This window comes from Micromonospora sp. NBC_00821, from assembly GCF_036347035.1.
Classification (GTDB): Bacteria; Actinomycetota; Actinomycetes; order Mycobacteriales; family Micromonosporaceae; genus Micromonospora; species Micromonospora hortensis.
Genome location: NZ_CP108880.1, coordinates 1,029,792 through 1,086,442, shown reverse-complemented (window position 1 = coordinate 1,086,442; position 56,651 = coordinate 1,029,792). Strand labels below are relative to the sequence as shown.

General features: G+C 71.3%; 55 protein-coding genes (2 of these 55 cut by a window edge). 32 read left to right on the top strand and 23 right to left on the bottom strand.

Going from position 1 to position 56,651, the window contains the following annotated elements; translation table 11 throughout:
* Positions 1–81 carry the 3' end of a MaoC/PaaZ C-terminal domain-containing protein gene (locus tag OHB44_RS05175; RefSeq protein WP_330439750.1) on the top strand. 624 nt of this gene lie to the left of the window's left edge, so the window shows 81 of its 705 coding nt (coding positions 625–705); the start codon falls outside the window, past its left edge; it ends in the stop codon at positions 79–81.
* Positions 82–124: 43 nt separating this feature from the next.
* On the opposite strand, the gene OHB44_RS05170 is transcribed toward OHB44_RS05175, so the two are convergent.
* Both OHB44_RS05170 and OHB44_RS05165 read right to left on the bottom strand, forming a co-directional pair.
* Positions 125–697 (bottom strand): PH domain-containing protein, encoded by a 573-nt coding sequence (locus OHB44_RS05170; protein WP_238684429.1) that lies wholly within the window; start codon positions 695–697, stop codon positions 125–127.
* A gap of 108 nt (positions 698–805) precedes the next feature.
* A complete protein-coding gene (locus OHB44_RS05165) occupies positions 806–1,681 on the bottom strand; it encodes a biotin--[acetyl-CoA-carboxylase] ligase (protein ID WP_238684430.1) in 876 nt (291 codons plus the stop codon).
* An 84-nt stretch (positions 1,682–1,765) separates the two neighbouring features.
* On the opposite strand from OHB44_RS05165, the gene OHB44_RS05160 reads away from it, so the two are divergent.
* Positions 1,766–3,349, top strand: a complete 1,584-nt coding sequence (locus OHB44_RS05160; RefSeq protein WP_330439749.1) for an acyl-CoA carboxylase subunit beta — start codon at positions 1,766–1,768, stop codon at positions 3,347–3,349.
* 28 nt (positions 3,350–3,377) lie between these two features.
* On the opposite strand, the gene OHB44_RS05155 is transcribed toward OHB44_RS05160, so the two are convergent.
* The 4 genes from OHB44_RS05155 to OHB44_RS05140 all read right to left on the bottom strand — a co-directional run bounded on the left by OHB44_RS05155 (position 3,378) and on the right by OHB44_RS05140 (position 6,583).
* Complete coding sequence (locus OHB44_RS05155; protein WP_330439748.1) at positions 3,378–4,232, bottom strand: hypothetical protein; 855 nt, start codon at positions 4,230–4,232, stop codon at positions 3,378–3,380.
* Positions 4,225–4,725 carry a SigE family RNA polymerase sigma factor gene (locus OHB44_RS05150; protein ID WP_112581912.1) on the bottom strand — a complete coding sequence of 167 codons (501 nt, stop codon included), beginning with the start codon at positions 4,723–4,725 and terminating at the stop codon, positions 4,225–4,227. Before OHB44_RS05150 ends, OHB44_RS05155 begins: the two co-directional genes overlap by 8 nt.
* A 61-nt stretch (positions 4,726–4,786) precedes the next feature.
* A complete protein-coding gene (locus tag OHB44_RS05145; RefSeq protein WP_330439747.1) occupies positions 4,787–5,770 on the bottom strand; it encodes a ketopantoate reductase family protein in 984 nt (327 codons plus the stop codon).
* Positions 5,771–5,839: 69 nt separating this feature from the next.
* Entirely contained in the window at positions 5,840–6,583 is a 744-nt protein-coding gene (locus OHB44_RS05140) for a M50 family metallopeptidase (RefSeq protein ID WP_330439746.1), read from the bottom strand.
* A 172-nt stretch (positions 6,584–6,755) separates the two neighbouring features.
* Between OHB44_RS05140 and OHB44_RS05135 the strand changes: the two genes are divergently transcribed.
* Complete coding sequence (locus tag OHB44_RS05135) at positions 6,756–7,508, top strand: GH25 family lysozyme (protein WP_091394392.1); 753 nt, start codon at positions 6,756–6,758, stop codon at positions 7,506–7,508.
* A gap of 83 nt (positions 7,509–7,591) precedes the next feature.
* Here the strand turns inward: OHB44_RS05135 and OHB44_RS05130 are convergent, their stop codons facing one another.
* Complete coding sequence (locus OHB44_RS05130) at positions 7,592–7,819, bottom strand: hypothetical protein (protein WP_330439745.1); 228 nt, start codon at positions 7,817–7,819, stop codon at positions 7,592–7,594.
* Positions 7,820–7,884: 65 nt separating this feature from the next.
* Complete coding sequence (locus OHB44_RS05125) at positions 7,885–9,903, bottom strand: serine/threonine-protein kinase (RefSeq protein WP_330439744.1); 2,019 nt, start codon at positions 9,901–9,903, stop codon at positions 7,885–7,887.
* Between the two features lie 90 nt (positions 9,904–9,993).
* On the opposite strand from OHB44_RS05125, the gene OHB44_RS05120 reads away from it, so the two are divergent.
* The 5 genes from OHB44_RS05120 (at position 9,994) to OHB44_RS05100 (ending at position 14,813) form a co-directional block, all read left to right on the top strand.
* Entirely contained in the window at positions 9,994–10,188 is a 195-nt protein-coding gene (locus tag OHB44_RS05120; RefSeq protein ID WP_330439743.1) for an acyl-CoA carboxylase subunit epsilon, read from the top strand.
* A 91-nt stretch (positions 10,189–10,279) separates the two neighbouring features.
* A complete protein-coding gene (locus OHB44_RS05115; protein ID WP_266303683.1) occupies positions 10,280–10,738 on the top strand; it encodes a hypothetical protein in 459 nt (152 codons plus the stop codon).
* A 1,414-nt stretch (positions 10,739–12,152) separates the two neighbouring features.
* The gene (locus tag OHB44_RS05110) at positions 12,153–13,286 is read left to right on the top strand and encodes a S8 family serine peptidase (protein ID WP_442932653.1); all 1,134 of its coding nucleotides are present in this window, start codon (positions 12,153–12,155) and stop codon (positions 13,284–13,286) included.
* 208 nt (positions 13,287–13,494) lie between these two features.
* The gene (locus OHB44_RS05105; RefSeq protein ID WP_330439742.1) at positions 13,495–14,163 is read left to right on the top strand and encodes a Maf family protein; all 669 of its coding nucleotides are present in this window, start codon (positions 13,495–13,497) and stop codon (positions 14,161–14,163) included.
* Positions 14,160–14,813, top strand: a complete 654-nt coding sequence (locus OHB44_RS05100) for an O-methyltransferase (protein ID WP_330439741.1) — start codon at positions 14,160–14,162, stop codon at positions 14,811–14,813. Before OHB44_RS05105 ends, OHB44_RS05100 begins: the two co-directional genes overlap by 4 nt.
* A 71-nt stretch (positions 14,814–14,884) precedes the next feature.
* Here OHB44_RS05100 and OHB44_RS05095 read toward each other — a convergent pair whose 3' ends face one another.
* The 3 genes from OHB44_RS05095 to OHB44_RS05085 all read right to left on the bottom strand — a co-directional run bounded on the left by OHB44_RS05095 (position 14,885) and on the right by OHB44_RS05085 (position 17,351).
* Positions 14,885–15,640, bottom strand: a complete 756-nt coding sequence (locus tag OHB44_RS05095; protein ID WP_266303685.1) for an ABC transporter permease — start codon at positions 15,638–15,640, stop codon at positions 14,885–14,887.
* Positions 15,641–15,658: 18 nt separating this feature from the next.
* Positions 15,659–16,618: an ATP-binding cassette domain-containing protein gene (locus tag OHB44_RS05090; RefSeq protein ID WP_112601935.1), complete on the bottom strand. Its 960-nt coding sequence runs from the start codon at positions 16,616–16,618 to the stop codon at positions 15,659–15,661.
* A 121-nt stretch (positions 16,619–16,739) separates the two neighbouring features.
* Entirely contained in the window at positions 16,740–17,351 is a 612-nt protein-coding gene (locus OHB44_RS05085) for a PadR family transcriptional regulator (protein ID WP_238684478.1), read from the bottom strand.
* A gap of 151 nt (positions 17,352–17,502) precedes the next feature.
* Here OHB44_RS05085 and OHB44_RS05080 point away from each other — a divergent pair, with 151 nt between their 5' ends.
* Positions 17,503–19,254, top strand: coding sequence for an acetyl/propionyl/methylcrotonyl-CoA carboxylase subunit alpha (locus OHB44_RS05080; protein WP_238684443.1), 1,752 nt, complete (start codon positions 17,503–17,505; stop codon positions 19,252–19,254).
* 43 nt (positions 19,255–19,297) lie between these two features.
* Here the strand turns inward: OHB44_RS05080 and OHB44_RS05075 are convergent, their stop codons facing one another.
* Positions 19,298–20,191, bottom strand: coding sequence for a LysR family transcriptional regulator ArgP (locus tag OHB44_RS05075; RefSeq protein WP_238684444.1), 894 nt, complete (start codon positions 20,189–20,191; stop codon positions 19,298–19,300).
* A 70-nt stretch (positions 20,192–20,261) separates the two neighbouring features.
* Between OHB44_RS05075 and OHB44_RS05070 the strand changes: the two genes are divergently transcribed.
* Both OHB44_RS05070 and OHB44_RS05065 read left to right on the top strand, forming a co-directional pair.
* Positions 20,262–20,858: a LysE/ArgO family amino acid transporter gene (locus OHB44_RS05070; RefSeq protein WP_238684445.1), complete on the top strand. Its 597-nt coding sequence runs from the start codon at positions 20,262–20,264 to the stop codon at positions 20,856–20,858.
* Between the two features lie 160 nt (positions 20,859–21,018).
* The gene (locus OHB44_RS05065; RefSeq protein ID WP_238684446.1) at positions 21,019–22,458 is read left to right on the top strand and encodes a GuaB1 family IMP dehydrogenase-related protein; all 1,440 of its coding nucleotides are present in this window, start codon (positions 21,019–21,021) and stop codon (positions 22,456–22,458) included.
* A 120-nt stretch (positions 22,459–22,578) separates the two neighbouring features.
* On the opposite strand, the gene OHB44_RS05060 is transcribed toward OHB44_RS05065, so the two are convergent.
* Positions 22,579–23,139 (bottom strand): TetR/AcrR family transcriptional regulator, encoded by a 561-nt coding sequence (locus OHB44_RS05060; RefSeq protein WP_238684447.1) that lies wholly within the window; start codon positions 23,137–23,139, stop codon positions 22,579–22,581.
* Positions 23,140–23,222: 83 nt separating this feature from the next.
* Between OHB44_RS05060 and OHB44_RS05055 the strand changes: the two genes are divergently transcribed.
* From OHB44_RS05055 to OHB44_RS05040, 4 genes are all read left to right on the top strand, one after another.
* A complete protein-coding gene (locus OHB44_RS05055; protein WP_266303686.1) occupies positions 23,223–23,669 on the top strand; it encodes a DoxX family protein in 447 nt (148 codons plus the stop codon).
* Positions 23,670–23,694: 25 nt separating this feature from the next.
* Entirely contained in the window at positions 23,695–24,177 is a 483-nt protein-coding gene (locus OHB44_RS05050) for a MarR family winged helix-turn-helix transcriptional regulator (protein WP_091394443.1), read from the top strand.
* Positions 24,171–25,904: an ABC transporter ATP-binding protein gene (locus OHB44_RS05045; RefSeq protein WP_330439740.1), complete on the top strand. Its 1,734-nt coding sequence runs from the start codon at positions 24,171–24,173 to the stop codon at positions 25,902–25,904. Before OHB44_RS05050 ends, OHB44_RS05045 begins: the two co-directional genes overlap by 7 nt.
* Before the next feature lie 176 nt (positions 25,905–26,080).
* Positions 26,081–28,006, top strand: coding sequence for an ABC transporter ATP-binding protein (locus tag OHB44_RS05040; protein ID WP_330441182.1), 1,926 nt, complete (start codon positions 26,081–26,083; stop codon positions 28,004–28,006).
* A 39-nt stretch (positions 28,007–28,045) separates the two neighbouring features.
* Here OHB44_RS05040 and thrS read toward each other — a convergent pair whose 3' ends face one another.
* Positions 28,046–29,263: a threonine--tRNA ligase gene (thrS, locus tag OHB44_RS05035; protein ID WP_330439739.1), complete on the bottom strand. Its 1,218-nt coding sequence runs from the start codon at positions 29,261–29,263 to the stop codon at positions 28,046–28,048.
* Between the two features lie 508 nt (positions 29,264–29,771).
* Between thrS and OHB44_RS05030 the strand changes: the two genes are divergently transcribed.
* The 4 genes from OHB44_RS05030 to OHB44_RS05015 all read left to right on the top strand — a co-directional run bounded on the left by OHB44_RS05030 (position 29,772) and on the right by OHB44_RS05015 (position 31,915).
* The gene (locus OHB44_RS05030) at positions 29,772–30,401 is read left to right on the top strand and encodes a DedA family protein (protein WP_238684451.1); all 630 of its coding nucleotides are present in this window, start codon (positions 29,772–29,774) and stop codon (positions 30,399–30,401) included.
* 44 nt (positions 30,402–30,445) lie between these two features.
* On the top strand, positions 30,446–30,796 hold the full coding sequence (locus OHB44_RS05025; RefSeq protein ID WP_238684452.1) for a type II toxin-antitoxin system RelE/ParE family toxin: 351 nt from the start codon (positions 30,446–30,448) through the stop codon (positions 30,794–30,796).
* Positions 30,797–30,809: 13 nt separating this feature from the next.
* A complete protein-coding gene (locus OHB44_RS05020) occupies positions 30,810–31,142 on the top strand; it encodes a helix-turn-helix domain-containing protein (protein WP_238684453.1) in 333 nt (110 codons plus the stop codon).
* A 152-nt stretch (positions 31,143–31,294) separates the two neighbouring features.
* Complete coding sequence (locus OHB44_RS05015; protein ID WP_238684454.1) at positions 31,295–31,915, top strand: DUF998 domain-containing protein; 621 nt, start codon at positions 31,295–31,297, stop codon at positions 31,913–31,915.
* Here the strand turns inward: OHB44_RS05015 and OHB44_RS05010 are convergent.
* Positions 31,893–33,296 carry an NAD(P)H-quinone dehydrogenase gene (locus OHB44_RS05010; protein WP_091394456.1) on the bottom strand — a complete coding sequence of 468 codons (1,404 nt, stop codon included), beginning with the start codon at positions 33,294–33,296 and terminating at the stop codon, positions 31,893–31,895. The genes OHB44_RS05015 and OHB44_RS05010 overlap by 23 nt on opposite strands.
* Positions 33,297–33,402: 106 nt before the next feature.
* Between OHB44_RS05010 and OHB44_RS05005 the strand changes: the two genes are divergently transcribed.
* Complete coding sequence (locus OHB44_RS05005) at positions 33,403–33,858, top strand: gamma-glutamylcyclotransferase (RefSeq protein ID WP_112588201.1); 456 nt, start codon at positions 33,403–33,405, stop codon at positions 33,856–33,858.
* Between the two features lie 75 nt (positions 33,859–33,933).
* Here the strand turns inward: OHB44_RS05005 and OHB44_RS05000 are convergent, their stop codons facing one another.
* The 4 genes from OHB44_RS05000 to OHB44_RS04985 form a co-directional block, all read right to left on the bottom strand.
* The gene (locus OHB44_RS05000; protein WP_330439738.1) at positions 33,934–34,893 is read right to left on the bottom strand and encodes a GNAT family N-acetyltransferase; all 960 of its coding nucleotides are present in this window, start codon (positions 34,891–34,893) and stop codon (positions 33,934–33,936) included.
* Positions 34,894–34,955: 62 nt separating this feature from the next.
* Positions 34,956–35,690: an SCO6745 family protein gene (locus tag OHB44_RS04995; RefSeq protein ID WP_266303690.1), complete on the bottom strand. Its 735-nt coding sequence runs from the start codon at positions 35,688–35,690 to the stop codon at positions 34,956–34,958.
* Between the two features lie 104 nt (positions 35,691–35,794).
* Positions 35,795–36,778 (bottom strand): hypothetical protein, encoded by a 984-nt coding sequence (locus OHB44_RS04990; protein WP_330439737.1) that lies wholly within the window; start codon positions 36,776–36,778, stop codon positions 35,795–35,797.
* 4 nt (positions 36,779–36,782) lie between these two features.
* Positions 36,783–37,415, bottom strand: a complete 633-nt coding sequence (locus OHB44_RS04985; RefSeq protein ID WP_238684458.1) for an MBL fold metallo-hydrolase — start codon at positions 37,413–37,415, stop codon at positions 36,783–36,785.
* A 93-nt stretch (positions 37,416–37,508) separates the two neighbouring features.
* Between OHB44_RS04985 and OHB44_RS04980 the strand changes: the two genes are divergently transcribed.
* A complete protein-coding gene (locus tag OHB44_RS04980; protein WP_330439736.1) occupies positions 37,509–38,471 on the top strand; it encodes a DUF4349 domain-containing protein in 963 nt (320 codons plus the stop codon).
* Here OHB44_RS04980 and OHB44_RS04975 read toward each other — a convergent pair.
* On the bottom strand, positions 38,428–39,687 hold the full coding sequence (locus OHB44_RS04975) for an amidohydrolase (protein ID WP_238684460.1): 1,260 nt from the start codon (positions 39,685–39,687) through the stop codon (positions 38,428–38,430). The genes OHB44_RS04980 and OHB44_RS04975 overlap by 44 nt on opposite strands.
* 456 nt (positions 39,688–40,143) lie before the next feature.
* A complete protein-coding gene (locus OHB44_RS04970; protein WP_238684461.1) occupies positions 40,144–41,727 on the bottom strand; it encodes an acyl-CoA mutase large subunit family protein in 1,584 nt (527 codons plus the stop codon).
* Between the two features lie 206 nt (positions 41,728–41,933).
* Here OHB44_RS04970 and OHB44_RS04965 point away from each other — a divergent pair, with 206 nt between their 5' ends.
* Positions 41,934–44,033 (top strand): serine/threonine-protein kinase, encoded by a 2,100-nt coding sequence (locus OHB44_RS04965; protein ID WP_330439735.1) that lies wholly within the window; start codon positions 41,934–41,936, stop codon positions 44,031–44,033.
* Positions 44,034–44,082: 49 nt separating this feature from the next.
* On the top strand, positions 44,083–45,750 hold the full coding sequence (locus OHB44_RS04960) for a phospho-sugar mutase (protein WP_266303694.1): 1,668 nt from the start codon (positions 44,083–44,085) through the stop codon (positions 45,748–45,750).
* A 129-nt stretch (positions 45,751–45,879) separates the two neighbouring features.
* Here OHB44_RS04960 and OHB44_RS04955 read toward each other — a convergent pair whose 3' ends face one another.
* On the bottom strand, positions 45,880–46,557 hold the full coding sequence (locus OHB44_RS04955; protein WP_238684464.1) for a GOLPH3/VPS74 family protein: 678 nt from the start codon (positions 46,555–46,557) through the stop codon (positions 45,880–45,882).
* 72 nt (positions 46,558–46,629) lie between these two features.
* The gene (upp, locus tag OHB44_RS04950; protein WP_210784459.1) at positions 46,630–47,262 is read right to left on the bottom strand and encodes a uracil phosphoribosyltransferase; all 633 of its coding nucleotides are present in this window, start codon (positions 47,260–47,262) and stop codon (positions 46,630–46,632) included.
* A gap of 133 nt (positions 47,263–47,395) precedes the next feature.
* On the opposite strand from upp, the gene deoC reads away from it, so the two are divergent.
* The 9 genes from deoC to cydC all read left to right on the top strand — a co-directional run.
* A complete protein-coding gene (gene deoC, locus OHB44_RS04945) occupies positions 47,396–48,355 on the top strand; it encodes a deoxyribose-phosphate aldolase (protein WP_238684465.1) in 960 nt (319 codons plus the stop codon).
* A gap of 6 nt (positions 48,356–48,361) precedes the next feature.
* Positions 48,362–49,792 carry an aldehyde dehydrogenase family protein gene (locus OHB44_RS04940; protein WP_238684466.1) on the top strand — a complete coding sequence of 477 codons (1,431 nt, stop codon included), beginning with the start codon at positions 48,362–48,364 and terminating at the stop codon, positions 49,790–49,792.
* Positions 49,785–50,609, top strand: a complete 825-nt coding sequence (locus OHB44_RS04935; protein WP_330439734.1) for an aldehyde dehydrogenase family protein — start codon at positions 49,785–49,787, stop codon at positions 50,607–50,609. The genes OHB44_RS04940 and OHB44_RS04935 overlap by 8 nt, the downstream gene beginning before the upstream one ends.
* 236 nt (positions 50,610–50,845) lie before the next feature.
* Positions 50,846–51,319 (top strand): BlaI/MecI/CopY family transcriptional regulator, encoded by a 474-nt coding sequence (locus OHB44_RS04930; RefSeq protein WP_330439733.1) that lies wholly within the window; start codon positions 50,846–50,848, stop codon positions 51,317–51,319.
* 10 nt (positions 51,320–51,329) lie between these two features.
* Entirely contained in the window at positions 51,330–52,235 is a 906-nt protein-coding gene (locus OHB44_RS04925) for a M56 family metallopeptidase (protein WP_112624284.1), read from the top strand.
* A gap of 383 nt (positions 52,236–52,618) precedes the next feature.
* On the top strand, positions 52,619–53,872 hold the full coding sequence (locus OHB44_RS04920; RefSeq protein WP_238684468.1) for a cytochrome ubiquinol oxidase subunit I: 1,254 nt from the start codon (positions 52,619–52,621) through the stop codon (positions 53,870–53,872).
* Between the two features lie 10 nt (positions 53,873–53,882).
* Positions 53,883–54,890 (top strand): cytochrome d ubiquinol oxidase subunit II, encoded by a 1,008-nt coding sequence (locus tag OHB44_RS04915; protein ID WP_330439732.1) that lies wholly within the window; start codon positions 53,883–53,885, stop codon positions 54,888–54,890.
* Positions 54,887–56,563, top strand: a complete 1,677-nt coding sequence (gene cydD / locus OHB44_RS04910) for a thiol reductant ABC exporter subunit CydD (protein WP_266303696.1) — start codon at positions 54,887–54,889, stop codon at positions 56,561–56,563. The genes OHB44_RS04915 and cydD overlap by 4 nt, the downstream gene beginning before the upstream one ends.
* A protein-coding gene (gene cydC / locus OHB44_RS04905; RefSeq protein ID WP_330439731.1) for a thiol reductant ABC exporter subunit CydC crosses the window boundary here: on the top strand, positions 56,560–56,651 show its beginning. It continues 1,702 nt past the right edge of the window; 92 of the gene's 1,794 nt are visible here — the first part of the coding sequence; its start codon is at positions 56,560–56,562; its stop codon lies off the right edge, out of view. The genes cydD and cydC overlap by 4 nt, the downstream gene beginning before the upstream one ends.

The window sequence follows — 56,651 nt, the reverse complement described above, 5'->3', positions numbered from 1 at the left end:
GGGGACCCGCCCACCGTCGGGTCGTCCGACAGCGGCTCGACGGCCAGCAGCGGCTCACCCGAGGCCCAACAACCCGACTGACCCGCCCCCACCGCGCGGCAGGGGCGGGTCTCCACCGTCCGGTTCAGGTAGTGGTGTCGCGCAGCGGCTTGCCGTCCTGCATGTCGGCGAGCATGTCGCGCATCTCGCCATCGCCCAGCGAGTGCTTGTCGTGCTGTGCCTCGACCAGCTCGTACAGGGTGGTCTGCACCCTCCCGACGTCCGGCACGTCGGCGAGCACCGACTGGCCGCGCTCACCTGCCGACTCGATGGTGAGCGTCCCGCAGCCGAGCAGACGCTCGACGAAACGCTGGTTCATCGAGTGGTCGTTGACCCGGGCGAGCGGGAGGTCCCGCCGGTCCCGGGAGAACACACCCTGCTGAAGCAGGACTCGCTCGTTCGTGAACAGGTAGTGGGTGGTGCGCCAGACCAGGAACGGCCACAGGCCGAGCCAGAGCACCGCGACCAGGGCGATCGCCCCGATCACGGCCAGCGCGATCGAACCGCCGCCACTCTCGGGCAACAGGAGCACGCCGACCACCACCGCGGCGATGGCCAGCACCAGCACCGCGATCGGCCGGATCAACGCCTTCCAGTGCGGATGCAGGTGCAGCACGACGTGCTCGTCCTCGGTGAGCACGTCTTCAGGAAACGCCACGGGAACCTCCAACGCGATTTTCTAGACGCGCAGACGGTAAACCCCCCAAGCCCCGCCACGACATCCGCCGCGCGGGCCCACTCGGGCTCTTCGTGATCTTGCCCGTCCTCAGCGGAGGTGCAGGACGTCGCCGGCGGCCAGGGTCCGGGCGCCGGTCGACGTGGTGACCATCAGTTGGCCGTCCGGGTCCACTCCGGTGGCGGTGCCGGTCAGGGACTCGCCGTTGGGGAGCAGGACGCGTACCTCGCGTCCGATCGTCGCGCAGGCCGCCAGGTAGGCGTCGCGCAGGCCGCTGGCCACCGCGTCGCCGCCCGCCGAACGCCAACGGTCGTACCAGTCGGCGACCGCGCGCAGCAGCGCCCGCAGCAGCGGATCCCGATCGGTGGCCACAGCGCCGGCCAACTGGAGCGAGGTGGCCGGCAGCCCGGTCGGATTCACCGGCAGCTCGTCGGCGCGCAACGTCACGTTGAGCCCGATGCCCAGCACGATGGCCGGCGGTTGGTCCGGCGCCCGTCCGGGCACCGCCTCGGCCAGCACGCCCGCGCACTTCGCGTCGTCGATCAGCAGGTCGTTCGGCCATTTGAGGCTGGCTTCCAGCTCGGCCAGCCGGGCCACCGCCTCGACCAGCGCCACGCCGGCCAGCAACGGCAGCCACCCGTACCCAGTGGGTGTCGCCGGCAGCCAGCCACGGTCCGGCACTGCCTCGCCGGGCCGCAGCAGGACGCTCGTCGCGATGCCGGCCCGCGCCGGCGACTGCCAGACCCGACCGCGTCGGCCGCGCCCTTCGGTCTGCCGCTCGGCGACCACTACCAGGCCCTCGGGCTCGCCGGCCCGGGCGGCCTCGGCCACGTCGGCGTTCGTGGAGCCGGTCTCGGCACGCAGCTCCAGCCGGGCCCACGGCCCGTTCGGCGCTGTCAACGCGCGGCGCAGCCGGGCCGCCGACAGCGGCGGCCGGTCCAGATCGGTGTACGGGGAGCCCGACATTCCGCCAGCCTACGGCGGTGCTCCGGTCGACACTGAGGCGTACTGCACAGCGGCACCCACCTGAACCATCGTTATATTCCCTGGGTGACTACCGAGACCGGGACCAACATGCACAGCACCGCGGGCAAGCTGGCGGACCTGGAGCGCCGGGTCGACGAGGCGGTGCACGCCGGGTCGGCCCGCGCCGTGGAGAAGCAGCACGCGCGCGGCAAGAAGACCGCCCGCGAGCGGATCGAGATGCTGCTCGACGAGGGCTCCTTCGTCGAACTCGACGAGTTGGCCCGGCACCGGTCCACTGCCTTCGGGCTGGAGCGGAACCGCCCGTACGGCGACGGTGTGGTCACCGGCTACGGCACGGTGGACGGCCGGCAGGTGTGCGTCTTCGCTCAGGACTTCACTGTCTTCGGCGGCTCGCTCGGCGAGGTCTTCGGCGAGAAGATCGTCAAGGTGATGGACCTGGCCATGAAGATCGGCTGCCCGGTGGTCGGCATCAACGACTCCGGCGGCGCGCGCATCCAGGAGGGCGTCGTCTCGCTCGGCCTCTACGGCGAGATCTTCTTCCGCAACGTACGGGCCTCCGGCGTCATCCCGCAGATCTCACTGGTGATGGGTCCCTGTGCCGGCGGCGCGGTCTACTCCCCGGCGGTCACCGACTTCACTGTGATGGTCGACCAGACCTCGCACATGTTCATCACCGGCCCCGACGTGATCAAGACGGTGACGGGCGAGGACGTCGGCATGGAGGAGTTGGGCGGCGCGCGTACGCACAACACTCGCAGCGGCAACGCGCACTACCTCGCCAGCGACGAGGACGACGCTGTCGACTACGTCAAGGCGCTGCTGTCGTACCTGCCGTCGAACAACCTCGACGAGCCGGTCGTCGTCGACGCCCCCGCTTCGCTTGAGGTCACGGACGAGGACCGGGAGTTGGACACCCTGATCCCGGACTCGGCCAACCAGCCGTACGACATCCACACGGTGATCGAGCACGTCCTCGACGACGGGGAGTTCCTGGAGGTCCAGCCGCTCTACGCGCAGAACATCGTGGTCGGCTACGGCCGGGTCGAGGGGCGACCGGTCGGTGTGGTGGCCAACCAGCCGATGCACTTCGCCGGCACCCTGGACATCGCCGCCTCGGAGAAGGCCGCACGCTTCGTTCGCACCTGCGACGCGTTCAACATCCCGGTACTGACCTTCGTGGACGTGCCCGGCTTCCTGCCCGGCACCGGTCAGGAGTGGGACGGCATCATCCGCCGGGGCGCGAAGCTCATCTACGCGTACGCCGAGGCGACCGTCCCGAAGGTCACCGTGATCACCCGCAAGGCGTACGGCGGGGCATACGACGTGATGGGCTCAAAGCACCTCGGCGCGGACCTGAACTTCGCCTGGCCGACAGCGCAGATCGCGGTGATGGGCGCGCAGGGCGCTGTGAACATCCTCTACCGCTCCGAGCTGGCCGCCGCCGAGGACCCGGCGGCGGTCCGGGCCGAGAAGATCGCCGAGTACGAGGACACCCTGGCCAACCCGTACGTGGCCGCCGAGCGCGGGTACATCGATTCGGTGATCGCGCCACACGAGACGCGCACCCAGATCGTCCGGGCACTGCGCGTCCTGCGGACCAAGCGGGAAACCCTACCGCCGAAGAAGCACGGCAACATCCCGCTCTGACCTCGCCGCCCTGATCGCCCCGGCCGCGTTAGCAGGGCGGGTTGGCGGCAGCACACATCCGCGCTGCCGCCGCCACTGCGAGCTGGACGAGTTCGGCCTCGGTGCCGTCGTCACCGAGGCGGAGCACCGAGACGGTGTCGCCGACCCGGACGACCGCCAGCAGGATCGGCGACGGCGCGTCGCCGAGCGGCTGGCCGGTCTCCAGGTCCCGGGTGACGGTGAGCGAGTCCCGCAGGATGGCGGCGTCGTCCCCGGCGAAGCCCCGCCGCACCACCGACCACCGGTGCAGTGCTTCCCCCGTGCGGGTCCCTCCCGCCGTCATGACCGGCCCCACGCTCAGCCACGCGGCACACGGGGCGACCAGGTCGTCCAAATCGGTGAAGAGCTGTCGGGCCGCCTCGGGTACCAACCGGAAGAGATCCTGCGTGACCAGACCAGCCGACCGGGTGCGGATCGGCGCAGCGTCTTTGGGCACGAACGTCTGTGAACGGGACAGGATCGACATCTGCCAACCGTTCGACCGTCCCTGGCTCGTCCGGCAGTAGCCGAGCAGGTGGTCCAGCAGGACCGGCTCGCCCAGCCCCGATTGGCTGAGCTGCACATCGACCTGTTGCGACAGGTCGGCTGGCTGCAACAGGGCGTCGGTGGTGATCTCGTGCCGGGTCGGCGAGGCCGACGCGGCTGGCTGAGCCGGTGGCGGCGACGTCCTCGGGGCGGCGACCGCCACGGCGGAGACCCCGGCGAGGGCCAGCACGACGGTGGCCACCACGATCTTGCGCTGGCTGCGGCGGCGGCCCCGGAAACGGATCTCCTCCGGGCCGAGCCACCGCACGTCCTGCAGGTCCCGCTGGATCTGTTCGACGAACGTCGGGTCGTCACGCATCGGTGGCCTCCTCCAGATCAGAGACGGCGAGCAGGCCGGCGAGCGCGGTACGCCCCCGGGAGAGACGGGCCTTGACGGTGCCCACCGGGGCCGCGGTCTCCCGCGCGACCTCGGCGACCGGCATGCCTACCAGGTAGTACAGGGCGATGGCGACGCGTTGCTCCTCGGGCAGTCGACGCAGGGCGGCGACCACCGCGACGGTGTCGGTGCCCGGCCCGGGAACGGTCTCGGTGGCCCCGTGTCGCAGGTACGCGCGGGCGCGGCTACGCAGGCTGCGCCACCGGCTGACGGCGATCCGGCTGGCCACCACCCGCACCCACGCCTCCGGATCGTCGTACGCGCTGACCGTCGACCAGCGCTGCCACGCCCGGACGTACGCCTCCTGCACGGCGTCCTGCGCCTCGCCCCGATCGCCGGTGAGGGCATAGACGAACCCGAGAAGTCGTTGCCGACTCCCCCGGTAGAACTCGTCGAACCCGTCGACGTCCGGCACCCGCTACCTCCCCGTGTCGGTCGCTGGGAACACGCACCGGCCAGGGCCGTTGGTTGCCCGGTCAGGCGATCGACTTTTCCAACTCGCTGAGCGGGAACGCGCCGGCCCCGATCCGCTCCCGGACCGCCCGGCGTACGGCCCGCTGCACGGCGACGTTGACCGGCGTCGGTACGCCGTGCAACCGGCCTAGCAACGCGATCTCACCGTTGAGGTGGTCGACCTCGGTCGAGCCGGTGCCCCGGGCCAGGCTCTGCCAGGTGGAACCGCCGGAGCGGGCCTCACCGTCGACAGGGCGCTGCCCGACCAGGTCGCCGCGTTCGGCCTTCTCCTCCTCGGGCGAGGTGTGCGCGATGCCGGCGGCGGCGAGCGCGGCGACGCCCTCGGCGCGTACCCGCTCGACCAGCGCGTCCGGGATGTCCCCGCCGAGCAACGCCTGTAGGCCGTTACCGAGGTTGCTGAGCAGCTTGCCGTACTTCCAGCGCAGCACGTCGGCGCGGACCGGAGCGACGAAGCCGGCGGCGGTCAGGTCGGCGGCGATAGCCCGGTCGGTGTCGTCGGCGCCCCCGGGGTACCGCCCGATGTGGAGCATCCCGGGATGCGGGTACCCGTTGGCGACGACCACACCCGGGTCCAGGTGGGTGGCCGGCAGCCAGACGCAGACCGGGTGAACGTCGGCGAAGAGCCGCAGCGCGGCCCGCTCGTTGGCCACCCCGTTCTGCGCTGTCACCAGCGGCAGACGTTCGCCCGCAGTGCCGCCGCCGACCACCGGCGCGTCCACCCAGGCGGCCAACGCGCCGGCGGTGTCCTGCGACTTCACGGTGAGGATCAGCACGGTGTCCGCCGGCAGCGGCTGGTCGGTGGGCCGGTCCACCGCCGCGAGCCGGGCGGTGACCTCACCGTCGGGCTGTCGCACTGTCAGACCCCGCGCCCGGATCGCGTCCAGGTGGGCGCCGCGGGCCACCAGTGTCACGTCCCGGTCGGCCTGGGCCAGCCGTACGCCGATGGTCCCGCCGACCGCACCCGCCCCGATGATCACGTATCGCATGGACTCATTCTGCCCGCCCGCGCCCCTCCAACCCGTGCGCCTTCCGCCCGTGCGGCTTCCGCCCGTCGGTCAGCCGGTCAGGCCGGCGTCGGTGAGGATCGGGCCGGCGAGCAGGAGCGCACCGGCTAGCAGGGCGACCAGGTTCACCAGGGCGAAAAGGCTCACCCAGAAGAGCGGCGGAAACGGGGTGAGCCCGGCGAGTTGGTCGGCGTCAGAGGCGGGCATCCGACCCCGCGAGCGCATCCGTTGCAGCTCGACCACCGGACGCACCCCACCGAGCAGCAGAAACCACACCCCGGTGTACGCGAACGCGGCCTGGACCTGCGGCGTCGCGTACCACGAGACGGCGAACACCAGCGCGCCGGTGACCAGCAACGACACCACGCCGAAGACGTTGCGGATCATGACGAGCATGGCCAGCAGCAGCGCCACTGCCACCCAGAGCAGCAGGGTGATCCGGTTACCGCCGAGGAGCCAGGCGCCGGCCAGCCCCACCAGCGGCGGCGCGACGTATCCGGCGAGCAGAGTGAGGATCATGCCCGGCCCGGTGGGGCGGCCGGCGGAGAGCGTCAGACCGGACGTGTCCGAGTGCAGCCGGATGCCGTGCAGCTTGCGGCCGGTGAGCAGGGCGACCAGGGCGTGCCCGCCCTCGTGCGCGATGGTGATGGCGTTACGGGCGATCCGCCATGGCAGCCGGGTGGAGACCACCACCAGCGCCACGGCCCCGGTGATCAGCACCAGCAGTGCGGGCGGGTCCGGCTGCGCGCCGAACAGCGTGTCCCACAGGTCGCTCAGCCCGTCGATCGACATCATGGGGCGCGAGCCTACCGGCGGCGTTCCGTGTCGCTCCCGAGGCACCGGTTCATATATCGGTCACTGGGGCTACTGACGCCCGCCGATGAAGCTTTTTTCCGGCTGCACTTGTGATCTAGGGCACTTACCTCCAAAGATGAATGTCGATAGAGCGACGTCCTTGGAGGCATTCATGGCCCGTACCCGATCATCGCTGCGCCGCGCGCTCGCGGCCGGCCTCACCGTCCTCGCCACCGCGGCGGCGGCCCTGGTCGCGACCGCCGGACCGGCGGCCGCCGCCACCACACCCGGTGTCGACGTCTCCCGCTACCAGGGCACCATCAACTGGACCAGCGTCCGCAACGCGGGCATCCAGTTCGCGTTCATCAAGGCGACCGAGGGCACCAGCTACAAGGACCCGAACTTCAACGCCAACTACGTGAACTCGTACAACGCCGGGGTGATCCGCGGGGCGTACCACTTCGCCCGCCCGAACATCTCCGCCGGCTCAACCCAGGCCAACTACCTGGCCTCCAACGGCGGCGCCTGGTCCGCGGACAGCCGGACCCTGCCGGCCGCGCTGGACATCGAGGGCAACCCGTACGCCGGTGGCTACTGCTACGGGCTCAGCACGACCGGAATGCGCAACTGGGTGCAGGACTTCCTGAACACCTACCGCTCCCGCACCGGCCGGTACGCGGTCATCTACACCACCACGAGCTGGTGGAACCAGTGCACCGGCAGTTGGACCGGCCCGTGGGCGAACCACCCGCTCTGGCTGGCCCGCTGGTCGAGCACCCCCGGCGCCCTGCCGGCCGGCGCGTCGGTGTGGAGCTTCTGGCAGTACACCAGCACCGGCGCGGTCTCCGGGATCAGCGGCAATGTGGACCGCAACTACTGGAACGGTGACCGGAGCCGCCTGATCGCGTTGGCCAACAACACCTGACCGGGCCGTTGGCGGCAGCGGGATCGACGGTCACCAGCACGGTCGACAATCGGTCCGGCTGCCGCCACACCACCGGGTACGGGTCAAGCCCGCCGCCGGCTCAGGGCCGGCACCACAGCATCCTCACGAGCCAGCGCGCCCCTGCGGGTCAACCGCCAGGCAGCCACGCCAAAGCCAGCAACGATCGCGGCGCCGAGCAGTGCGATGAGCACCGAAACCCCCGCGCTGACCAGCAGCAGGATCGCGTCGCCGAGCGCCACGAGCATCCACAGTGCCAGCCGGGGCCGAGTGTCCCTCCGTCGGTAACCCATGTCGTGCCTCCTTCCGTCGTCGAAGGTCAAGTACCCACGACGACGCAAGGTCATGCGAATGAGTTTCAGTCCTGACGGTCGGGCACGAAACCCTTGGCGATCCGGTCGAAGTTCGGCAGGTTGGCCTGCCAGTCCTTCTCCGCGATCTCCCACCGCAGGGCGTAACCGCGGTTCTTGGCCGTCACGAACCCTCGGTTGCGGACGTGGATCCGCTGCCCGTCCCGGGTTTCCAGCCACTCCCAGTCGCCGCAGGTCTTCCAGAAGTCGCAGCCCACGATGCTGAGTTTTTGGTAGTTGTTGACGCGGCTAGCGCGCCGCGGCTCCTGCTCCTGCCAGTCCTTCACCGCGTCTTTCGCCGGCCTGTCAGTCCACTGCACCAGCAGTTCGCCCGGCCCGTTCGACTGGTCGAAGACGACAGTGAAGTTGTCGACCTGACTCCGCACCCAACCATCCGGGATCGGCAGGGCGAAGCCGGCCGGGTCCCGGTGCAGCTTCCAGCCCGCCGGCAGCGCGTTCGGGTCGACCGAGGGGGTGGCCGAGGCGGACGGGCTCGGGGCACCGCTGGTGGGCGGCGGAGGCGCCGCAGCGGAGGTCGGCGCGGGCGCGGAGGTCGCGGCAGCGCTGGTCGGGTTGGCCTGCGGGGTCTTGTCGTCGTCCTTCGTCAGCAACGGCACGACCACCACGAGACCGATCAGCAGCAGCGCCACCACTGCACCGATCAGCAGGTTGCGTCGGGTGTTGTTCGGCTTCGTGCCATCCGAGAGCGGCACCGCCGCGCGCCCGGCCGGACTCACCGGCGGCATGAGCGACGTCGGGGTGGTCGGCTTGCGCTGCTCCGGAGCCACCGGCGGACCGTCGACAACAGTCGGCTCGTCGTCGACGTTCGTCGTACCGTCGCCGCTCGTGTCGGGTGCGGCCGTGACCTTCGCGGTCGGCTCGGCATCTACCGGCTCGACCTGGGACGGGCGGTCGATCGTGGCGGTCGGCTCCGCCGGTGCGGCTGCGGCCGGCTCGGTGGGCACCAGCGCGGTCGGGTCGGCGGCCGCGTCGGAGGAGACGACGGCCGTCGGCGTGGCATCGGCGGTGGGGGTCGCGGCGGCAGCGGAGGTGGCGGCCGAGGTGCTCGCGGCGGCGGCCGGCGGCGACACCGGCCGGTCGACACTCTCGGCCGGTCGCGGCGCCGGCACGTGCGGCGGGCGCGGCTCGCGCGGACCGTTCGGCCCAGGCCGGCGTACGCCATCAAGCAGTGAGATGCCGCGCGACCGCTTACCCCCGGCGCGGCGCAGCAACCGCTCCGCCACCTCGGCCGTGATGCGCTCGTTCGGGTCCTTGCGCAGCAGCCCGTTGAGGACGGCCTTGAGCGGACCGGCGTTCTTCGGCGGCGGAATCGGCTCGGTGGCCAACGCGGCCAGGGTGCCGATCGCCGACGGCCGGGCGTACGGCGACTTGCCCTCGACCGCCGCGTAGAGCGTCGCGCCCAGCGACCACAGGTCGGCCTCCGGCCCGGCAGTGCCGTCCCGAGCCCGCTCCGGCGAGATGTACGCGGGCGAGCCGAGCACCATGCCGGTGCGAGTCACGTTGGGGTCGCCGGGGATCGTGGCGAGACCGAAATCGGTCAGCACCACCCGACCGTCGTCGCCGAGCAACACATTGCCGGGCTTCACGTCGCGGTGCATGACACCCGCCTTGTGCGCGGCGCTGAGCGCACCCAGCACGCCCAGGCCGATCTCCACAGTGCGGGCCACCGACACCGGGCCGTCCTCGGCGAGAGTGTCCTGCAACGACTTCGACGCCACGTACTCCATGACGATCCACGGATCGCCATCGGTGCGCAGCACGTCGAAGATGCGGACGACGTTGGCGTGGTTGAGCCGGGCGATGGCCCGCGCCTCCCGCAACGAGCGCTCGCGCATCTCGCGGCGCTCCTCATCGGTGAGGCCGGGCGGCGGCACCAACTCCTTGATGGCGACGTCCCGATGCAGCACCTCGTCGCGCGCCTTCCACACCCGGCCCATGCCGCCCTGGCCGAGCGGCGACAGGAGCCGGTATCGGTCAGCGACGAGTTGGGGAGGCGCGTTCGACATCGGTGAGACGGTACCCGGACCCGCCGACGCTCACACCGCCGGCACGCCACTGTGCGCTTCGGGTAACTTCGCGCCGCGTACCCTGGCGGCATGTCTGCCGAAGAGCCGCTGTTCCGGGTCGTCCGCGGCGTGCCCACCGCCGAGGAGTTGGCCGCTCTGGTGGGGGCGATCATCGTCCGAACCCGTCCAGCCGCCGCTCCCACGCCGGCGACGGAATCCGCCTGGGCGCGCAGCGGTCGACCCGGCAGCTCCCGCGGGTGGCGCGCCGCCGGCCTGCCCCGCTAACCCGAGACCTACCGGTACGGGGGCTGTCAGGGTGGCGTTGAGCCGTTAACCTCACTCAGGGAAACGGTGCCGTTACGGGTAGGGAGGATCCATGATCCCCGAAGAGGACCGGCCAGCACCCTGGCTACGCGGTTACGGCGGCATCGAAGCCGACATCAGCCAGCTCAGAGAGTTCGCCGAACGGCTCGCCGCCGAGGTCGAGAGCAACTACGCGCCGCACCTGTCGTACATCGCCGAAGACATGTCCGCGAAGCTGCCCAACCCGTGCGACGCTTTCATCGAGCTGGTCACGTTCCTGCACGCGCACCACGAGACGCAGCAAGCCACCGCCGACATGGTGTACGCCGTCCGAGGCGCCACCGGCCACCTGGCCGCCGCCGCCGATCAGGTCGCCACCCACTACGCCGACAGCGACGCCTTCACCGCCGCCCGAGTGGTCGACGTGCAACGAGCCCTCGCCAACCCGGCCAGCGTCCTCCCCGGCGGCCCGACGCCAACCCTGACCGACCCGACCAGCCCCGACGCCGTAGGGCCGGTGGTGCTGCCGTGATCGAACGGGGCACCGGCCGCACCTCCGGCCTCACCGACTGGCACCTCATGGACGTCAACAGCATGTGGGCCTGCCTCCAGGACCACGACACCGCCAACCACTGGAAACAGGTCGCCGGTTGGCGCAAGGTCTGCGACCTGGCGCAAATCCACCTCGGCCGCCTCCAGCAGTACCGACGCGGACTCGCCGAGGCATGGCCCCCCGAAACCAGCGCCGCCTCCCGCACCTACCTCGCCGAACTCGACGAACTCGTCGACAAGGTGCAGCGCACCCACGACGCCGCCGCCGCGAACTACACCGCGCTCTCCGCCGCAACCCAGGCCATCGGCACCACCCGCGCCGCACTCCGCAAGATCTACGAGGAGTACGCGACCAAGTTCCAGCAGAAGCAGGCGTACGAGTCGATGGTCGCCGACCCGAAAGCGGTGATGGGCAACCGAGCTGCCACGCCGCCTGTTGCTGATGGGGACTTGGAACGACTGAACGTGCAGGCTCGATCCATGATGTTCAACCTAAGCGGCGAACTCCAACAAGCCCAAGCAACCCTTCAAAAACCACCCCCGCCGCCACGTCGACCCGGCCATCAGCCAAACGATCCTGACGTCTATGACACAAGCGCGCAGATTCCGGTAATTCCCCCGGTCGTCGCTGTGCCGATGGCGCCATCAGCCCCGCCATCGGGAACTCCGGCAACAGCTCCTGCAGGACCTGCGCCTGCCGTGACTCCCCCGAGCGTCGGGCCTGTACTGGGTGGGGTGGGTACGGCTTCACCGCCGAACACGCCAAGCCCAAGTCCAGTTGGCTTGGCGAGCCCTCCGCCAGCGTTCCCCGGCGCCCCCATAGGCCCGCCACCCGGCATCTCAATGCGACCTGTTGGCGAGTTGGCCCCGCACTCTCCGCCAGGGTCATTCGGCAGGCCGCAGGCTGAGGCCGAAAGCCCCATCCATCGATCGGCACCCCCGGTTTCCAACAAAGCCATGCCACCGGGAGGCATTATCGGAGGTCTACCAGCAATCGGTTTGGGCCAGCCCGGTTCAGGGCCGAACTCACCCCGCCGCGTCAACCCGATTGGCGGCGTGATCGGGGGTGGGGGTGCGGGCACAGCACCTAGCGGAGGAGCTGGTTCTCGACCTGGCGCTGGTCGCAGCTTTGCAGCGGCACAGAGCACCCCACCGATCGGCGGTGGCCCCAGCCTGACTAGTCCTGGTTATATGCAGTCAAACCCTGCGCGGCCGGGCGCCCACAGACAGGCTGAAAACAGCTCACGCCAGTGGGACCCCGATCATCCGTGGGAGATTGAAAAGGGGGTGAGTCCGGTAGTCCGGCCACCCGACGACGAAGGACCCATTGATCCAGGCCCGGCTATCGGCTTCTCGCGGTAATGTTATTCATCACCAGAGCCACCCTGGTCACAATGGTCCTGCCATTCGCAGGCCTCGGGACGGCCGCGGGGAATCTGCCGTATTCGTTGCACGGCATGGCAGGTCCCGACCAAGCCGAGCACATTCGAGACGACCAGTGGCACCTTCGCTTCCTGAATGCCTCCCGAGCACAGGCAGTCAGCCAAGGTGAGGGAGTCATTGTCGCGGTTCCGGACACTGGCGTCGATCCTCACCCCGATCTCAAAGAGAATCTACTCAAGGGCACCGACACAGTGGCAGGTGGCTTGGGAGATGGCCAGCAGGACCCGAACAGTCACGGCACGAGCATGGCAGGGTTAATTGCGGCGCACGGAAGAGGCACAAATTCAGGCGCACTCGGCATTGCACCTAAGTCCAAAATTCTCCCGATAAAGGCGGCTGGCGCGGATAACTTCGGCGAAGCCGATGATCTCGCTGCGGCCGTAGAATATGCGATAGCCAACAGGGCCCAAGTCATTAGCATCTCAAGCGGAGGCGCATCTACACCGCGTCTCGTCCGGGCAATCAAGTCCGCCCTCGCAGCCAACGTCATAGTTGTGGCATCAGTGGGCAACTCACCTCACAGCCCAACCGCGTATCCGGCCAGCGAAGAGGGTGTTATCGCGGTTGGGGGTGTCGATCGCGCTGGACAACATGCTGCCATCTCGGTCACCGGACCGAATATCGATGTGGTCGCTCCTGCGGTTGACATCTATAGCACCAGCTACGGCGGGAAATACTCGAAGGGGACTGGTACATCGAGCGCGACGGCGATCGTGGCGGGTGCGGCTGCGTTGATCAGGTCCAAGTACCCATACCTACCAGCCCGAGAGGTGGCGCACCGGCTCACGGCCACCGCCGTCGACAAGGGCCCTCCTGGGCGTGACGACGAGTACGGCTACGGGGTGATCGATCTTGTGGCGGCGCTGACGGCAGACGTACCGCCGCTGGGGTTTGAATCGGTGAGCGCTCCGGCCGGTGCTGGCCCGACCACGACGGCTGGCGCTCAGCCGGGTGACGAGAGCGACAGCGCGACCGCGCGCGGCCTAGCCACTCTCGGGGTGCTCGTGGCCGCCGGGGTCGGGTGGGCCGTGATAGCGCGGCGACGTCGGCATGGTGATGATCCGCCGCCCAGAATCAGTCGCTGATCGATCAACGAAGCGCTGATCCACTCGACTTTCAGGAAATCGCGGTGTCCGGGGCGACCGGATAGCGCGTTTTCCTGAAAGTCGAGTGGATCAAGGGCGCCCGGACCCACCGGGCCACCCGGCCGCCCGACCACCCCGACCGCCGACCGCTGGGCCGTGCTGGCGGGGTGTCGGTCTTGGTGGGGAGCTGGGCGGTAACGTCGGGGTGGTGTCTGAGACTTTGCCGCTCCGCCTCGTGCTCGCATCGGCGAGCCCTGCCCGTCGTAAGTTGCTCCAGGCTGCCGGCATCGAGCCCGAGGTGCTGGTCAGTGGGGTGGACGAGTCCCTGGTGGTGACCGAGCGGGCCGAGGAGTTGTGCCTGGAGTTGGCTCGCCTGAAGGCGCAGGCGGTGTTGACCCGGCTGAACGCGACCGCCGGTCAGCGCACGTTGGTGATCGGCTGCGACTCGGTGCTCGCCTTCGACGGGGAGATCCTCGGCAAGCCGGCGGATGCGGCTGACGCGACCCGGCGGTGGCTGCGGATGCGGGGGCGCAGCGGCGTTCTCCACAGCGGGCACTGCCTGGTCGACGTTACTGCGGGCCGGCGCGCGGAGGCGGTCGCATCGACCACTGTCCACTTCGCTGACATCAGCGATGACGAGATCGCCGCGTACGTGGCCACTGGTGAGCCGCTGGCGGTGGCCGGTGCGTTCACGATCGACGGGCTGGGTGGGCCGTTCGTGGAGCGGATCGAGGGTGACCCGGGGACGGTGGTCGGATTGTCGATGCCGCTGCTGCGCCGGCTCCTCGCCGAGCTGGATCTGCGGATCACCGACCTGTGGACGACTGTCGCGCCGGGCGGCCAAACGGTCGAGCCGCTCGGTAACGTCCGGTCATGACCACCAAGTCGATCCCGCTCACCAACGAGCTGCACGCCTATCTGGTCGCACACGGCTCCCCGCCGGACGAGATCATCCAGGACCTGGCCGAGGAGACGCGGTCGGTGCTGCCGGAGCACGCCACCATGCAGGTGGCTCCGGAGCAGGCCGCGTTCCTGACGTTCCTCACCCGGCTGCTCGGCGTGCGGCAGGCCGTCGAGGTCGGCACGTTCACCGGGCTCTCGTCGCTGGCGATCGCCCGCGGGTTGCCCGCGGGTGGGCGACTGACGTGCTTCGACATCTCCGAGGAGTTCACCGGCATCGCCCGGCGCTACTGGGCGCGGGCCGGCGTGCAGGATTCGATCGACCTGCGCATCGGCCCGGCCGCGGACGGACTGCGGGAGTTGCCGCACGAGCGGCACCTGGACTTCGCGTTCATCGACGCGGACAAGACCGGCTACCCGATCTACTGGGCGGAGCTGGTGCCCCGGATGCGTCCGGGTGGGGTGATCGCCGTCGACAACGTGTTGCGGGGCGGGCGGGTCATCGCCCCGCAGGACGCCAATGACCGGGCCATCGCCGCGTTCAACGACGAGGTTCTCGCGGACGTACGGGTGGACCCGGTGATGCTGCCGATCGCGGACGGCCTCACCCTCGCCCGGGTCCACTGACCGTCAGCAACCGCCTGACACCGATGTTGGGGTGTCCCCACCAGGGGACACCCCAAATCTCAAAGGCAGCGTCAGCGGACGCTGCGGGCGAACTGGCGGGCGGCCCAGTAGACGCCCAGCGCGGCGAGGACCGCTGTGATGCTGAGGCCCTGCCAGACCTTGTCGCTGCCCAGGTCACCGGCGAACAGTGCCCGGGTGCCGTCGACCGCCCAGGAGAACGGGTTCCAGTTGGCGACGCCCTGCAACCAGCCGGGTGCGAAGGTCAGCGGCAGCAGGATGCCGGAGAGCAGCAGCACCGGCTGCGCCACGGTGTTCATCAGCGGGGCCAGCGCGTCCTCGCTCTTGACCTTGAGGGCGACGCCGTAGGAGACGGCCGAGGTCATGAGGGCGATCAGGGCGAGCATCAGGTACGCCAGCAGCAGGTCCCCGATGAACACCCGAAGGTCGAAGATGAGCGCCAAGAGCGTGATGATGACGGCCTGCACCAGGAGCGAGACCACGTCGCGCAGCGATCGGCCGAGCAGTAGGGCGAGCCGGCTGATCGGGGTGACCCGGGAGCGTTCGATCACACCGGCTCGCAGCTCGGCGATCAGGCCGAAGCCCTGGAACAGGCCACCGAAGATGGCCAGCAGCACCAGCAGACCCGGTACGAAGATCTTGTAGGCGGCGGCCTGGGTGGGCGCGTTCAGTGCGGGCTTGAGCAGCGGGGCGAAGAGCAGCAGGTACATGACCGGCTGGAACACGCCGACGAAGACCCAGACCGGGTTGCGTAGCAGGAGTTGAATCTGGCGTTGGAAGATCAGCCACGTGTCACGGGCGAATTTCATGAGAGTCGTCTCCGGTGGTCAGGACTCGCGCAGCGAGCGGCCGGTCTTGGTGAGGAAGACGTCGTCCAGGCTGGGTCGGTGCAGCTCGATCGAGCGCAGCTCCAGCCCGGCGTGGTCGAGTCGGCGCAGCACCTGCGGGATGGCGGTGGCGCCCTCGTCGACGTAGAGGCGCAGACCACCCTCGTCGACCGTCTCCAGCTTGTTGACGTACGGCTCGCCGTCGAGCGTCTGGGCGGCCTGTGGGGTGGCGGCCAGGTCGAGACCGACCAGCACCACGTCGCCGGAGATCTCCCGCTTGAGCTCGGTTGGCGTGCCCTCGGCAACGACCTCGCCGTTGTCCATGATCGCGATCCGGTCGCAGAGCGCGTCGGCCTCGTCCAGGTAGTGCGTGGTGATGAAGACGGTCATCCCGTCGGCGCGCAGCCGCCGGATCTCGTCCCACATGTGGGCGCGGCTCTGCGGGTCGAGGCCGGTGGTCGGCTCGTCCAGGAAGACGATCTTCGGTTCGTGGATGATGCCGAGGGCGATCTCCACCCGGCGACGCTGGCCGCCGGAGTAGGTCTTGCACTTGCGGTCGGCGTACTCGGTGAGCTGGAAGGCGTCCAGGGCGCGGGCGGCGCGCCGTTGCGCGTCGGCCTTGCTGATGCCGTACATCCGGGCGTGCAGCACCAGCTCCTCGCGGGCGGTGGACTCGTCCCAGGTGCTGCCGCCCTGCGGGACGTATCCGATGCGGCGGCGCACCTCGGCCGGGTCCTTGCGCAGGTCGGCGCCCGCGATGGTGGCCTCGCCGCCGTCCGGCTCGATCAGCGTGGCGAGCATCCGCAGCGTGGTGGTCTTGCCGGCGCCGTTCGGGCCGAGGAAGCCGAAGATCTCGCCCTTGGCAACGTCAAGGTCGACGCCCCGCACGGCGTCCACCGTCTTCGTCTCTCGACCCGCGCGGGAGCGGAACGACTTCCGCAGCCCCCTGGTCTCGATCATTTCTGCTCCTGGTCGTTCGGGCCGGTCGGGCCGGCCGTCGAGTGGGCGGACGCCGGACGGCGCACTCCCCCGCTGTGCCGCCAGCAGGCTAACGCGATATAGCTTTTTTAGTCAACGTTGATTATTCCGCGTCGGTGTCGGACGGCTCCACACCGTCCCTCCACCCCGACCAACCCTGCGCTTCATCCAGCTCAGCAGGCAGGTACGACACACCGGAATCGATCCGCTCGGCAATCCGCTCGCACCAGGTCATCTCCGCCTCCGCTCGCGCCGACCACAGCTCGAACATCCAGCCCACGTGCGCCGGCTTGCGATTGCGCACCCAGTCCGACTCCAGCGAGGCGCGCATGGACTCGACGCCGGCGCGCAGCAGGTTGGCCCGGTTACGCAGGGCGGCGGCCGCCTCGGCGCGTGGCATCGCCGGCAGGAAGGAGAAGGCCGCCACGAACGGGTCGGCGGGCTCGCTGATGGTCCACCAGGAGTTGCGCAGCAGCGTCTCGAACTCGTCCTCCCCCTTGACAGTCACCTCGTACGTGGTCCGCGCCGGACGGGCGCCCACCTGCTCGGTCGCGACGGCGCGGAGCAGTCCTTCCTCGGTGAGCTTGCGCAGGGCGTGATAGATCGATCCGGGCTGTACGTTCGCCCACTTGTCGGCGCTCCAGCTCAGCAGCTCACGGCGCACGTCGTAGCCGTGCACTGGCTGCATCCACCGCACCAGACCGAGAATCATCATCCGAGTCGAAGACACCCGATAAGCGTAATAGCCAAGTTTGACTAAACCGTGGCGGGTGCAGTGCGGCATCCCACACTGAGCGATCGTTAGGGTCGCCGGTGGGCGGCCGATACACTCCCCGTCAGTAACCTGCCCGGGAGGAGCCACGAAGGTGCGCAAGGTACTCATCGCCAACCGCGGCGAGATCGCCGTCCGGGTGATCCGCGCGTGCCGCGACGCCGGCCTGGGCAGCGTCGCCGTGTACGCGGACTCCGACCGTGACGCCCTGCACGCCACCCTCGCGGACGAGGCGTACGCGCTCGGCGGGGACAGCGCGACCGAGACCTATCTGCGCATCGACAAGTTGCTCGACGTCGCCGCTCGGGCCGGCGCCGACGCCGTACACCCGGGTTACGGCTTCCTCAGTGAGAACGCCGACTTCGCCCAGGCCGTCATCGACGCCGGGCTGACCTGGATCGGCCCGACCCCGCAGGCGATCCGCGACCTGGGCGACAAGGTCACCGCCCGGCACATCGCCCAGCGGGCCGGAGCACCGCTGGTCCCCGGCACCCCGGACCCGGTGGCCAGCCCGGACGAGGTGATGGCCTTCGCCGTCGACCACGGCCTGCCGGTCGCCATCAAGGCCGCCTTCGGTGGCGGGGGGCGCGGCCTCAAGGTCGCCCGCACGATGGAGGAGATCCCCCAGCTGTTCGAGTCGGCCACCCGGGAGGCGGTCGCGGCGTTCGGTCGGGGCGAGTGCTTCGTCGAGCGGTACCTCGACCAGCCCCGGCACGTCGAGGCGCAGGTCCTCGCCGATCAGCACGGCAACGTGATCGTGGTGGGCACCCGGGACTGCTCGTTGCAGCGACGTCACCAGAAGCTTGTCGAGGAGGCGCCCGCGCCCTTCCTCACCGACGCCCAGCGCGCGCAGATCCACGAGAGCGCCAAGGCGATCTGCCGCGAAGCCGGCTACCACGGCGCCGGCACCGTGGAATACCTGGTGGGCGTCGACGGCACCATCTCCTTCCTGGAGGTCAACACCCGACTCCAGGTCGAGCACCCGGTCACCGAGGAGACCGCCGGCATCGACCTGGTCCGCGAGCAGTTCCGGATCGCCGACGGCGAGAAGCTGCGGATCACCGAGGACCCGACGCCGCGGGGGCACGCGATCGAGTTCCGGATCAACGGCGAGGACCCGGGCCGCAACTTCCTGCCCGCCCCCGGCACTGTCACCGCGCTTCGACTGCCCAGCGGGCCGGGTGTGCGGGTCGACACCGGCATCTCGGCCGGAGACGTGATCGGCGGCAACTTCGACTCACTGCTCGCCAAGGTGATCATCACGGGTGAGACGCGGACCGAGGCGCTGGAGCGCGCCCGCCGCGCGCTGGACGAGATGGTCCTGGACGGCATGGCCACCGCGCTGCCGTTCCACCGGCTCGTCGTGCGGGACGAGGCGTTCACCGCCGAGCCGTTCACAGTGCACACCCGGTGGATCGAGACCGAGTTCCACAACACCGTGCCGCCGTTCACCGCCGCCGCCGGCACCGCCGAGGCGCCGGCGGAACGCGACACCGTCGTGGTCGAGGTGGGTGGCAAGCGCCTCGAGGTCAGCCTCCCCGCCGGCTTCGGCGGGAGTACGACCACAGCGCCACCCGCCGCCCGCAAGCCGACCCGGCGCGGCGGCGGCACCAAGGCCGGCGCCCCGGTCGGCGGCGACGCGCTCACCTCGCCGATGCAGGGCACCATCGTCAAGATCGCGGTGGCGGACGGCGACACAGTGGCCGAGGGTGACCTGGTCGTGGTGCTGGAGGCGATGAAGATGGAGCAGCCGCTGCACGCGCACAAGGCGGGTACGGTCAGCGGTCTCAGCGCCGAGGTCGGCGCCGTGATCACCGCCGGTGCCCCCATCTGCACCATCGCCTGAGCGGCCCGACTCCGCACGATCGCCTGAGCCGCCCGGCGGGCGGTCAGCGCAGGGTTTCGGCGGCGACCGCGCGCACGGCGACGGTCAGGGCGTTCAGCACGTCCGACTCCAGCCGCCAGTGCTGCCAGTACAGCGGGACGTCCAGGTGTCGACCCGGTGCGAGGTCGACACAGTGACCGGCGGCCAGGTCGGCCTCGGCGATCTGTTCCGGCACCAGGCCCCAGCCCAACCCGAGCCGGATCGCCGCACTGAACGCTGGCACCGACGGTACGTAGTGCACGGGCGGGTCGAGCGGCCGACCGACCACCGCCCGGATGAACCGGTGTTGCACCCGGTCCTTCCGGTCGAAGACCGCCAGCGGGGTGCTCGCCAGCGCGGACGCGGTGAATCCTTCGGCGAAGTGGGACGCCGCGAATTCCGGGGCGGCCAACGCGCGGTAGCGCATGGCCCCGAGCCGCAGCACCCGGCAGCCCTGCACGGCCTCCCGCTGAGCGGTGACCGCCGCCGTCATCGAACCGTCGCGGAGCAACTCGGTGGTGTGGTCCTGATCGTCCTGCCGCAGGTCGAACGAGAGCCCGGCCCGCTGCGGCAACCGGGCCAGCGCGGCGGGAAACCAGGTGGCCAGCGAGTCCGCGTTGACCACCACGGCGACCCGGATCCGGCCACCGCCGGCCAGCGGGCCGCGGGCATCGGTCAGCGCCTCCCGTTCGAGCAGCGCGAGCTGACCGGCCAGGCGCAGCAGCGGGCGGCCGGCGTCGGTTGCCACGCACGGACGGGCGCGGCGGACCAGCACCTGACCGACGGTCTCCTCCAGCGCCTTGATCCGTTGGCTCACCGCCGACGGCGTGACGTGCAGCAGCCGGGCCGCCGCGTCGAAGCTGCCCTCCGCCACCACCGCCGCGAGTGTCCGTAGCTGCGCCGAGTCGAGACCTTCCATTAGCTGAGCTTAAGTTGCTTCAGAATCTTTAGTTGGACTGGTGGCTGCCGACGGTCCTAGCGTCGACATCGTGCTCACCTCCGCCGTCGCCGGCTTTTCGGTCTCCATCGCGCTCATCGTCGCCATCGGCGCCCAGAACGCCTTCGTCCTGCGCCAGGGCCTGCGACGCGAGCACGTCGTGCCCGTGGTGCTGACCTGCGCCGCGTCGGACGCGTTGCTGATCATGGCGGGAGTGGCCGGGGTCGGTTCGCTGGTGACCGGCCGACCTGGCCTGCTGATGGCGATCCGCTGGGGCGGTGCGGCCTTCCTGCTCTGCTACGCGGTGCTCGCCGCCCGCCGCGCTCTGCGTCCCGGCGCCCTACTGCCCACCGATCGGCCGCCGGCCACGTTGGGGGCGACCCTGCTCGCCTGCGTCGCCTTCACCTACCTGAACCCGCACGTCTACCTGGACACCGTGCTGCTCCTGGGCAGCGTGGCCCAACAACACCCGCACCGGTGGGTCTTCGGTGCCGGCGCCGCACTGGCCAGCGTGGTCTGGTTCACCGCGCTCGGCGTCGGGGCGCAGCGCCTCGCGCCGCTGCTCGCCCGCGCCGTCGCCTGGCGGGTGCTGGACGCGGTCATCGCCGTCGTGATGGCCGGGCTCGCCGTGGCACTCCTGCTGGGCTGACCGATTCGTACCCGGCCGGGCTCGGCGTGGCACTTCCGCCGGGCTGCCCGGCTCATCCGGCGAGCACCGACGAGGCCGCCGGCACCACTACCAACGACGATGCGAGTGTTTTCCGCGACCACCGGCGGTGGAACGGACCGCGAGCGGGAATGATTGCCGGGTGCGGTTCCTTCACGGCGCGGCTCCCGCGCACGACCTGACCTATACCGACGTCTTCATGGCGCCGGCCCGCTCCGATCTGGGCTCCCGGCTCGACGTCGACCTCTCCACCGGCGACGGCACCGGCACCACCATTCCGTTGGTGGTGTCGAACATGACCGCTGTCGCCGGACGGCGGATGGCGGAGACGGTCGCCCGCCGGGGTGCCATCACGGTGATCCCGCAGGACATTCCGATCGAGGTGGTGGCGAACGTCGTCGCCTGGGTCAAGCAGCGCCACCTGGTCTACGACACGCCCATCACGCTGGGCCCGACCGAGACCGTTGGCGATGCCATCCACCTGCTGCCCAAGCGCTCGCACGGTGCGGTGATAGTGGTCGACGACGCCGGCCGGCCGATGGGCGTGGTCACCGAGGCGGACACCACGGGCGTGGACCGCTTCGCGCAACTGCGTCACGTGATGTCCACCGAGCTGCACACCGTCCCGGCGGACGCGGATCCTCGTACCGGCTTCGATCTGCTGTCGGCGGGCCGTCGCCGACTCGCCCCGGTGGTGGACGCCGAGGGTCGGCTGGTCGGGGTGCTGACCCGGCAGGGCGCGCTGCGCGCCACCCTCTACACGCCGGCAGTGGACGACAGGGGTCGGCTGCGGATCGCGGCGGCCGTCGGGATCAACGGGGACGTGACCGGCAAGGCCGCGGCGCTGCTGGAGGCGGGGGTGGACACGTTGGTAGTGGACACCGCGCACGGCCACCAGGCACGGATGCTCTCCGCACTTCAGGCGGTCCGGAAACTGGACCCGGGGGTGCCGGTGGCAGCCGGCAACGTGGTCACCGCCGAGGGCGTACGCGACCTGGTGGAGGCGGGGGCGGACATCATCAAGGTCGGCGTCGGCCCGGGGGCGATGTGCACCACCCGGATGATGACCGGCGTGGGTCGACCGCAGTTCTCCGCAGTGCTCGACTGCGCGGCCGCCGCCCGCCAACTGGGCCGGCACGTGTGGGCCGACGGCGGGGTGCGGCACCCCCGGGACGTGGCGCTCGCGCTCGCCGCCGGCGCGTCGAACGTGATGATCGGCTCCTGGTTCGCCGGCACCTACGAGTCCCCCGGTGACCTCTACACCGACGCGGACGGCCGGCGGTACAAGGAGAGCTTCGGAATGGCCTCGGCTCGGGCGGTCAGCGCCCGAACCGCCGACGACAGCCCGTACGACCGGGCCCGCAAGGCGGTGTTCGAGGAGGGCATCTCCTCGGCCCGGATGCACCTGGACCCGGCCCGCCCCGGTGTCGAGGACCTGATCGACGAGATCATCGCGGGCGTACGCAGCGCCTTCACCTACGCCGGCGCACGGGACCTGACCCAGTTCCACGAGCGGGCCATCGTCGGCGTGCAGAGCGCCGCCGGCTTCACCGAGGGAATGCCTCTCCCCACCAGCTGGTAACCCCACCGCACCGCCCACCCTCGTTGATCATGAAGTTATTGCCTCCCGCATCGGCGTGTCCTGGCAATAACTTCATGATCAACCGGGGAAGGGTGGGGGGCCGGGGGCCGGGGGGCGGGGTTAGGTCGAGAGTCGGCGGAGGACTGCGCGGGCTGCCTCGCGGGGGTCGTCGCCCACCCGGTCGGGCAGTGCGCCGGCCAGCCAGAGGGTGGCGAAGCCGTGCGCGATCGACCAGGCCGCGAGCGAGTCCCGGTCGGTGTCGGCGGGCGCGCCGCCGCTGGACAGCGCCGCCACCCCGGAGCGGAGCGCGGCGCCGGCCCGTCCCCGCGCCGCGTTCAGCTCGGCGTCGTCGGCCCGGTAGAGCTCCGGGCGGAACATCACCTCGAAGTACGCCCGGTGCGTGACGGCGAAGTCGACGTACGCGACGCCGGCCTCCAACAGGTCGTCGTCCGCCTCGGTCAACGTCTGGGCCAGTAGGTCGAAGCCCTGCGCGGCGATCGCGGTGAGCAGGCCCGCCTTGTCGCCGAAGTGATGGGCGGGCGCGGCGTGCGAGACACCGGCCCGGCGGGCCAGGTCGCGCAGGCTCAGCGCGGCGGGTCCGACCTCCCCTACGGCCTCCAGCGCCGCGGCGAGCAGGGCCCGGCGCAGATCGCCGTGGTGGTAGGCGCGGGTGCCAGTCATGCGCGAATCCTATCTTGCCATTGACAAGATGACTGCCTGACGCGCAATCTTGTCACTGGCAAGTTTCACAGAGGAGGATTCCGATGGCACCCCTGATCGCCTTGATCGTCGGCACCGCACTGGCCCGGACCGCCGGCCTGGCCGGCATCTCCGCACTGGACGGCTGGCATCCCGCGCTGCGCGTCGGGCTGGCCGTGATGTTCACGCTCACCGCCGTCGCGCACTTCGTCGGCCAGCGCCGCGCCGACCTGATCGCGATGGTCCCGCCTCGGCTGCCCCGGCCGGACCTGCTGGTCACCGTGACCGGCGTGCTGGAGCTGATCGGCGCGGTCGGCCTCCTGGTGCCAGCGACCGCCCGTGCCGCGGCGGCCGGGCTCGGCCTGCTCATGCTCGCCATGTTCCCGGCAAACGTCTCGGCCGCCCGCCGCGAACTGACCCTCGCCGGCCGCCCGGTCACCCCGCTCGCACAGCGAACGGTTCTGCAGATCGTGTTCGTGGCCACCGCTGCGGTTATTTCGTTTGGCCCCTGACTATCAGGGAGCTAACCTGCCTGTCGTGGAACTCGTGACCCTCCAGGACGTGCCGCTCGGCCGGCTGCTGGTGGTGGCCGGGCACCTGGTCGGGCAGCGGTGGAACCGCTACCTCGCCGAGGAGCACGGTCTCACCCAGGCCGGCATGATCACCCTGATGACGCTCGCCCGACACGGCGAGTTGCCGCACCGGGCGGTCGCCGAGAAGGGGTTCGTCCGCCCGGCAACCCTGACCGGCATCGTCGACACACTCGAGCGCGACGGCCTGGTCGAGCGGCAGCGCGACGACAACGACCGACGCAGCATCCGGCTCGCCATCACCCCGGCCGGGCGGGAACGGGTGGCCGCGCTCGGCGCGCTCATGCACTCCGGACGGCCCCTCACCTCGGTCGATGCCGACCCGGCGAAGGCCCAGGTGATCCGGGAGTTCCTGCTTGAGGTCATCGGCAGCGGAGACGACCCGCGGATGACCGGACGCCCTACCGAAACGAAGGACCCGGCGTGCTGATCAGACTCCTGCGCGGCCAACTGCGCACCTATCAGAGACCGTTGCTGGCGGTCGTGCTGCTCCAGTTCGTGGGCACCATGGCCTCGCTCTATCTGCCGAGCCTCAACGCGGACATCATCGACCAGGGTGTGGCCCGGGGCGACACCGACTACATCGTGCGCACCGGCGGCTGGATGCTGCTGGTCAGCCTGATCCAGATCGTCTGCTCGATCGCCGCCGTCTACCTGGGGGCCCGGGTCGCGATGGGCTTCGGCCGCGACGTACGCGCCGAACTGTTCGGGCACGTCAACCGCTTCTCCGCCCGCGAGGTGGCCCGGTTCGGGGCGCCGTCGCTGATCACCCGCAACACCAACGACGTGCAGCAGGTGCAGATGCTGGTGCTGATGAGCTGCACGATGCTCGTCGCCGCACCGATCATGAGCGTCGGCGGCGTGTTCATGGCGTTGCGCGAGGACGTCGGGCTCTCCTGGCTGATGCTGGTCAGCGTGCCGGTGCTGGCCATCGCCCTCGGCGCGATCATCCGTCGGATGGTGCCGGGCTTCCGGCTGATGCAGACCCGCATCGACACCGTGAACCGGGTGCTGCGGGAGCAGATCACCGGCATCCGGGTGGTCCGTGCGTTCGTCCGCGAGCCGTACGAGACGGACCGCTTCGGCGTCGCCAACGCCGACCTGACCGCCACCGCTCTGCGTACCGGTCGGTTGCTGGCGTTGATCTTCCCGGTGGTCATGCTGGTGCTGAACGTCTCCAGCGTGGCGGTGCTCTGGTTCGGCGCGCAGCGGGTGGACGCCGGCGCGATCCAGGTCGGCGCGCTCACCGCGTTCCTGCAGTACCTGATGCAGATTCTGATGGCGGTCATGATGGCCACCTTCATGCTGATGATGGTGCCGAGGGCGGCGGTCTGCGCCGAGCGGATCGTCGAGGTGCTGGACACCGACTCCTCGGTGGTCCCGGCCGCCGCGCCGGTCACCGAACTGCCCACCCGAGCCGAGCTGGAGCTGCGCGGGGTGCGCTTCCAGTACCCGGGCGCTGTGGAGCCGGTGCTGCGCGACATCTCCTTCCGGGCGACCCCGGGCACCACCACGGCGATCATCGGCAGCACCGGCGCGGGCAAGACGACGCTGCTGTCGCTGATCCCCCGCCTGGTCGACGTCACCGACGGCGCGGTGCTGGTCGACGGGGTGGACGTGCGGGAGTTGGCGCCGGACGAGCTGTGGCGACGCATCGGCCTGGTGCCGCAGCGGCCGTACCTGTTCACCGGGACGGTCGCCAGCAACCTGCGCTACGGCAACCCGGACGCCACCGACGAGGAGCTGTGGGCGGCGCTGGAGATCGCCCAGGCCCGGGACTTCGTGGCCCAGATGCCCGGCGGGCTGGACGCCCCGATCGCGCAGGGCGGCACCACAGTCTCCGGTGGGCAGCGGCAGCGCCTGGCCATCGCCCGGGCCCTGGTCCGGCAACCGGAGATCTACCTCTTCGACGACTCGTTCTCCGCGCTCGACCTGGGCACCGACGCGCGACTGCGAGCGGCACTGCGGCCGGTCACCGCGCAGGCGGCGGTGGTGATCGTGGCCCAACGGGTCTCCACGATCATCGACGCCGATCAGATCATCGTCCTGGAAAACGGAGGGGTCGTCGGAGTGGGGCGACATGCGGAGTTGTTGGACACCTGCCCGACGTACGCCGAGATCGTGGCCTCGCAACAGACCACTGAGGTGGCGGCATGAGCGAGCGTGACGAGCCGCGCACAGCGGCCGTACCCCGTCAGAAGCCGGCCGGCGACGGACGGACGCCCGATGAGACAGCGCAGCAACCCGGCGGGGGACCCGCGGCGGAGACCGGCAGCGGCGCGCCGACGCCGAAGCGGCTGCCGCCCGGCGGGCAGCGCGGCGGCCCGGGCTGGATGAGCGCCGGAATGCCCGCCGAGAAGTCGATGAACTTCGGGCCGTCGGCCCGACGGCTCCTCGGCCGGCTGCGCGCGCACCGACTGCACCTGGCCGCGATCATCACGTTGGCAGTGGTGAGCGTCGGGTTCAGCGTGGCGGGGCCGAAGATCCTCGGCCACGCCACCGACCTGATCTTCACTGGGGTGATCGGTCGGCAACTGCCCGCCGGCACCACAGCCGAGCAGGCCGTCGCGGCGGCCCGGGCCAGCGGCAACGACAGCTTCGCCGACATGCTGGCCCGGATGGACGTGGTGCCCGGGGTGGGCATCGACTTCAGCGCCCTGAAGCGGGTGCTGCTGCTGGCGCTCGGGCTCTACCTGGCGGCGAGCCTGCTGTCCTGGTGGCAGGGGTGGCTGCTCAACGGGGTCGTCCAGCGCACAGTGCTACGGCTGCGCGCCGAGGTGGAGGAGAAGCTCAACCGGCTGCCGCTGCCCTACTTCGACAGGCAGCCGCGCGGTGAGTTGCTCAGCCGGGTCACCAACGACATCGACAACATCTCCACCAGCCTCCAGCAGACCCTCAGCCAGCTGCTCACCTCGCTGCTGACCGTCGTCGGCGTGCTGGCGGTGATGTTCTGGATCTCGCCGGTGCTGGCCCTGGTGGCCCTGGTCGCGGTGCCGTTGTCGGTGCTGGTCACCCAGCGCATCGCCAAGCGCTCGCAGAAGCAGTTCATCGCCCAGTGGACGCACACCGGCGAGTTGAACGGCCAGATCGAGGAGGCGTACACCGGTCATGAGCTGGTGAAGGTCTTCGGCCGGCAGCGTGAGGTCGAGGCCGCGTTCCACGCGAAGAACGAGGAGTTGTTCCGCGCCAGCTTCGGGGCGCAGTTCATCTCCGGGATCATCATGCCGTCGATGATGTTCATCGGAAATCTGAGCTACGTGGCGATCGCCGTGGTCGGCGGGCTGCGGGTCGCCTCCGGCACGATGAGCCTCGGTGACGTGCAGGCGTTCATCCAGTACTCCCGCCAGTTCACCCAGCCGCTCACCCAACTCGCCTCGATGGCCAACCTGCTCCAGTCCGGGGTGGCCTCGGCCGAGCGGGTCTTCGCGGTGCTCGACGCGGCCGAGCAGACCCCCGACCCGGTCGCGCCGGCCCGGGTCACCGACCCGCACGGTCGGGTCGAGTTCGAGCACGTCTCGTTCCGCTACGAGCCGGACAAGCCACTGATCGACGACCTGTCGCTGGTCGCCGAGCCCGGACACACGGTGGCCATCGTCGGCCCCACCGGCGCCGGCAAGACCACGCTGGTCAACCTGGTGATGCGGTTCTACGAGCTGGACGCCGGCCGGATCACGCTCGACGGGGTGGACATCACCACGATGCGCCGCGACGACCTGCGCGGCCGGATCGGCATGGTGCTCCAGGACACCTGGCTGTTCGGCGGCACCATCCGGGACAACATCGCCTACGGGCGGCCGGACGCCACCGAGGAGGAGATCCTCGCCGCCGCCCGGGCCACCTTCGTGGACCGGTTCGTGCGCAGCCTGCCCGACGGCTACGACACCGTCATCGACGAGGAGGGCAGCAACGTCAGCGCCGGCGAGAAGCAGCTCATCACCATCGCGCGGGCGTTCCTCGCCGAGCCGTCGCTGCTGATCCTCGACGAGGCCACCAGCTCGGTGGACACCCGCACCGAGGTGCTGCTGCAACGGGCGATGGCCGCGCTGCGCTCGGACCGGACCAGCTTCGTGATCGCGCACCGGCTCTCCACCATCCGCGACGCCGACCTGATCCTGATGATGGAGGACGGTCGTATCGTCGAGCAGGGCACCCACGAGCAGTTGCTCGCCGCCCAGGGCGCGTACCACCGGCTCTACCGCTCACAGTTCACCGGCGCGGTGGTCGACGAGGAAGCGGCCGCCCAACCGGCGTCGGTCTGAGGTCGGGCGGCCGTGCGCGCGAGACGATCGGTGGGCGTGTCAGTCCGACGGCAGCAGGTCGGTCGCGCGGGCGGCGACCTGCCCGCCGATCAGGGCGAGAGCGGCGGCGGCGGGCATCGGGGCCAGGGCGCGGCCGCCGCGCAGGCGCAGCGCGAGTCGCCCGTCGGCCACCTCCCGGGCACCCAACACCCCGAGGTACGGGACGCGGCGGCGGGCCGCGTCCCGGACCCGGGCGCCCAGCGAGCCGGCAGCGTCGACCTCGACCCGGAGGCCGGCGTCGACCGCCCGCCGGGCCAGGTCGGCCGCCGCGTCGGCCTGGCCGTCGTCGACCGGCAGCAGCACCAACTGGACGGGTGCGTACCAGGCCGGGAACGCCCCCTCGTGCACCTCGATGAGGTACGCGAACAGCCGCTCCATGCTGCCGACCAGGCTGCGGTGCACCATGACCGGTCGACGCCGGCTGCCGTCCGAGTCGGTGTACGACAGGTCGAACCGTTCCGGCTTGTCGAAGTCCAGTTGAATGGTGGAGATGGTCGACTCCCGGCCGGCCGCGTCGACGATCTGGATGTCGATCTTCGGACCGTAGAAGGCAGCCTCCCCCGGTGCCTCGACGTACTCCACCCCGGCCAGCGCCTCCCGGAGCAACTCCTCGGCGCGGGCCCACTGGGCGTCGTCGCCGACGTACTTCTCACCCGGCCCGCGCAACGACAGCCGGAACCCGGCCGGCCGGACGCCGAGCGCGGCGTGCGCGGCACGGATCAGCCCGAGGATCTCGACGACCTCCGCGCCGACCTGCTCGGGGGCGCAGAAGGTGTGCGCGTCGTTGAGCGAGATGGCGCGTACCCGGGACAGCCCACCGAGCACACCGGAGCGCTCCGAGCGGTACATCCCGCCCAGCTCCGCGATCCGCAACGGCAACTCCCGGTAGGAACGGCCCCGCGCCCGGAAGACCAACGCGTGGTGCGGGCAGAGGGCCGGCCGGAGCACGAACTCGTCGTCGGCGCTGAGCCGCATCGGCGGGAACATGTCGTCGGCGAAGTAGCCGAGATGGCCGGAGAGCTCGAAGAGTTCCCGCTTGCCCAGCGGCGGCGAGTAGACGTGCTGGTGGCCGGAGCGGCGCTCCAACTCCCTGACGTACTCCTCGACGGCGTGCCGGGCGGCGGCGCCGGCCGGCAGCCAGATCGGCAGGCCGGCGCCGGCCAGCGGGTCGGAGACGAAGAGGTCCAGCTCGCGGCCGAGCCTACGGTGGTCGATCATGTCGGGCTCCTGGATCGGGTACGACCCGGAGGCGACCTGAGCTCCGTTCGGCGCACTGCCCACCGGGGCGGATCGCCCCGGGGCCTGGTCGACGGTGTTTACGTCAGAGCGGCGCGCCGGGGACACCCGGCGTCGTGGTCATCACTACCGCGCTGCGCATACGGCGACCGTACTCGCGCGACCATCGGGGACGCACCCGGATTTACGGCGGAGGGGTGGGCCGCCGGCGCGGGACCCGCCGGCGGCCCTGGCGGCCGAATCGTCAGGAACGGGGGACCCGACGGGCATGGCCGCGCCGACAACGGTACGCCGACGAACGCCGTTCTGCCGCCCGCCTCGAACGGGTGCAACGGCCTCCGGACCCGTCACCCGGCAGCGACCGGCCTCGTTGTAGCTGGGTGGCCCAGTCGTGTCGACGGTCACGACGGGCCGGGGCCGTCCACCGTGACGCCGGACACGACGTCAGGCTCAAGACACCCAATTGGCCGCATTCGGCGAGGTGGCAGGCGTGCCCGAACTTCTGACTGACGTCGCATCGCCGACGTGGGCGTACCTGGTGCTGCTCGCGCTGCTGATCGCGGACGCCTTCGTGCCGGTGATCCCCACCCAGATCGTCATGATCACCAGTGGTGCGCTCACCGTCTACGGCGGGCTCAGCCTGCCGGTCACCATCGCCGTCGGCGCGCTCGGCGTATTCGCCGGCGACCTGGCCTGCTACCTGCTTGGGCGTAGCGCGCCGGACCGGCGGCCACCCCGGCACGCCGAGTTGAGCCGTGCCCGCCGGGTGGCCAGCCGCGTCACCCAGGGGCTGCGACAACCTGGGCCGCTGGTCATCCTGCTCTGCCGGTTCGTGCCCGGCGGTCGGATGGCGGCCTGCTTCTCGGCCGGGCGCAGCCGCTACCCGTACCGCCTGTTCGTGCTCTACGAGGCGGTCGCCGCGCTGGGCTGGGCCACCTACGGCGCGCTGGTCGGGCACCTGGGCGGCACCGCACTGACCGAGTCGGCCTGGCGGCTGGCCATCATCGCCACCGCCGCGGCAGCCGGCTTCGCCGCGGCCGGATGGGCGATGACAGTGGTCAGCGCCCGCCACGCCCGCGCCGCCGCCGCGGTCGCCGCGGTCGAGGTCCCCGTCGACTGAGTGTCGTTACATCTGCGAGTATAAGCTCCACTTATATTGGCAGCATGTGGGACGTCAAACTTCATCCTGAGGTCGAGGAGTGGTTCCTCAACCTCTGCAAGACGGATCCCGCCAGCGCCGACCTCATCAGCGAGGCCATCGATCTCCTCGCCGAACACGGGCCGGCGCTCGGGCGTCCCCTGGTTGACCGTCTCAAGGGCAGCATCTTCCACCACATGAAGGAGTTGCGGCCTGGGTCGACCGGCTCCACCGAGGTCCGGATGATCTTCGCTTTTGATCCAGTTCGAGAAGCTGTTTTCTGGTTGCTGGCGACAAGTCGGGCCAGTGGCAGACTTGGTACAAGACGGCGGTCCCGTTGGCGGACGACCGGTTTCAGGAGCACCTCTCCAGGCTGAGGGAAACACAGAGATGACCGATGGAGCTGACTGGCAGGACGTCAAGGCGAAGGCCCGCGCGCTCGGCCCTTCCTGGGCAGATCCGGACCGGGTCTCCCGACGCGCTCAGCACCGTGAGCAGATGCTGGCAGCGGTCAGTGGGGCGCAGCTGGCAGAGATCCGCAAGCACCTGGGTATGACTCAGGTACAACTGGCCGAGGCGGCGGGGCTGACGCAGGCGAGGATCAGCCAGATCGAGAACGGCGAGCACACCAGCCTGGAATCACTCCGCGCCTACGTCACCGGCCTGGGTGGTCATCTCGACGTCGTCGCCCGCATTGGGAACATCCAGCTGAACGTCGCCTGACCTGGCGAAGGTCTTCGCGACCATCGGACGTTCACGGATGCGCGGAAGCACGTGACGGCCGCATCCCGGAAGGCCTCTAGGGGTGGTCCCGGGGAACGATTTCGGTGGCTGTCCCGGATTCGGCTGGGGTGTCCGCGGCGACAGGCTGAGGCATGCCTGTTACCCGGAGTACCGGCCTGCTGGCCCTGGGCGGGATCGCCCTGGCTGCGCTGCTCACCGTGATCGGCCACCTCGAAGTCAACGACGACCTCAACCCGTGGGCGTTGACCATCAGCGACTTCGCGGTCTCCGACCGCGGCGGCGTCATCGACATCGCCATGGTGGTGCTCGCGCTCGCCACAGTGGCGCTGCTGTACGGACTGCGCCGCGCCAGCCCACGCCAACCGCGCGCCGGTCGTACGGCCGAGCTGCTGCTCGGCGCATGGGTGGGTGGGCTGCTGCTGGCCGCCGTGGTGCCGACGAACGAGCCGGGCACCGCCATGACCACCGCCGCGTACCTGCACCGGTACGCGTCGGTGATCGCCTTCCTGGCGTTGCCGGCGGCCGGTTGGCTGCTCGCCCGCCGACCTGACCTGACGCCAGCCGCCCGGACCCTACGCGCCCTGGTCCTGCTGAGCCTGGCCCTGGCTGCGGCGATGATCTGGTCCGCCTACCCCGGCGACCGGATGCTCATCGGACTGGCCGAACGCCTCCTGATCCTCACCGAGGTGGCCGTCCTGGCCACCGTGGCGCTGCTCCAGGCCCGGCAGGTCACTCCAGCTCGTGCAGCATGAGCTGGCGGGCCGCCTCGGTGATCGAGCCGGACAGCGAGGGGTAGATGGTGATGGTCTGGGCCAGCTCGTTGACAGTGAGGTTGTTCTCCACCGCCATGGTGATGGGCAGGATCAGCTCGCTGGCCTTCGGAGCGACCACCACACCGCCGATCACCTGACCGCTGGCGGGACGGCAGAACAACTTCACGAAACCGTCGGAGAGATCGTCCATCTTGGCCCGCGCGTTGCCGGACAGCGGCAGCATCACCTGCCGGGCCGGCACCTTGCCCGCGTCGACCTCGTCCTGCGAGACACCAACGGTGGCCAGCTCCGGGTCGGTGAAGACGTTCGCCGCGACCGTACGCAGCCGCAGCGGTCGAACCGCCTCGCCGAGCGCGTGCCACATGGCGATCCGGCCCTGCATGGCGGCGACGCTGGCCAGCAGCAGCACACCCGTGCAGTCGCCGGCGGCGTAGATGCCGGGCACGTTGGTCCGGGAGGCCCGGTCGACAGTCAGGTAGCCGCCCCGGCCCAGTTCCACCCCGTACTCGGTCAGACCGAGGTTGGCGGTGTTCGGGATCGAGCCGACGGTGATCAGCGCGTGCGAGCCGGTCACCTTGCGGCCGTCGGAGAGCTCCACCTCGACGCCGTCGGCGGTACGCCGGACCGCGTCGGCCCGGGAGTTGTTGAGGATCTCCATGCCCCGGTTGCGGAACACCCGCTCGATGGCGGAGGCGGCGTCGGCGTCCTCGTGCGGCATCACCCGGTCCCGGCTGGAGACCAGTGTCACCTCGACCCCCATCGCCAGGTACGCGCTGGCGAACTCCGCGCCGGTCACGCCGGACCCGACCACGATCAGGTGCTCGGGCAGCTCCGGCAGGTCGTACACCTGTCGCCAGGTCAGGATGCGCTCACCGTCCGGTACGGCGGTGGGCAGCTGGCGGGGCGTCGAGCCGGTGGCCACCAGCACGGTGGACGCATCGATCGAGTACTCCTCGCCGCCGTCGGCGGGGGTGACGACGACCCGGTGGGTGTGCCCGAGAGAGTCCTCGCCGAGCCGGGCGGTGCCGGCCACGAAGGTGACTCCCGCCTTCAGCAGTTTGGCGTGGATGTCAGCGGACTGCGCCAGGGCCAGCCGCTTGACCCGCCCGTGCACCGCCCTCGCGTCGACGGTGACCGCCTCCAGGCCGTCCGAGTGCACCCCGAACTCCTCGGTGTCCCGATAGCCGGTGACCACCTGCGAGCTGGCGATGAAGGTCTTCGATGGTACGCAGTCGGAAAGCACGCAGGCACCGCCCGCGCCGTCGGCCTCCACCACTGTGACATCGGCGTCCAGCTGGGCGGCGACCAGTGCCGCCTCGTACCCGGCCGGCCCCCCGCCGATGATCACGATCCGGCTCACAGCGTTCGCCCTTCGTTGATGCTCACAGTGACTTTCTTCTCCCGAGCGCATTCGACACGCACTGTCGTATTCTCCCCCACCCGTCGGCCGGGCTATCGTCATCGCCGTGCGTCATCACGCCGCCTACGGCTCAAATCTCGACCCTGCCCGGATGCGCGCCTACTGTCCGCATTCGCCGATGGTGGGCACCGGCTGGCTGGAGGGCTGGCGGCTGACCTTCGCCGGGGCGGACGTGATCGGCTGGGAGGGTGCGGTGAGCACCCTTGTCGAGTCCCCCGGTGACCGGGTCTTCGTGGCGCTCTACGACATCCACCCGTACGACGCCGGCCAGCTCGACGAGATCGAGGGGGTGACCGCCGGCACGTACCGCAAGCTGCACGTGCGGGTCTCCACCCTCGACGGCGACGTGACCGCCTGGATCTACGTCTTCAACGGGTACGAGGGTGGCCTGCCGACCTCGTGGTACCTGTCGGAGATCGCGAACGCCGCCGAGAAGGCGGGCGCCCCGGACGACTACGTCACCGAGCTGCGGGCCCGCCCCACCGGCACCGCCTCGGCGTAGCAGCGCGTATCGCACCCCTCCAGTGTGCCGCCGCAGTCGAGCGGGGTGCCGGGCGGGCCGGACCGGGGTCGTCAATCACACACCGGCCGCCGGAACGGAAAGCTCGTACATGTCGGCCCACACGGTCTCCCGCAGGCCCACCGACTCGTACAGCGACAGCGGGGCGGTCGGGTTGGTGAGGTCGACGCCGAGGCCGACCGACCGCCGCCCCTTCTCGGCGTAGCGGGCGAAGGCGCTGCGCAGCAGCGCCGCACCCACACCCCTGCGCCGGTACGCGGGCAGCACCGACAAACTCTTCACCCAGCCCTGCTGCTGGTCGACCGCCTGGTCCGAGGACCGCAACGCGCCGACCGGCACCCCGTCCACCTCGGCGACGAACCACTCGTCCCAGGCGGTCAGGTCACCGATCCGGGCCCGCCACCGCTCGTACGACAGCGGCTCGTGATCGGCGGTGTCGGCGAAGGCGGTATCGGTGATCCGGTGGAACTCCCGCAGGTCGGCCTCGTCGTCCGGGCGGACCGGCCGCACCGTCACTGCCGATGGACCGGCCGGCTCGTCGGGCAGGTCGTCCAGCGGCCCGCTCATCCGGACGTATCTCTTGACGAGGGTGAACCCGACCTCGCGCAGGGTTCGTTCCCAGTCGCGTTCCGGCGCGAAGATCGCGCAACGGACGGTGAGCGATGGCAGCCCCCGCTCGGCGGCGCGCTCGGCGACCCGGTCCAGTTGGCGGAGTAGCAACGGCGCGCGGACGGCGGCGGCCCGTACCGGATCGACGTAGACCTCCACGAACTCCCGGCCCACACCTGTCGGGTTGTCCACCGTCGCCCAGCCGACCACAGTGTCGTCCGGGTCGATGGCCAGCCAGGAATCCCGGCTCGGGTCGAAGTGGGGGGCGGTCAGCGACGCCGCGACGTCCTCGGCGTCGAAGTCGGGATGGCCGATGGCGAAGGTGTCGGCGGCGTGCACCACCGCGAGGATCGCCGGCACGTCGTCGAGGGTGGGTCGGCGCGTCGTCCAACCAGCGGGAAGGGTCACGGCAGGACATCCTGGCAGCCGATTCGCTCCGGCGCCGCCCATTTTTCCGGCCGACGGGAAGCTCAGCCGAGGTCGACCCGGGTGCGGTGCAGCAACTCCACCAGCTCCGCGCCGTCGGCGGGCCCGAGGGCGGTGAACGCCGGCGCGGTCAGCCGGTTGGTCACCGCCTCCGCCCAGAGTCGGCGGCGTACCAGCGGCCCGATCGGCGGGTACGGCGGCGGCCAGCCACAGGCCACCGCGCCGGCCTCGCCCTCCGGCCCGGCCAGCACGGCCTCCAACGGGGTCATCCCCGCGGCGCGTACCGCCAGCAGGTAGGCGCCGGTGAAGTGTTCCCGGAGCAGCCGCAGCCCGGCCGCGCTGCGCGCCCCGGGCGAGAGATCCGGAAGCGGCATGGCCCGCCACGCGGCGAAGAGCGGCATCCCACTGGCCTCCGCCGCCACCACGGCCCGCTCGACGAGCGCCGACAGGCGTTCGGTGCCGGGCAGAGGGCCGAGCTGCTCCGCCCCCCACCGGCAGCATTCGGCGAGACTCGCGGCGGCCACCTCGAACGGCGGAACGACCCGGGCGGCGGCGTCCCAGCCGTCGGCGACCGCGTCCGGGGCGATGAACCCGAGGGCGGCCGATGCCGTCTCGGCCCGCACACCGCCGAGCGCGCCGGCCCGGCCGCTGATGTAGAAGGCCCAGCCGGAGATGCCGAGCAGTCGGGCCCGGCGCAACGTGGTCGGGTCCCGGCTGAAGGCGTCGCCCAGGTCGAGCACGACGGGCTTACTGGCGGCCGCGACCTGCTCCGGAGTCACCGCGCCGCCTCGCTCGGGCAACCCGACCGGGCGACCACGACCACGCCCCGACCCGGGGCCACTCGCCGTGTACGGTCCGCACACTCGTCGTCGTCCATCGATGGTCAGTCTGCCGCGCCACCGCCCGCGTCCGCATTCCCCTCTTCGGCCGCCAGTGCCTCGACCGCCGCCTCGACCTCGCCGGCGCGCCGCCGGGCCACTGTGACCGCACGCTCGGCGGCACGCCGGGCGAGCTTGGCCCGGCCGAGGTCCTGCTCGGCGACCGCGCGCCGCCGCTCCAGCTCGGCCAACTCGGCCTCGAGGCGATCGAGTACTGCCGCACCGTCGCGCTCCTGCCCGGTCGCCTCGGTCAGCTCGGTCTCGGCCCGCTCCTGGTCGGCCTGGGCCTTCGCCAACTCCCGGTCCAGGGCGCGGCGCTGGCGGGCCCGCTCGGCTCGGGCCGCCCGCTGTGCGGCCCGCTCGGCCTGCTCGGCACGCTCGGCCGCCCGGTCCGGACGGGGTGCCGCCTCGGGACGGCCCCGTTGAGGGCCGGGTCGGCGGGCCGGGCGCTCCTCCTCGCGCTCCTCGTCATCGTCGGTGACCAGCCGCAGTTGCGGCCGGGGCACCTCACCGAAGCCGGCGTAGCTGGCCGCCCGCAGGAGGCGGCCCGCCCGCACCTGCTCGGCGACCTCGGCGTCGGAGAACGCCGCGTTCAGCGTCGCCTCCACCTCGGCCAGGGGCAGCCGGCTCGCCGGTGGCGCGTCCGGCTCGGCCGCGGCGAGCTTGCGAACCTCGGCGACCAGGGCGCCGACCACCGCCCGGCGCTGTGCGGACAGCTCCCGCAGTCGGGGCCCGCGCAACTCCCGCTGGGCGACTCGCAGGGCGTCGGCGAGCTGCACCAGATCGGCGACCAGCTCCGGGCGTCGGATGGAGAGCAGGTTCACCAACCAGGCGGCCACCGTCGGACGACGCAGCCGGGCCAGTTGCCGGGCGGTGGTCGGGTCGCCGGCCCGGCGGGCCTCGGCCACGGCGGCGTCCCGGGCGGCCACGAACCGGTCCGGTGGGGTGCGGTAGAGCTGCTGCACCAGCTCCGCGGAGAGGCCGGGCATCGGGTCAGACGTCCACCCGGCTACCGGGCTCCAGTCGCTGGTATTCGGTGCCGGACAGCGCTGTGTACTGCCGGTCGAGCACGCCCAGCCCGTTGTCGTTGAGCAACGCGTCGTGCAGGGCGTACGCGCGCCGCGGTGCGACAGCGCGGATGAAGTCGACCACCTCGGAGAACTTCGACCATGGCGCGTGGATCGGCGCGAAGAGCGTGTCGACGGGTGTCTCGTCGGGCACCACCAGGGAGTCGCCCGGGTGGTAGACCACGTCGTTGATCAGGTAACCGAGGTTGTCGATCACCGGGATGTCGGGGTGGATCACGGCGTGCCGCCCCCCGTACGCGCGCACCGCGACCCCGGCGGCGGTGAAGGACTCACCGACGCTGACCGGGCGCAGCACGTCGGCAGCGTCGCCCAGGGACTCGCCGAGCGAGGCGGGCCCATGGATCGGGAACGGCTGTCGGTCGAGTTGCAGGCGCACCGCGGCCAGATCCAGGTGGTCGGGGTGTTCGTGGGTGATCAGCACCGCGTCCGCACCGTCCAGCGCCGCCGCGGCGTCGCCGAACACCCCGGGGTCGACGACGAGCACTCCCCCGTCGTGTTCCACCCGAAGGCAGGAGTGGGCGTACTTGGTGAGCCGCATCGTGACTCCTCGATTATCGAATCGTGACGTCCTCAGCGCAGTCTGCCGGAACCAGCCGGTGTGTGCGTCGCGTCCGAGCTATCGCCACACCGGTTGACGACGATGGGAGCGGGGATGGACGGACAGGTGGGACGACGCCGCGGTGCGCTGCTGGCGGCCACGACACTGGCGGCGGCTCTGGCGCTGACGGGGTGCGGCGCTGGCGACAGCGGGGCGCGGGACAACGCGGGCACGGCGGCCGAGGCGCCAGCGGCCAACGGCGGCGAGGCGGGCCGGGACGCCGCCGCTGGTGCGCCGCAGGGGGCCGGCGCGGGTGCACCGGACCTGCGGGTCGACCAGCGGGCGATCATCTACACCGGAAGGATGCGGGTGCAGGTGGACGATGTGGACTCCGCTGCCCGCGAGGCCACCGCCGTGGCCACCCAGGCCGGCGGCTTCGTCGGCGGCGACCAGCGGCGCAGTGCCGACGCCGACGCGGTGGCGGAGTTGGAGCTGCGGGTGCCGGCGGCGAAGTTCACCGGCGTGGTGGAGGAGATCGCGAAGCTCGGTCGGCAGCAGAGCCGGCAGATCGACACCCAGGACGTCACCGAGGAGACCGTCGACCTGGAGGCCCGGATCACCAGTCAGCGGGCCCGGGTGGAGAGCGCCCGCCGGTTGCTGTCCCGAGCCACCTCGATCACCGATCTGGTGTCGCTGGAGAACGAGTTGGGTCGCCGGGAGGCCGACCTGGCCTCGCTGGAGGCCAAGAAGCGGCGCCTGGCCGACCTGACCGCCCTCTCCACGATCACCGTGTCGCTGGCCGGGCCGGCGGCGAAGGACACCGAGGACGAGGCCGAGACCGGCTTCCTGGTCGGGCTCAGGGGCGGCTGGAAGGCGTTCCTCGTCTCGATGACCGTCCTGCTCACGGTGCTGGGTGCGTTGTTGCCGTGGCTGGTGGCGCTGGGCGTACCGCTGGTGGCGCTGCTGGTGGTGCTGCGCCGACGGCGTAGGTCCCCGGCTCTGGTCGCGCCGGTCAGCGCGCCGCCGCCAGTGCCCGCAACGCGGTCTGCACCATGACGCGGACACCGACCGCGATGGACCGCTCGTCCACGTCGAAGCTCGCCCGGTGCAGGTCGACGTTGGGGCCGGAGCGACCCACGCCGAGCCGGGCGAGGGCGCCGGGGACGTACTCCAGGTACCAGGAGAAGTCCTCGCCGCCCATGCTCTGCGGTGTCTCGGCGATCCCGTCCGGGCCGAGGGCGGCGGCGGTGGCTGCGGTCAGCACCTGGATGGCGTGGGAGTCGTTGCACACCGGCGGCCGGCCGCGCAGGTATTCCAGGTCGACAGTGGCACCGGTCGGCGCGATCACGTCCCGCACCACCTGAGCGACGATCTTGGGAGCTTGCTCCCAGGTGTCGCGGTCCATCACCCGGAGGGTGCCGGACGCGCTCGCCTCGGACGGGATGACGTTGTAGCGGGTGCCGGCCGAGGCGTGGCCGAAGACCAGCAGCAGGCCGCTGTTGGCCGGCACCCGGCGACTGACCAGGGCCGGCACCTCGGTGATCAGCCGACCGAGCGCGTCGACCATGTCGACGGTCAGGTGCGGGCGGGCGGTGTGCCCGCCCGGGCCGGAGAGTCGGACCGTCACGTTGTCGGCGGCCGCGGTGATCGGCCCGACCCGCAGGCCGACCTGGCCCACCTGCAGGTTCGGGTCGCAGTGCAGCGCGAAGATCTGCACCACGTCGTCCAGGCCGCCGGCCTCGATGACCTCCAGCGAACCGCAGGGCAGGATCTCCTCGGCCGGCTGGAAGATGAGCCGGACCCGACCGTCCAGCTCGCCGAGGTCGGCGAGTTGGGCCAGCAGCATGCCGACGCCGAGCAGGACCGAGGTGTGCACGTCGTGCCCGCAGGCGTGGCAGACGCCCTCGACCGTCGACCGGTACGGGACGTCCTTCGGGTCGTCCAGCGGCAGGGCGTCGATGTCGGCGCGCAGTGCCACGACCGGCCCGTCCGGCCTGCCGTTGACGTCGCAGATCACGCCGTTGCCCTTGGGCAGCAGGCGCGGATTCAGCCCGGCCAGCGACAGCTCCCGGGCGATCAGCGCGGCCGTCTCGAACTCGTTGCCGGACAGCTCCGGGTGCGAGTGGAGGTGACGGCGCGTAGCGATCAGCCCCGGTACCCGGAGCGCGAGAAGGTGGTCCAGCTCGCGGGGCAGGGGCTGGGATCCCGGTGGCGTCTCCGGCCAGGACGACGCCAGCTGGCCATTTGTGGGCAGCGTCAACGCACTCGTCACGTCGAATTCTCGATCACTAGGAATGGATGGATCATCGGGGACAGCAGACAGCCTAGACCTCCGACGGTGACGCTGCGCAACCTCGTTACGGTAATGATCGGACCGCACAGAGTCACGTATGCCCTGCTGGGGGCGCTCGTCAAGGCGGGGGACAGCAGGTAGATCACGGTCAAACGCCGTCATCAGCCCCTCACCTCCTACAACGCGTAACCGATCGCGGCGGTCACGAATCCCCGCGCCAGTCGGAGACCCGTTGCCAAATTGTCGCATTAGTCGGGGTGATGAACTGACACTCCGACAATTAGCCGACCACACACGGCAACGAGCCGGATAAGGACGCTCACATGCACCCACCCACCGTGGGCGCACACGGTGTGCGTCCCGGCTCAACCGACCGGATACCCGCTGAGAGTGCCGGACACACCGCGTCCCGAGGCCGCAGCGGCGGCCGGGCGCTCAGAATCGGTCGGTGGGTCGGTACAACCCCCACACCTCACGCAACGTCCCACAGACCTCACCCACCGTCGCCCGGGCCCGCAGCGCCTCCTTCATCGGGTACAACACGTTCTCCGTACCCTCGGCGGCAGCCCGAAGATCGGCGAGCGCCCGTGCCACCGCGTCGGCGTCCCGCTCGGCGCGCAGCCGGGCCAGCCGGTCGGCCTGGGCCGCCTCGATCGTCGGGTCGACCCGCAGCGGCTCGTACGGCTCCTCCTCGTCCACGGTGAACCTGTTGAGCCCGACCACCACCCGTTCCCCCGAGTCGATCTCCTGGGCGATCCGGTACGCGGACTGCTCGATCTCCCGCTTCTGGAACCCGGCCTCGATCGCGTCCACCGCCGAGCCGTGGTCGGCCACCCGCTCCATCAACTCGACGGCGGCGGCCTCGATCTCGGCGGTCATCGCCTCCACCACGTACGACCCGGCGAACGGGTCGACGGTGGCGGTCAGGTCCGTCTCGTAGGCCAGCACCTGCTGGGTACGCAGCGCGAGCCGGGCCGCCTTCTCGGTGGGCAGCGCGATCGCCTCGTCGAAGCTGTTGGTGTGCAGCGACTGGGTGCCACCGAGCACCGCAGCCAGACCCTGCACCGCCACCCGAACCAGGTTCACCTCCGGCTGCTGGGCGGTGAGCTGCACGCCAGCGGTCTGGGTGTGGAACCGCAGCATCATCGACTTCGGATCCTTGGCGCCGAAGTCGTCCCGCATCAGCCGGGCCCAGATCCGCCGGGCGGCGCGGAACTTCGCCACCTCCTCCAGCAGCGTGGTGCGGGCCACGAAGAAGAACGACAGCCGGGGCGCGAAGTCGTCGACGGCGAGCCCGGCGGCCAGCGCGGCCCGTACGTACTCCACCCCGTTGGCCAGCGTGAACGCGATCTCCTGCGCGGGCGTCGCGCCGGCCTCCGCCATGTGGTAGCCGGAAATCGAGATGGTGTTCCACTTCGGCACCTCGCTGCGGCAGTACGCGAACGTGTCGGCCACCAGGCGCAGCGACGGCTTCGGCGGGAAGATGTACGTCCCCCGGGCGATGTACTCCTTGAGGATGTCGTTCTGGATGGTGCCGTTGAGCGCCGTGCCCGGCACCCCGTTCTCCTCGGCGACGAGTTGGTAGAGCAGCAGCAGCACCGAGCCGGGCGCGTTGATGGTCATCGAGGTGGACACCTTGTCCAGTGGGATGTCGGCGAACAGCAGCCGCATGTCCTCGATGGAGTCGATCGCGACACCCACCTTGCCGACCTCGCCATGCGCGATCGGCTCGTCCGAGTCGTAGCCCATCTGCGTCGGCAGGTCGAACGCGACCGAGAGGCCCATCGTGCCGGCCCGCAACAACTGGTGGTACCGCGCGTTGGACTCGGTGGCGGTGCCGAAGCCGGCGTACTGGCGCATGGTCCACGGGCGGGAGGTGTACATGGTGGGGTAGACACCCCGGGTGTACGGGAACTCGCCCGGGCTGCCGAGCCGGGAGTCCAGGTCCTCCGGAAGGTCGGCCTCCGTGTAGACGCCGTTGATCGGGAAACCGGACTCACTTGACCGCCGTTGGTTCATCCCCGGATGGTAGGACGCCTGGCCACGTGGTCGGGTGAGGGATACCGCACAGTGCGTCCCGACCCGTCGACACCAGGTGAACGACAGCGCACGTTCTGTCGACTTCGATAAACGTCCGCCGCGTCGGCTTTCGCATCGGGCGTCGGAACCAGCAAGATAGGGGGGTTGTGTCCCAGCCCCCCTCGATTTCCCCCGGTGGCTTTTCTGTGACTCAGATCCCGACGTGGAGCGGCGGACCAGTTAGTCCCGCCAACGGACGAGCGGCGCCCGGCACCACCATTGGTGGCCGGTACTCGCTGCGGTCCTCGGTGGGCAACGGCGGCATGGGCACGGTGTGGCGCGCCACAGACACCCTGCTGCGCCGCGACGTGGCGGTGAAGGAGGTCGTCCTGCCCCCGGGGCTGGCCCCCAGCGACCGCGACGCGATGTACGAACGCACCCTGCGCGAGGCCCGCGCCGCCGCCGCCATCCAGCACCCCGCTGTGGTGCAGGTGTACGACGTGGTCACCGAGGCCGGCAGGCCGTGGATCGTGATGGAGCTGCTGGACGCCCGCAGCCTCGCCGACATGGTGATCGAGGACGGGCCGGTCGCGCCCCGCGCCGTCGCCAAGATCGGCATCGCGCTGCTCGGCGCGTTGGAGGTCGCGCACGCGATCGGCGTGCTGCACCGCGACGTCAAACCCGCAAACGTGCTGATCTGCACCGACGGGCGCTGCGTGCTGACCGACTTCGGGGTCGCCCGGATGCCCACCGACGTGCAGCTCACCACCCCCGGCATGGTGCTCGGCTCGCCGCACTTCATCTCGCCCGAGCGGGCCATGGGCCAGGAGTTCGGCCCGCCCAGTGACCTCTTCTCGCTGGGTGTGACGCTCTACACCGCCGTCGAGGGGCGGCCCCCGTTCGACAAGGGCGACCCGATCGAGACCATGCACGCCGTTGTGGAGGACCCGCCCGCCCCACCGCAGCGCAGCGGCCCGCTGACCCGGGTGCTGATGGGTCTGCTCGAGAAGGACCCGGCGCGCCGACTCGACGTGCACACCTCCCGGGCCATGCTGCGCGAGCTGCTTGCCGGCCCGCTGGGCAGCACGGCGACGGCTGTGCACTCGGTCACCGACCCGTACGCAGTGGTGCCGGTGCAGCAGCGCCCCATCCCCGTCCTCCCGCCGCCCCCGCCGGAGCCGAAGCCGGACAGCCAGATCGGTGGCCCGGCGATGCTGGCCCCGGGTGAGTCGCTGACCGACCGGCTGGCCTCGCTGCGCCGGGGCGAGCGCCCGCAGGCAGCTCGCCCGGCCGGCACCACCGGTGGGCTCGACGAGACCAGCGCCGACGCGTTGGCCGGTCCGCTGCACACGCCGACCGGCGCGATGCCGAGTCCCGGGCGACCCGCGGCCGGGCGCACCTACGGCGGCAACGCGGACGCCACCCAGCGGGTGGATGCCGGCGGGCACCCCGACGCCACCCAGCGGGTGGACGCCGGCGGGCACCCCGACGCCACCCAGCGGGTCAGCTACGGCAGCCCGGCCGATGCCACCCAGCAGGTCGGGTACGGCGGCGCATCGGAGGCCACCCAGCGCGTCGGCGGCACCTACGGCGGCGGCAACCAGTGGTCGGTGCCGGGCACCGGCCAGCCCTGGGCCACCGCGCCCGCCGCCTCGGGCGGCAGCGCGCTGGACAAGGTCCGGGCCACCGGTGGTCAGCTCGTCACCACTGTCAAGGGCTGGCCGCGCAAGGTGCAGCTCGCCGCGGCCGGCGGGTTGGTCGTCGTGCTGCTGATCACCGCTGTGGCGCTCTCCGGCGGCGACGACGCCCCGCCGAGCACCCCTGCCGCGCAGCCCACCACGTCCGCCCCGGCGGCCCCCACCGTCGAGATGCAGGAGCACGCGGCCCGCGGGATCCAGGTCATGGTGCCGAAGGGCTGGAAGAAGGCCACCGGCGGCTCGTACACCGACTACATCGACCCGGCGGACAGCGGCCGCAAGGTCCGCATCATCACCGAGAAGTGGAGCAGCAGCTCCGTCCGGTGGGCCGAGACGGCCGAGAACGGGCTCAAGACCCGGAGCACCTCCTGCGTCAAGCCGTACAACCAGGTCTCCTCCACCGAGACCGAACTGGCCAGCAAGCCGGCAGCCGAATTCGAGTACACCTGCGGCGCTGGTGACGCGATGCGGCACGGCGTCTGGCGGGGCGTCGCGCAGGACGGCAAGGCGTACTCGTTCTACCTCACCGCCACGGACGCCAAGTTCGCGGAGAGCAAGCCGATCTTCGACGAGATGGCACGGACGTTCCAGCTCACCGGGAACGGCTGAGCCGGAGGGAACCCACAGGGGCGATCCGCCGCCGTGCTATCAAAGGGGCATGGCGGCGGACACCACTGACATCGACGACATTCGCGAGCAAGCCCGGCGCTGGCTGGCCGACGACCCCGACCCGGCCAGCCGGGACGAGCTGACGGCGGTGCTCGATGGCCTCCCGGCGAGCGCCCCGGAGCTGGCCGACCGGTTCGCCGGCCCGCTGACCTTCGGCACGGCGGGCCTACGCGGCCCGCTGCGCGCCGGCCCGAACGGCATGAACCTCGCCGTGGTCACCCGGGCCGCTGCCGGCCTGGTCACCTGGCTCGCGGCCCAGGGTGGCACCGGCCCGTTGGTGATCGGGTACGACGCCCGCCACGGCTCCCGCCAGTTCGCCGAGCGCACCGCCCAGGTGGCCACCGGCGCTGGCCGCCCGGCGCTGCTGCTGCCCAGCCCGCTGCCCACCCCGGTGCTGGCGTACGCCGTGCGGCACCTCGGCGGTGTCGCCGGAGTGATGGTCACGGCCAGCCACAACCCGCCGCAGGACAACGGCTACAAGGTCTACCTCGGCGCGGAGTTGGGCGGCGAGTTGGGCGCCGGCGCGCAGATCGTGCCACCCGCCGACGCCGGTATCGAGGCCGCCATCCGATCGGTCGGGCCGCTGGCCCAGGTGCCGTTGGGCGAGCCCGGTCTGGTGCTCGGCGACGACCTGGTCGCCTCGTACGTCGAACGGGCCACCGCGGTGATCGACCCGGACGGGCCGCGGGACCTGACTGTGGCGTACACCCCGCTGCACGGGGTGGGCGCGGCGGTGCTCACCGCCGCCTTCGCCCGCGCGGGCTTTCCGACCCCCGGGGTGGTGCCCGACCAGGCCGAACCGGACCCGGCGTTCCCCACCGTGTCATTCCCCAACCCGGAGGAACCGGGTGCTGTGGATCGGCTCATCGCCCTGGCCGACTCCACCGGCGCGGACCTCGCCATCGCCAACGACCCGGACGCCGACCGTTGCGCGGTGGTCGTCCGGGACGACCGCGACGGCTGGCGGATGCTGCGGGGCGACGAGGTGGGCGTCCTGCTCGCCGATCACCTGATGCGCCGGGGGGTGACCGGGCTCTACGCCACCACGATCGTGTCGTCGTCACTGCTGCGGGCGATGTGCGCGGCCCGGGGCCTGCCCTACGACGAGACGTTGACCGGGTTCAAGTGGATCGTGCGGGCCGGCGGCGGGAGCGCGCCGCTGGTCTTCGGCTACGAGGAGGCGCTCGGCTACTGCGTCGCCCCGGAACACGTCCGGGACAAGGACGGCATCACCGCCGCGCTGACGGTGGCGGAGTTGGCCGCCGGCCTGAAGACGCAGGGTCGTACGTTGACCGACCGGCTGGACGAGTTGGCCGCCGAGTTCGGCGTACACCACACCGACCAGCTCTCCGCCCGGGTGGACGACCTGCGGGTCATCGCCGACGCGATGGCCCGGATCCGGGCGGCCACCCCGGCCACACTGCTCGGGCAGCCGGTGGACAGCGTCCGGGACCTGCTGCCCCAGTCGGACGTGGTGATCCTCCGGACCGCTGTGGCCCGGGTGGTGATCCGCCCGTCCGGGACCGAGCCGAAGCTCAAGGCGTACCTCGAGGTGGTGGAACCGGTAGTCGACGGTGACGTCCAGACGGCCCGCAGCAGGGCGGCGTCGGCAGTGGTCGCGCTCCGCGCTGAGGTCAGCGCCGCCCTTGGCATCTGAACCCCGCAGCACCCAGCCACAACAGGTCCGCCCTTTGCTCTGCACCCGCGGAAGCGCCATCCCACTGTCAGCCGGTGGCGCCTGGGCGGGTGCAGAGCAAAGGGCGCGCCGAGCGGGGTCGACCCGACGTCAGCGGCGCGGGCCGAGGGCCTGGTCGACGGCCCTGGCCAGGGCGGCGACGACCAGGCCGACCGACGGACGGACCACCGAGTCGTCGGTGCTCACCTCGCCGGAGAACCCGGCGCCGGTGGCGATCTCCGTCAGCCGGCGGCGGGCGTCGGCGGCGGCCTCGCCGCTCACCCCGAGCGCGGACTCCATCCGGAGCACCACCACCAGGGTGGCCAGCGCGGCGGTCCGCTCGTCCGGGGCTGCCGCGCCGGTCAGCGCCTCGGCCAGCCGCTGCCGGGTCTCCGCCTCGACGGAGGTGTCCACGACCGGGTAACGGTGCACGTGGATGAAGCCCAGCTCCGTCTCGTCGACGTCCCGGACGACGCCCTGCCGGCACAGGTCGGCGAGGATCCGGTCGCGCAGGCCGTGCCGCAGACGCTGCACCCAGGACGCCGGGGTGTGCGGGGTGTCGGCGGCGATCCGGCTGAGGACATCGTCGCTGAACGGCTCGCCGGTCGGCGTCGGGTCGATCACCGTCAGGGACCCGTCGGCGTACGCGATCCGGCCGGCCAGAGCCAGCTCGACCAGCACCGCGGCGGCCATGCCCAGGTCCAGGCTGATCCGTGGCATTGTCGCCTTGCCGGTCGTGTCGTCGTAGGCGAGGAGCAGCAACTCCTCGGCGAGCGCAACACCAGTCATGGCCGGAGACGGTAGCGGGTCCGCGCACCGCGCGCACGGACCCGCCGGACCCGGCACCGACCGGGTATCCCCTCAGAAGCGGGGCATGCCACCGAACTGGCGGTCGCCGGCGTCGCCGAGGCCGGGGACGATGAACATGCTGTCGTTGAGCCCCTCGTCGATCGAGGCCGTGACCAGGCGCAGCGGCAGACCGGAGCGTTCCAGCCGCTCGATGCCGACCGGGGCGGCGAGCACACAGAGCACTGTGATGTCGGTGCAGCCCCGGTCGGCCAGCAGCCGACAGGAGTGCTCCAGCGAACCACCGGTGGCCAGCATCGGGTCGAGCACCAGCACCGGCAGACCGGCCAGATCGCGGGGCAACGACTCCATGTACGCGCGGGGCTCGTAGGTCTCCTCGTCGCGGGCCAGGCCCACGAAGCCCATCGACGACTCCGGCAGCAGGCCGAGCGCGGCGTCCGCCATGCCCAGGCCGGCGCGCAGCACCGGGACCAGCAGCGGCGGGTTGGCCAGCCGGGTGCCCTCGGTGCCGGTGACCGGCGTCTGCACCGGATACCGCTCGACGGGGAAGGTGCGCGCCGCCTCGTACACCAGCATGGTGGTCAGTTCGTGCAGCGCCGCCCGGAACGTCGAGGAATCGGTGCGCGCGTCCCGCATGGCGGTCAGTCGAGACTGGGCCAGCGGGTGGTCAATGACGTGTACGTCCACGATCGCTCAACCTACCGGTCCGTACCGCGCGGCGGTGCGGGTGCGGTCGGACCAGGGACGCCGCTCACGTCGGCGCGTCATCGAGCGGTCGTGAGCAAGATCACTCGGCGGTCTGGTGCGTAGACTTCTCGCCATGACGGCGACAACGACGTCGGCCCGGTCGGAGCTCTCCGAGCTGGGACGATCCGAGACCGCTCTGCGGACCTTCCTGCACGGCCTGCCCGGCGTGGACCAGGTCGGCGCGGAGCAGCGGGCGGCACAGCTCGGCACCCGCTCCATCAAGACCACCGCCAAGGCCCAGGCGATCGACCTGGCGATCCGGATGGTCGACCTGACCACCCTGGAAGGGGCGGACACCCCAGGCAAGGTGCGCGCGCTCGCCGCGAAGGCCCTGCGTCCGGACCCGGCCGACCCGTCCTGCCCGCACGTCGGCGCGGTCTGCGTCTACCCGGCGATGGTCCCCTACGTGGCGGAGGTACTGCGCGGCTCGGGTGTGCACCTGGCCAGCGTGGCCACCGCGTTCCCGTCGGGTCAGGCGCCGCTGGAGATCAAGCTGGCCGACACCCGGGCCGCCGTCGCCGCCGGCGCCGACGAGATCGACATGGTGATCAACCGGGGTGCGTTCCTGGCCGGGCGGTACAAGGAGGTCTACGACGAGATCGTGGCCACCAAGGAAGCCTCCGGGGACGCCCACCTCAAGGTGATTCTGGAGACCGGCGAGCTGGCCACCTACGACAACGTCCGGCGGGCCTCCTGGCTGGCCATGCTGGCTGGCGGCGACTTCATCAAGACCTCCACCGGCAAGGTCCCGATCGCGGCGACGATGCCGGTGAGCCTGGTGATGCTGGAAGCGGTCCGTGACTTCCGCGAAGCGACCGGACGGCAGGTGGGCGTGAAGCCCGCCGGTGGCATCAAGACCACCAAGGACGCGATCAAGTACCTGGTGATGGTCAACGAGACCGTCGGCCCGGACTGGCTCGACCCGGACTGGTTCCGCTTCGGCGCGTCCAGCCTGCTCAACGACCTGCTGATGCAGCGCACCAAGCTGACGACCGGCACCTACTCCGGTCCCGACTACTTCACCCTGGACTGATAGCCGATGTTCGAATACGCCCCCGCCCCCGAGTCCCGCTCGGTGGTGGACCTCAAGCCCTCGTACGGGCTGTTCATCGACGGCACGTTCGTCGACCCGACCGACGGTGACAGCTTCAAGTCGATCAACCCCGCCTCCGAGGAGGTGCTGGCCGAGGTCGCCGAGGCCGGCGCCCAGGACGTGGAACGCGCGGTGCGGGCCGCCCGCAAGGCGTACGACAAGGTCTGGGGCCCGATGTCGGGCCGGGACCGGGCGAAGTACCTGTACCGGATCGCCCGGCTCATCCAGGAGCGCTCCCGCGAGCTGGCCGTCCTGGAGTCGCTGGACAACGGCAAGCCGATCCGCGAGTCCCGCGACGTCGACCTGCCGCTGGTCGCCGCGCACTTCTTCTACTACGCGGGCTGGGCCGACAAGCTGGAGCACGCCGGCTTCGGCGCGAACCCGCGACCCATCGGCGTGGCCGCGCAGGTCATCCCGTGGAACTTCCCGCTGCTCATGCTGGCCTGGAAGATCGCCCCGGCGCTCGCCGCGGGCAACACCGTCGTGCTGAAGCCGGCCGAGACCACCCCGCTGACCGCGCTGCTCTTCGCCGAGATCTGCCAGCAGGCCGAACTGCCGGCCGGTGTGGTCAACATCCTCACCGGCGCCGGCGACACCGGCCGCGCGCTGGTCGAGCACCCCGGCGTGGACAAGGTCGCCTTCACCGGCTCCACCGACGTGGGCCGGGCCATCGCCCGGTCGGTCGCCGGCACCAGCAAGAAACTCACCTTGGAACTGGGCGGCAAGGCCGCCAACATCGTCTTCGACGACGCACCGATCGACCAGGCCGTCGAGGGCATCGTGAACGGCATCTTCTTCAACCAGGGGCACGTCTGCTGCGCCGGCTCCCGACTCCTGGTTCAGGAGAACGTGGCCGACCGGGTGCTGGAGTCGCTGAAGCGACGGATGGCTCAGCTGCGGGTCGGCGACCCGTTGGACAAGAACACCGACGTCGGCGCGATCAACTCGGCCGCCCAACTGGAGCGGATCCGCGAACTGTCCGACGCCGGTTCCGCCGAGGGCGCCGAGCGCTGGTCACCGCCGTGCGACCTGCCCGACCGGGGCTTCTGGTTCGCGCCGACCATCTTCACCGGCGTCACCCAGGCACACCGGATCGCCCGCGAGGAGATCTTCGGCCCGGTGCTGTCGGTGCTCACCTTCCGCACCCCGGCCGAGGCCGTGGAGAAGGCCAACAACACGCCGTACGGGCTGTCGGCCGGGATCTGGACCGACAAGGGTTCCCGGATCCTGTGGATGGCCGACCGGCTGCGCGCCGGCGTGGTCTGGGCCAACACCTTCAACAAGTTCGACCCCACCTCGCCGTTCGGTGGGTACAAGGAGTCGGGCTACGGTCGCGAGGGCGGCCGGCACGGGCTGGAGGGCTACCTCAATGTCTGAGCGGGTCGCGGTACGCAAGACGTACAAGCTCTTCATCGGCGGGAAGTTTCCGCGCAGCGAGTCGGGACGGTCGTATCTCGTGCAGTCCTCGAATGTGTCACTGGCCTCCCGCAAGGACGCCCGGGACGCGGTGGTCGCCGCCCGCGCCGCCGTCAAGGGCTGGGCCGGCGCGACCGCGTACAACAGGGGTCAGATCCTCTACCGGGCCGCCGAGATGCTGGAGGGCCGCCGCGAACAGTTCGTCGCCCTGGGCATCCCCGGCGACGAGGTGGACGCCGCTGTCGACCGCTGGGTCTGGTACGCCGGCTGGGCCGACAAGTTGGCCCAGGTGTACGGCGGCGCCAACCCGGTCGCCGGCCCGTACTTCAACATCTCCGCGCCCGAGCCGACCGGCGTGGTCGCTGTGGTCGCCCCGGAGCGCCCGGCGCTGCTCGGCCTGGTCAGCGTGATCGCCCCGGCGATCGTCACCGGCAACACGGTGGTGGTGGCGGCGTCCCCGAGCGAGCCGCTGGCGGCGGTGACCCTGGCCGAGGTGCTGGCCACCTCCGACCTGCCCGGCGGTGTGGTCAACATCCTCACCGGCGCGATCACCGAGACCGCGCCGACGCTGGCCGCGCACATGGACGTCAACGCGATCGACCTGACCGGGGTCACCGACGCCGCGCTCGCCACCGACCTGGAGGTCAAGGCCGCGGAGAACCTCAAGCGGGTGCTCCGACCGGCCCCGGCCGACCACGACTGGGCCGCTGACCCAGGGGTGGCGCCAATGACGGCGCTGTTGGAGACGAAGACGGTGTGGCACCCCAAGGGGGTGTGATTCGTTCCCGGCCTTTGGGAATTTCGGGGGAGCCCCACCCGCTCCGGGCGGTCAGGCTTGATCCCTGCGCAGGCGGGGCTCCCCCGAAATTCCTGACGTGGGCCGGGTTCGTCGGGTGGGTCAGCTCAGGGGTTCTGCCTCGAGTTGGGTTGCCGGTTGGCGGCGTGCCGCTCGGCCACGCCGGGGATCGACCTGGCGGGTGGGTCGGGGTCTACTACCGGGGGTAGGATTGAATCGTGACTCGGTTGGGCGATCTTGAGCGTGCGGTGATGGACGTGCTGTGGGACGTGGTTCCCGGCACGTCGGACGGGGTGACCGTGCGCGAGGTGGCCGACGCGCTCGATGGCCGTGAGCTGGCGTACACCACTGTGATGACGGTGCTGGACCGCCTCGCCGGCAAGGGCATGGTGCAACGGGAGCGGGAGGGCCGGGCCTGGCGGTACCGTCCGGCGGCCAGCCGCGAGGCGCACATCGCTCAACTCATGCTCGACGCCCTCGACCTGGGTGGCAGCCGGGACGCCGCACTGGTGCGCTTCGCCCGCTCAGTGACCGGCACCGAGGCCGAGGTGCTGCGAGCGGCCCTGGGCAGCGAGGCCGGCCTGGCCGGGCCGGGCTCCACCGGCGGCGACACGGGCGGGGCCGACGCCCTGACCGACCGGGTGGACGGGCCGGCGGGCCGACGACCCGCCGGCGAGGCAGCGGAGCGGTAGGGCGCGCGCCATGGCCTACGCCGTGCACTTCGCCGCCACGATGCTGGCCTGCTATCTGACTGCCCAGGTGTTGGCCCGCTCCACCTGGACGTGGCGCAGCCCCCGGGTGGCGATCGTCTGCTGGCAGGCCGTCGGGTTGGCGTTGGGCCTCTCGGCGATGGGCCTGCCGATGGCGCTCGGGTTGAGCGCGTACGACAGGCCGACCGGCAGCGCACTGCTCGCCCTGGCCAACGACCTCGCCCACGGCGCCCTGCCGATCGGGGTGGGCACGTTCCACCTGGCCGGCGTCGGCGTGGGCTTCGGCATCGGGGCGGTGCTGGTCACGACGACAGTGCGCAGCATCCACGGCACCGTACGCGCCCAGCGTCGCCACCGGGACCTGCTCTCCCTTGTCGCCCGGAACGACCCGGCCGCGCCCGGCGCGCTGGTGTTGGATCATCCGAGCGCCGCCGCGTACTGCCTGCCGGGCGTGAAGCCGCAGGTGGTGGTCAGCGCCGGCACCCTGAGCTTGTTGGACCGGGCCGAGCTGGCCGCGGTGCTCAGCCACGAGCGTGCGCACGCCCACGAGCGGCACGACCTGGTGCTGCTGCCTTTCACCGCGCTGTGCCGGGCACTGCCGTGGTTCGGCTGGGTGCGCGACGCGCACGAGCGGGTCGCCCTGCTGGTCGAGATGCGCGCCGACGACAAGGCCCGCGAGCTGCACGCCGAGGCCCCGCTGGCGGGTGCGCTGCGCCGGTTCGCCGCAGCCGGGCACCGGATCACCCCGGCCGGCGCGCTCGGCATGGGCGACCGGGATCTCGACGTACGGGTGCAGCGCCTACTGGTCAGCGACCGGCCGCCCCGGGTGCTCGGCGCCACCGCCCTCGCGGTCGCCACCACCCTGGTCGCCCTCCCGGTCACCCTCTTCCTGAGCTGACGCCCACCGGGTACCGCTGAGCCCACGCGGCAGAGCCGCGCGGGGGGCGCTGCCCCCGGGCGCGCCCTCGCACCCCCGCTTCCCTCCCCGACGCGCCCCGCACCGCGCGCGCCCCGCACCGCGCGCGCCCCGCACCGCGCGCGCCCCGCACCGCGCGCGCCCCGCACCCCGCGCGCCCGGCACCCTCGCAAGATCGCACTCGATCCAGGATCGAGGGGCATCTCGGGGTCGCGAGACCACTACATCCAGGATCGAGCGCGATCTCCTCAATTACTACGTGGCGTAGTAAAGTTTCCTACGACAGGGCGTAGTAGGTCTTACCAGTAGGCAAACTACGTGTAGGGTGGCTACGACAAGGGAGCCAACGCTATGGAGGGCTGGTCATGGACACCCTGCTCCTCGCCCGCCTGCAGTTCGCCACCACCACCTCGATCCACTTCTTGTTCGTGGTGGTCACGCTCGGGCTGGTCACCCTGCTGGTCGGCATGCAGACCGCCTGGGTGCTCACCGGCAACCCGAAGTGGGAGCGGCTGACCCGCTACTGGGGCCAGCTCTACGTGATCAACTACGTGCTCGGCATCGCCACCGGGATCGTGATGGAGTTCCAGTTCGGGCTGAACTGGAGTGGCCTGTCGCGCTACGTCGGCAACGTCTTCGGCGCGCCTCTGGCCATCGAGACGCTTGTGGCGTTCTTCCTGGAGTCCACGTTCCTCGGGATGTGGATCTTCGGCTGGCACCGGCTCGGCAAGGGCGTCCACCTCGCGTTGCTCTGGGGTGTGGCGATCACCGCGTACGCCTCGGCGTTCTGGATCATGGTGGCCAACTCCTGGCTCCAGAATCCGGTCGGCTACGAGGTTCGCGACGGGATCGCCCACCTCACCGACTTCGGCGCGCTTCTCACCAACCCCAGCCTCGGCATGGCCTTCGGGCACGTGGTCTCGGCGGCGCTGCTGGTCGGCGGGATGCTGATGGCGGCGGTCAGCGCCGGGCACCTGATCCGGCGTACCCCGGACTTCGCGCTCTTTCGCACCTCGCTGCGGATCGGCCTGGTCACCGCGGCACTGGCCATCACCATGGTGCAGGGGTTCGGTTTCGCCCAGTTCGGTCCGGTGGGCTCGGTACAGCCGACCAAGTTCGGCGGCGACGGCCCGGAGAGCCAGGCACTGATAGCCGAGTGGACCACGCGGTTCGGCCCCGGCGACTACACCCCGCCGGCGCTGGCCAGCGTCGGGTTGGGCTTCATGATCCTGATCGGTTTCACCCTCGGCTGCGTCTGGCTCCTGCTGCCCCTGCTCTTCCGGGACTGGGTCATCCGACTGCGCTTCCCGCTCTGGCTGATCGTGCTCGGACTGCCGCTGCCGTTCATCGCGGTGATCCTCGGCTGGATCTCCCGGGAGGTCGGCCGTCAACCCTGGGTGGCGTACGGGCTGCTCCCCACCGAGCAGGCCGTCTCCCCGGTCAGCGCACCGCTGATGCTCACCTCGCTGATCGGGTTCAGCCTGCTGCTGGGCACCCTCGCCGTCACCAACTGGGTGCTGCTCGCCCGGCACGCCAGGCGCGGCGCGGCCGACCCGGCCCTCGGCCGCCCACCGGCACCGCCCAGCGAGCCGGCCCACCCCGAACCCGCCCTCCTCTGAGGAGTAGACAGTGGACCTCGCCTGGTACGCCCTGCTCGGCCTCTTCTTCGCCAGCTACCTGGTGCTCGCCGGCTACGACTACGGCGTCGGGCTGCTGCTCGCCCGCGGCGTCGGGCCGGCCGGGCGGCGGGAGGCGCTCACCGCGCTCGGCCCGTTCTTCCTCGGCAACGAGGTGTGGCTGGTGGCCGCCGTGGGCATCCTCTTCGGCGCGTTCCCCCTGCTGGAGGGCGAGTTGCTCGCCGGCTGCTATCCGGCGGTAGCCGGCGCGCTGGTCGGCGTCATCCTGGTCACCGTCGGGGTGCAACTGCGCAGCCGCCCCGACGACGAGCGGATCCGGGCCCGCTGGGACCGCGTCGTGATGATCGGCAGCGTCCTCGCCGCGCTGGGCTGGGGCGTGCTGCTCGCCGCGCTGTTGCAGGGCGTACCCCTCCAGGCCGACGGGCACGTCGCCGGCGTGACACACCTGGCGACCCCGTTCGCGGCCGCCGCCGGGTTGGCGATGGTCACAGTGGTCGCGGTGCACGGGGCGACCTTCCTCACCCTGCGACTGTCGGCCGAGGCCGCCGTCGTGGTCGGTCGTACGGCCCGCCGGCTGGTGCCGGTGGCGCTCACCGCTGTCGCAGTGGCCACCGTCGTGGGCCTGCTCTCCGCTCGGGTACGCGACGCCGTGCAGCGGCCGGCGGTGGCCGTACTCCTGCCGGTGCTGCTCGTGGCGGCGCTGCTGGCGGCCCGCGCGGCGCTGGCCCGGCGGCGGCCAGGGTGGGCTCTGGTCGCCACCGGCGCGGCCCTGGCGCTGCCGGTGCTGCTGGTCGGAGCCGCTCTCTGGCCCTACGTGCTGGTGTCCACGACCGACCCGGACGCCTCGCTGCGGGTGGCCGACGCCGCCGCCAGCGCACCGACACTGCGGCTGCTGGGCTGGGTGGCGCTACCGCTACTTCCGGCCCTACTAGGCTTCCAGGCGATGTGCTGGTGGGTTTTCCGAGGACGGACCGACGGTAGGGCACCGGTGTACTGGTGAGCCGCCGTCCGTTCGACCCGCGTCTGCTGCGCCGGGTCCCTGCGGCCCGGGGCGATCTTGCCGTGCTCGGGCTCCTGGGGGTGCTGGCCGCCGGGTTGATCGTGGCGCAGGCCACCGCGCTCGCGTCGCTGCTGGCCACCGCGATCGACGGTCGGCTGGATCGACCGGCGCTTGCCGGCTTCGTGGTCGCTGTCGCCGCCCGCTCGGCACTCGTCTGGGCGCAGGGCACGGTCTCGGCGCGGGTCGCCGCCACCGTCAAGGCAACGCTGCGGGCCGACCTGCTCGGCGCTGTGGGCCGGCACGGGCCCGGGTGGGTGGCCGGGCAGCGGGCCGGTGAGATCGCCACACTGGCCGGGCGTGGGTTGGACGCGCTGGACGCGTACTTCACCGGGTACCTGCCGCAACTGGTGCTCAGCGTGACGGTGCCCCTGGCGGTGCTGGCGCGGGTCGTCTTCGCCGACTGGAGTTCGGCGGTGATCATCGCGCTGACCTTGCCGCTGATCCCGGTCTTCGGTGCGCTGCTCGGCTGGCAGGCGCAGGCCGCCACCGAGCGGCAGTGGCGGCGGCTCGCGCTGCTCGGCGGGCACTTCCTGGACATGGTCGCCGGGCTGCCCACCCTGCGCGCGTTCGGGCGGGCCCGGGCGCAGACCGACGTGGTACGCCGGATGGCCGACGGTCACCGCGTCGCCACCATGAAGACGTTGCGGATCGCGTTCCTCTCCGCGCTGGTCCTCGAACTGGTCGCCACCCTCTCGGTGGCGCTGGTAGCGGTGCCGGTCGGCATCCGCCTGCTCGGCGGCGGGTTGGCCCTGCAGACCGCGCTGCTGGTGCTGCTGCTGACGCCGGAGGCGTACCTGCCGTTGCGGGCCGCCGGTAGCCGCTTCCACGCCAGCATGGAGGGGCTGGCCGCGCTGGACGAGGCGTTGACCGTCTCCGCCGCGCCCCCCGCGCCCCGGGCCGCCGAGGGCGCCTCCGTCCCCGACGCTCGGGCCGAGATCCGGTTCGAGGGGGTGACAGTGGCGTACGAGCGGACCACCGCGCTGCGCGACGTCACGCTGACCATCCGGCCCGGCGAGCGGATCGCCATCATCGGTCCCAGTGGCGCCGGCAAGAGCACTCTGCTCGGTCTGCTGCTGGGCTTCGTGGTGCCGACCAGCGGCCGGATCACGGTGGACGGGGTCGACCTCGCCACCGCCGACCCGGACGCCTGGCGCCGGCAGCTCGCCTGGGTGCCGCAGCGGGCCCACCTCTTCGCCGCCTCGCTGGCCGACAACATCCGTCTCGGCGCGCCGGACACCCCGGCCGACGTCCTCGCCACCGCGGTGCGCGACGCCGCCCTGGACGACGTGGTGGCCGGCCTGCCCGACGGCCTGGACACCCTGCTCGGTGAGCGCGGTCACGGGCTGTCCAGTGGGCAGCGGCAGCGGGTGGCGCTGGCCCGGGCGTTCCTGCGCGCCGCCCCGGTGGTGCTGCTCGACGAACCCACCGCCCGCCTCGACACGGCGGCCGAGGCGGTGGTGCTCGACGCCACCCGTCGCCTGGTCGCCGGGCGGACGGCGCTGCTGGTAGCGCACCGACCGGCGTTGCTGGCCGACGCCGACCGGATCCTGCGCATCGAGGACGGTCTGGTCACCGAGTTGACACCCGAGCCGACCGGGAAGGCCGCCCGATGACCGGGGAACACGGGCGGGCGGTGGTGGCCGACGCGGCACCGGCCGGGCGGGCCGCCGCCGAGCGGGCAGTGCTGCGACTGGCCCGGCC

What these genes read in the sequence shown, in the direction of transcription:
- OHB44_RS04925 (WP_112624284.1), top strand. Translation starts at nt 51,330, where the DNA reads ATGGCCTACGCCGTGCACTTCGCCGCCACGATGCTGGCCTGCTATCTG.
- OHB44_RS05020 (WP_238684453.1), top strand. Translation starts at nt 30,810, where the DNA reads ATGACCGATGGAGCTGACTGGCAGGACGTCAAGGCGAAGGCCCGCGCG.
- OHB44_RS04960 (WP_266303694.1), top strand. Translation starts at nt 44,083, where the DNA reads ATGGCGGCGGACACCACTGACATCGACGACATTCGCGAGCAAGCCCGG.
- OHB44_RS05165 (WP_238684430.1), bottom strand. Translation starts at nt 1,681, where the DNA reads ATGTCGGGCTCCCCGTACACCGATCTGGACCGGCCGCCGCTGTCGGCG.
- OHB44_RS05135 (WP_091394392.1), top strand. Translation starts at nt 6,756, where the DNA reads ATGGCCCGTACCCGATCATCGCTGCGCCGCGCGCTCGCGGCCGGCCTC.
- thrS (WP_330439739.1), bottom strand. Translation starts at nt 29,263, where the DNA reads ATGATCGACCACCGTAGGCTCGGCCGCGAGCTGGACCTCTTCGTCTCC.
- OHB44_RS05115 (WP_266303683.1), top strand. Translation starts at nt 10,280, where the DNA reads ATGATCCCCGAAGAGGACCGGCCAGCACCCTGGCTACGCGGTTACGGC.
- OHB44_RS04920 (WP_238684468.1), top strand. Translation starts at nt 52,619, where the DNA reads ATGGACACCCTGCTCCTCGCCCGCCTGCAGTTCGCCACCACCACCTCG.
- OHB44_RS05015 (WP_238684454.1), top strand. Translation starts at nt 31,295, where the DNA reads ATGCCTGTTACCCGGAGTACCGGCCTGCTGGCCCTGGGCGGGATCGCC.
- OHB44_RS04985 (WP_238684458.1), bottom strand. Translation starts at nt 37,415, where the DNA reads ATGCGGCTCACCAAGTACGCCCACTCCTGCCTTCGGGTGGAACACGAC.
- OHB44_RS05120 (WP_330439743.1), top strand. Translation starts at nt 9,994, where the DNA reads ATGTCTGCCGAAGAGCCGCTGTTCCGGGTCGTCCGCGGCGTGCCCACC.
- OHB44_RS05140 (WP_330439746.1), bottom strand. Translation starts at nt 6,583, where the DNA reads ATGATGTCGATCGACGGGCTGAGCGACCTGTGGGACACGCTGTTCGGC.
- OHB44_RS04955 (WP_238684464.1), bottom strand. Translation starts at nt 46,557, where the DNA reads ATGACTGGTGTTGCGCTCGCCGAGGAGTTGCTGCTCCTCGCCTACGAC.
- OHB44_RS05055 (WP_266303686.1), top strand. Translation starts at nt 23,223, where the DNA reads ATGGCACCCCTGATCGCCTTGATCGTCGGCACCGCACTGGCCCGGACC.
- OHB44_RS04990 (WP_330439737.1), bottom strand. Translation starts at nt 36,778, where the DNA reads ATGCCCGGCCTCTCCGCGGAGCTGGTGCAGCAGCTCTACCGCACCCCA.
- OHB44_RS05155 (WP_330439748.1), bottom strand. Translation starts at nt 4,232, where the DNA reads ATGCGTGACGACCCGACGTTCGTCGAACAGATCCAGCGGGACCTGCAG.
- OHB44_RS04935 (WP_330439734.1), top strand. Translation starts at nt 49,785, where the DNA reads ATGTCTGAGCGGGTCGCGGTACGCAAGACGTACAAGCTCTTCATCGGC.
- OHB44_RS05130 (WP_330439745.1), bottom strand. Translation starts at nt 7,819, where the DNA reads ATGGGTTACCGACGGAGGGACACTCGGCCCCGGCTGGCACTGTGGATG.
- OHB44_RS05095 (WP_266303685.1), bottom strand. Translation starts at nt 15,640, where the DNA reads ATGAAATTCGCCCGTGACACGTGGCTGATCTTCCAACGCCAGATTCAA.
- OHB44_RS05075 (WP_238684444.1), bottom strand. Translation starts at nt 20,191, where the DNA reads ATGGAAGGTCTCGACTCGGCGCAGCTACGGACACTCGCGGCGGTGGTG.
- OHB44_RS05040 (WP_330441182.1), top strand. Translation starts at nt 26,081, where the DNA reads ATGAGCGCCGGAATGCCCGCCGAGAAGTCGATGAACTTCGGGCCGTCG.
- OHB44_RS05090 (WP_112601935.1), bottom strand. Translation starts at nt 16,618, where the DNA reads ATGATCGAGACCAGGGGGCTGCGGAAGTCGTTCCGCTCCCGCGCGGGT.
- OHB44_RS05025 (WP_238684452.1), top strand. Translation starts at nt 30,446, where the DNA reads ATGTGGGACGTCAAACTTCATCCTGAGGTCGAGGAGTGGTTCCTCAAC.
- OHB44_RS05060 (WP_238684447.1), bottom strand. Translation starts at nt 23,139, where the DNA reads ATGACTGGCACCCGCGCCTACCACCACGGCGATCTGCGCCGGGCCCTG.
- deoC (WP_238684465.1), top strand. Translation starts at nt 47,396, where the DNA reads ATGACGGCGACAACGACGTCGGCCCGGTCGGAGCTCTCCGAGCTGGGA.
- OHB44_RS05125 (WP_330439744.1), bottom strand. Translation starts at nt 9,903, where the DNA reads ATGTCGAACGCGCCTCCCCAACTCGTCGCTGACCGATACCGGCTCCTG.
- OHB44_RS05100 (WP_330439741.1), top strand. Translation starts at nt 14,160, where the DNA reads ATGACCACCAAGTCGATCCCGCTCACCAACGAGCTGCACGCCTATCTG.
- OHB44_RS04970 (WP_238684461.1), bottom strand. Translation starts at nt 41,727, where the DNA reads ATGAACCAACGGCGGTCAAGTGAGTCCGGTTTCCCGATCAACGGCGTC.
- OHB44_RS05110 (WP_442932653.1), top strand. Translation starts at nt 12,153, where the DNA reads ATGGTCCTGCCATTCGCAGGCCTCGGGACGGCCGCGGGGAATCTGCCG.
- OHB44_RS05145 (WP_330439747.1), bottom strand. Translation starts at nt 5,770, where the DNA reads ATGCGATACGTGATCATCGGGGCGGGTGCGGTCGGCGGGACCATCGGC.
- OHB44_RS04940 (WP_238684466.1), top strand. Translation starts at nt 48,362, where the DNA reads ATGTTCGAATACGCCCCCGCCCCCGAGTCCCGCTCGGTGGTGGACCTC.
- OHB44_RS05085 (WP_238684478.1), bottom strand. Translation starts at nt 17,351, where the DNA reads ATGATGATTCTCGGTCTGGTGCGGTGGATGCAGCCAGTGCACGGCTAC.